Here is a 57,671-nt window from a genome sequence, read left to right as displayed (position 1 = left end):
ACATCATCAACAGCAGACCAACCAGAGCTGGAGCGCAAGCCTTGAACCGAACACTCGGCCATGGATTCCACCTTCGTCTTGTATCACCAGGTGCCATTGCAATATCCTTTCAGAGGTAAGATATCAAAGAATCGGCTGCTAAATGGTTCCGTTGTCGACTCTGGATGCTTAGTCCAGTGGTCGACGCGGAATCCGCGTGACCGAGTTGTGATCGTGCATTCCGTGCGCAATATGTAATTCATAAGATTCATTTCAGTTCAGGTGTTCCAACTCGAACGCGCTCTGCCTGTATTCAGGCAGAGCGCAGATCGATTATTACTTTGCGAGCACCATCTTCTTCGTCTCGCGGCTCTCACCTACCACGATGTTATAGAAGTAGACTCCGGATGCCTGTTTTTCCCCGCAAGAACTTGTGCCGTCCCACGTGACCTGGTAACTCCCGGGCGCCAGATTGTCATCAAGCAGTGTTGTGACCTTCTGACCCAGAATGTTATAGACATCCAATCGTACGCTCTGCACCTGTTGTCCATCAATCGAAAAGCTGATGTGAGTTTCCGGGTTGAATGGATTAGGATAGTTCTGTTCCAGGCTGAATGTTTGCGGAAGCTGTCCGGTCTTTCTCGACACAGGAATCTCCTGCGCTGATGGGTCGGACAAAACGCTTCCCTCGATAGTAACCGCGTCATCTGAGACTGCATAATCACCAATGCTGTATATCGGCACAGTAAGCAAATCGCCTACTCCCGATTCTACGACGTCCTTCAGGTCGTTCGGGTCGACGTACATAAGTACGCGGAGTCGGCCGTTACCCTGATCTTTCACTAACAGATCGAGACCTGTGGTCAATTCTGTCCGTTCGGGCTGACCCAGCTCGACAAGCTCGGGATCGAATTTCAGATCGAACTGCATTCCCGCAACTTCAGTTGGTAGATCCCCTCTCAGTGCAAGGGTGCGATCACCACGTGAATTCTCTGCCATCATGACGATGTCGAGTTCTGCCGACCCGCCTGCAAACATGGCTTTCGGCACTGGAGACGGGCTGACATTCGTGAAGATCATGTTTATGATTCCCACGAGATCGACCACGTTTACATAGCTATCGGCATTTATGTCGCCCGCCCGGTGATTCCTGGTTGACAGAGAGGAATTTCCAATGATGTATGCGACCACTGAAACGAGGTCAGCCACATCGACTTTCCTGTCGAGATTCACATCACCGAGAGCGTCGACGGCAATTGTGCCGAGCGTATCCACGAGGATGGCCACCGAGCCCTGTTCCGGGTCGGGACTTACTGCAGCAACACCATTGCTAAGTTTGAAACGGTAGTACCCTGGTGAAGCTGTAGATTTCATCGTGAACCAGCAATAGAAGATCGCGTTCGATGTAACTGAGGCTGCAATCCTGTCACCGTCGAGATGAAAGGTTAGAAGCCTCGTGACTCCCGGCCCAATCACCTCGGTATACGTCTCGAATCCGGAAAGCCGATCTGTCGGCGTGATCGAATCCATCGACATCACGGAATAATCATACGTGAGATCGAATTGAATTCCGTAAAGAACATTGAGGTCACTCAGGTTGACCGGAACACTGACATCGTTCACACCCGGAATGCCACCCCTAACAAGATGATGCGCTTCCTGAGATGTGGTATAGAGCAAATCTTCTTCGATTTCGGGAGCAGTAACGTTGATCACCACACTGAAATTGGCGACCGCAGCAGAATCATCCTCCACTCTGAAAGAGGCATTGAATGAGCCGGCCTGAGAGATATTTGGCGTCCAACTGAAGGAACTCGACACACTTCCGAAGCCAATGGCATCGGAGAATGTGGAACCGGATGGGCCACTGACCATGCTCAGTTCCAGCCTCTGCCCTGTATTGGGATCAGCGGCACCAACCACAAATTGCACTTGATTGCCTTGTTCCACCGTGAACACAGTAGACGATGGCTGCGTGAAGAAAGGTGGCTCGTTATGATCCGGTTCTGGCGGTGTGCCGCTGACATGGACCCATCCCCGTATCTTAAACGGGTATCTGCTGTCGACGCCATCCGGGTCGAAATACTCGTTCATTCGCCCGCCGCTGAACTGCTCGTCAAACGGAGTGATTGCGATGGAATCGCCTGCTATCGCAGTCGGTTTAATGTATACATAGAATCTAACGAACGTACCTGCACCAACCGCGATATCGTCCGCCAAGTCCGGATCGCCGATAAAGACGCCAGTGACAATGTGGCCGAAAGTCGAACTTGTGTCGATTGAATTGATGGAATTCGTGTATAGGAACTTCCCCGCCCCGCGATTGATAAGATCATAGTGCAAAGGCGCCGTCTCGTCTCCCCACGTGTTGATAGAAGCCCAGTCGTAGGCAGGTGCCATGTGAGTGCTGTCGAATCTGAGCAGGAAGTTCAATCCGCCCACTTCTATTGTGTTTGCCAGGTACAGCATCACAGGTATGGTATCGCCCGGATCGCCGTAAGCGTCGACAACGCGGATAGTATCCCCTACCGTCTCGATCTGGGCGAACGCTGCCGTCCATACCCCTGCAACGAGCAGAATGACGGCAGCCACTACCAAAAACTTGAATCTTAACATATGATTAACCTCTTCTGATATTGAGTAGTATTCTCCGGTATATTCATGTTACTTGATCAGCGTCATCTTTCTCGTGTCGCTGAATTCTCCAGTATTGAGTCGGTAGAAATAGATGCCGGACGCGGCAGCTCTGCCCGTGTTATCTCTGCCATCCCAGACCACGGTGTGTCGGCCTGCAGGCATCAGCCCATCTACCAGCGTAGTTACAAGCTTACCTTCAATATTATATATCTTTAGATTGACCTGTCCTTCGCGAGGCAATGAAAATCCGATATTTGTCGATGGATTGAATGGATTAGGATAGTTCTGATCGAGCGTAAACGACGCCGGCAATTGTGTTGCTTTGCCCAACTCCGCCGTAAGCGAGAACCCCTGCTGATCAGCAAACATCATTTCTTTGATTGAGACCCTCAAACCACCGTCATGCAAAAGCCTGAGAACCGGCTCACCGTCTGCAGCAATACCGCTGGCATCCTTGCTCAGCACCAGTACTCGCAGCAGCTCGCCGTCAAACGACTGGTGAATATCAACCTTCCTATGATCACCTCCCGCGACCGCCTCAATTGACGATTCGCCTTCCAAAGATATCACAAAGTATGCGCCACCAACCGGTGAGGCGCTTTCGACAGTTATATCAGTTCCGGTGGATACGACACGAGCATCTACATTCGCCGTGCTACCGGCGTGCTCGTCCGCAGAGATTTTGCCTGCACCACTTCCGCTGACTATGTTGATAAGATAGATCAGATCGCCGATTGTGCCCGGTCGGCCATCCTGATTAATGTCGGAGTTTCCCCAACGGTCACCGTCAAGCGGGTAAGATGCCGGATCGATAAAATAGTTTGTGAAGTAGACAATATCGCCAACTTCAAACGGCACTGAATTGAGATTAATATCGCCGATCAGAGCGTCATGCTGTTTAATGAAAATGGAACCGTTATCATAGCTGACATCGCCCTGACCGAGGACTTCTCCTTCAGGCGTGATTAGCGTATTGTCCAGGAGAGAGAGCGTGTCGACAAATTCAAACTCAACTCGCACAAGCTGACCTGCAAAATCAAGATCGGATGTTACCAGGAAATTGAGTTTCATCACAGGTCCATCCCCAATCTCCAGTGGATCGTTACCATCGTGACCCGGGAGGTTCGCGCCAGCATCGAGCCAAACGCGACCGTCGATCTCATTTATGGTCTCAATGAACTGCTCCCAATAATCAACACGAGTACCGACCGCCGATGTTGACAGCAGTGTCAAGGCAGTCGGATCATAGTGAATCAGAAGGTTTATATGATCGATTAACACTCTGTTGCGCAGGCTGACTTCTACGATTCCTGTATTGCCGCTGATTGCCTGTGTTTCAGATATATCCAACTCGCATGGCGCTGCGGGATGTACCAACAGCGTCAGAGTCTCAGTGGCTTCAGCTCCGATGGCATCGGTCGCTGTGACCAGTAGTTCGTAGCTGCCCGAGTCAGACAGAGAAGTTCTCCAGCTGACATACCCCGGATTCCCTCGCTGATAGTCAGCTCCGTATGGAAGACTGGTCACATCCACTTCCACAGCTTCCAGATCGGGATCGGCTGCTGAAATGACGAGGAAGATTGAATCACCGACATCACAGCCGACAGTATCCGGAGTGTTCACGACTGGAGCGCGGTTTCGATTAAGAACCGTGATATCAACAGCACAGTGGCTCGAGTTCTCTCCATCGGAAGCAATGAATTTGACTATACAAGGGCTTCCGACAGCGGAATTCGGTCCGGTGTAAGGCGGAATCCAGGTAAACTGACCGGTGGCAGCATCGAACGACGCGCCGTTCGGCAATTTCATTGAAGAGTATGAAATACTCCCGCCATCCGGGTCCAGTGCGCTGACCATAAACGTGACAGAATCGCCCTCGAAAACAACCTGGTCAGGAATCTCACGGAAAATGGGGGCTTTGTTCTGGTCGACGATAGTCAGGTGACCCGGTGCGAACGCGGGGCGAACCTTGTCATGATCGACTGTGACCAGCAGAACATAACCGGCCGGGGGCACGAACACAGTATCAAAAATATACGTCTGCCCGATTTCAGCGGCTTGGGCGACCGTGAAATCGAGTGTCGCAAGAAGCCCCGTTCCGGCTGGAATCGGTTCTTCTGTCAGCACGATTCCGCCTATCAGCCCGGTACCTGCCTCGTTATCGATTGCGTAGGGGTGACTGCTCAGATACTCCAGCTTGGAGCCGTCGAACCTGATCGAATCAAGGGTGAGGACCTCTTTAGCAAACTTCACGGGGACCGTCAAACTGAGGAGCTCGATATCACTAAAAATATAAACTTCGACTTGGATCTTGTCGCCTGGAACAGCAGTCACATCGGCAATACGGATCGTGTCTGTTATACCGTGCGGATCATCCTGGCCAAGAGCGGTTACCGCACATATGGATAATGCAAGCAGAGCTGATAATATTCTTGTCATAACTGACCTGTTCCTATAATCTTGTTTCACTTCCGAAATCCGTCCGTAAACATGTGATTTCCCAACCTCTGGTTCAGCAACAGGTATGCCGCGATCCGACATTGCAGGCCTGTTACATGTCCAGAGTTTGAACATGTCAGCAGTTATGTAAGTTCCCATCCTGTAACGAATTACTCTAAGCCTACCAACCTTCTCTTACTATTAACCTGGCAGCTCGATCGACTCGTCCATGAGCAGCTGAATTGATAAGTACAAAGTTGCAGTATTCAAGTTTCAGATATTCTGCAAACGTATGCAGACATACGAGATAATGCTCTAGACCATAAAAAAGAAAGATGATCGCAAACAATCCTACATTTCCTGTCGGTCTTGATTGCTCGATCATCATTTTTGCATGCCTGCTTTCGATTCCCATCTATTCTTTCAGTACAAGTACTTCCCATCAACTCCCTTCTCCTCAGGTTAATTTCAAGACGAGGGGGAGTAACCTCCCCCTCATCCAGTCTATGAAGCAAAACGGTTACTTCATCAAAACCATCTTCTTGGTGTCAGTATACTGACCCGCGGTGGCCTTGTAGAAGTAAATACCCGAAGCCGCGCCAGCAGCATCCCAAGTAACCGTGACTTCGCCAATCGCGTTACCGGAGAATGTTCTGACCAACTGACCAGCGACGTTATAAATATCAAGCTTCCAGCTCGACTGAGTCGGGAGATTGATAGTAATATCGGTGGATGGGTTGAATGGGTTCGGATAGTTCTGATTCAGCGCGAATGCGGTCGGGATAACTTTCTCGACCACGGTCGAGTTCATCAGATTACCATAGTAATCCGAAACCTCGGCCTCGACGATCGTCAGATCGCCGGTTACGCTGATCAGGTTCTGCTCGCCGGCCGGAACATGGTTCGTACCATCGGACCATACCAGCACGCGAAGCTGACCGTCTACTACGCTGCTTTCCATCTTCATGCCGTCGACGAGCAAGTTAGCTTCGCCTTCGCCACTGAAGACAAACAGAGCAGCACCGATGTCGGACTGCGAGTTCGTGGTGACTACCGAGCCCTGCTCAATCGTTACGCTGTTTGCGAACGGTGAGAGTTTCGGGTACGGAAGTGCATCGCCCGTGATAATACGTACGAGGTAAACAAGGTCACCAACTGTCAACACGCGACCGTCAGCGTTCACGTCGGAAGCTGCGATCGAGCCTTCAGTGTATGTGAATACGCTGAGGCCGTAAATGAAGTAGTTGGTGTAGAGTACCGCGTCCGCGATCTCGTTGGCAACTTCATTCATGTTGAGGTCGCCGCGAGCATCGATATCCTCGGAACAGATGATGTCAACACCACCCTGTATGAAGTCGATGAAGCGAAGTGGATCCGGCTTTTCAGGATCCGGGTTCATACAGGCAGTGTTCTCTATGAAGTCGACAAATGGATACGGCGGGCCAAACAACCACCAGTGACCACCGTAGTGGATCGTGCCGGTGATGTCCCTGTATCCGAGTGTCCAGTCGTAGTCATACACGAACCTGGAGATGTAGAGAATGTCACCCATGGGGCTCGAGATCGCGTTGTCGCCGCAGTCGTGCCAGAAGAAGCGGACCGGGACGTACATGCACTCAAACGTGCGATCATTGGTGACGTAGAAGGTCAATACAACCAGCTCATCCGGTACACCATCGGGGTTCTGCTTGACCAGCCAGGCAGGATCCGGATGATTCGGGCCGTTGTTGATGTCGGCAATACCGACTACACGGAGCATACCGCTCGGGCACGCACCGTCGCAGTTGCCATTCCAGCCGAAACGATAGGTGAAATACTCCCACTTAGCATTGAGCTGAGCACCGAGAGTTGCACCCATGAATGTCAAGGCTGATGCATCGTAAGCTACCAGGAAGTCAAAACCACCAAACGTCTCAGTCCCCTTGTTCAGGAAGATCGAAACGCTGGCATAATGACCCTGAAGCTGACCCTCTACCTTCTCGAGTTGGATTTCGAAAGGCACCAGAGTCAGGACTTCGACGTCGAAGCAATGCGTAGCGGTCGCCTTGTCGGGCTCACCATCATCAACTGTCACACAGACTTGGAAGGTGATGCCACCATCGTCCGGGTCAACAGTCTGCCAGTTGAGCACACCGGTTCCATCAATGGAATAGGCGCCAGCCGGGGCCGGAGTAATAACGACCGACCACAACTGAGGATCGCAGCTGTTAGGATCGGTTGCGTCGAAGTCGACCGAGTATAACCCGCCCTGACCGATCTGCGCAGGCGTAGTAGCCGGCAGAATCGACGGAGCCTGGTTCGTGAAGACCAGATTGAAGTTATACGTGGCAGTGCCAAGACAGCTGTTGGTCGCAGTGACTTCAACCGCATAGGTACCAGTGGTAGCTGCTGGAGCCGAGTAAACGGCGCCGGCAAACGAACCGGGACCATTTGTCACTGTCCAGACCACCGGAGTGGCAGGAACGCCATCCAGATTACCTGGATCACCTGTGAAAGTGTGGCTGAGGCCATTGCAGTGGTTGCCGGTCAGTACACCACCGACAATCGGGTCGATGGTCGGGTCAACGCATGTAACCTCCAGAACATCGACGCAGATCGGGTGAGCTACATCGCTGCCGGCTGCATCAACAAAATACGGACGCGGACCGCCAACGGGGTCGCAGGTCGTATTCGAGAACTTCCATGCGCCAGCTGGCGGGAAGAACGCGGAGTCGATACAGATTTGGCCTACACCAACACCGAACATCAAGCCAACGGTAAGGAGCGGCTCATCGGTCACACGGGGCATACCTGCACCCAGAGCAGCACCGCCCATCAAGAACGAGTTCGGCATCAGTGAGACATCGACGAGCAGACCACCCAGATCGAACCAGTCGGTGTTGTGGTGCTTGGTGTAAGTAACGTAAGTGAAATTCGCGGCACCGGTAGCCGTGAGGGCAAAGCCGAGGCTAACACCCTTCACATTGCCAACCGGAGCTGCGCACTGGAACGTCACCAGGAGGGCAACGTCACCAGCCTGTCCTTCATTGTACTTGACAGGAGTATTCCACTTGACGTAGTCAGTGATCTGGCCAAATGCAAAACTGCAAGCGAGAAGAAGCAATAAGATTGCCAAAAGACTGCGTTTCATCTTGTGCTCCTTTAACTTAAGAATTCAAGTTGTCTGTGTCAGGTAACGCTTGCCTGACACTCTAGTAAATCTGTTCCCCCTCAGAACGTCTTGTGAAGCATCGCCCCACCGTGCATTTAGGCTTACACAGAGGGAGCACTTTCCTTAGCCATGCCTCTCTATCGGGGCCGGTAAGAAAACGGACAGTTGGTTTGAACGTCTAACGCCTCTTCAACTTCCTTCGTTACCTCCCTTCTCTTTTTTCCTTCTTCGGCTTGCAGCCGTGTTCTCTCTTCTATCTTCATTTCCGACTTATCTCCAAACCAATTCACTTCTCTTAAATGCAGGTTCAGTCGTATGCGCCGCCAGGCATCAAAACGGAGCTGGCGGTAGGTCTTCACAATCACATGGTGCCGGGCCACCGACAAAAATGTATGCTATCAGGAATACCACATCGTCGATATCAATCTCGCCGTTGCAATCTGCGTTACCGGCGCCATACTCCGGTACCGGAGCCGGCCCTCCAACGAAGATATAGGCAATCAGGTACACAACATCGTCGATATCGACATCAATCGATGCATCGGCATTGCCGACATTGTAATCGCACGTGGCGCAATTGAGGTTAACCTGGCCATCGAAATACTTGATTTTGGTCGTGTCGACAACGTATGAAGAGTCCTCATAATCCCACGCAGTGCACTCCCAACCAATGCAAACCGTGTCCTCCCACAGGATGCACTCCGAATCGATACACGCGTATTGCCAGTGCCATCCGATGAGTTCATCCCGAGGATTTGAGAATCTGGTTGAATTGTCCCAGATGAGAATGGGAGTAATTCCCCACTGCTGGGCCACGCTATCCGGGCAGAGAGAATCCGGAACCAGCGCGATCTCGCAATTATAGCGATGCCAATAAAGACAGTCCGGCCCATCCCACTCAAGGCAGGTCGAATCGGCGCATTCAAGCGAATCGAGCTTGTCCTCGCGGACCTCAGCGACTATTCTCAACAGCAGGTTGTTAGACGCATTCGGTGGAATAGCTTTCGGTGGTCCGGGAGATTCGTTAGCGATACCGACGATTTTCAGCTGCCTCCTGTTCGCATCGAGCACATTCGTCGAAACATAGTCCCAGTTCTCAATCAGCGAACCATCAAGGATTGAGGCGCCGAGCATCACCCAATCGCACGTTTCAGTCGTATCCGCGCAACTGGACGGAATGTATTCCCATGCGATACAGGAATCCTCGATATATGCGGTACACGTAGAGTCTGTGCAACCAGTGTAGACTGTGTCACATGTCCAGACTGAATCCGATCTGAACCTGAGGACCTCATCCTGGCCGATGAAGAACCAGAGCTCGAACCCTCCGACACTGTCAGAGAAAGTCTCCATATATACCGAGACGACAACACTGTCTGCATCTCTCTTCATAACAGTATCCTCTACATTGACGTAGAGTTGAACCGCGTCAGGCGAAGCGTGAATATTGCTCGCCCCCACGATCGACAAAACGAGTAAAATCGCCAAAGTCGGCACAATGCGGCGCATGGATGTTCTCATTTGCAGTCCTCCTTGGAACCTATATCGAGAAGCCACAGTAATTTCAGATACATACCTGCTCTTAATTGTTATCGCCCTGTTGGGCAGTTAGTTTAGTAGCAAGCAACCGTTCCAATTACTCCTTGCATTTGCCGCAGAGTGATCTCAAGTTACAGTCTCAAACATCGCATGCAGTCTTGGACTGCACATAATTTCAGGTTTGGTCAGTACACCGGTCTTTGTTTGCACAAATCAGTAACGAAAGAAGAAATGTTGTCCTTAACGTTTAGCCGAAAACCGCATCAGCTTGAACTGTGAGGAATTGCTGTAACCAAGTTTCCCTTCAAGACGAACGCAATATATGCCCAGAGTGCCTTTTTGTCAATAGTTATTTTCATCATCCGCGAGCATTTTCCACGCTGTTGAGACTTCGTTTGACGTTGGCTGGCTTGAGGTTCACAGGGTTATACATGGAATAATCGCCCATATTGCCCAAATTTTGAACAGCATCGAAGATACACATATCCAGTTTCCTGTCGGAGTGCCCTCCGGTTTCACTCGCTATGCCGTGCATATTACCTTTCGCTCGCATAGCCGCATGGACAAAGGCTGCCCTCAGATCGTTGGAGCAATGACTTCTGTCTGTCTGTAAGCCGCTACGACTAAATGAATTCCGCCTGACGCCGATACAACCAACAGAAACCAGAAAGGACAGAATGGAACAAACAGCAGCAATATCAGCGAATTTCGCGGCTGAGAAAGTCATATCGACGATTGGTGAACTGCCTGCCTCGCCTGCTATCGTATCAGCCGTGATGGGAATGACATCGAGTGTCGAAACTGACATCGAGAAGCTTGTCAAGGTGCTTTCGGTCGATCAAGCTTTGACAGCGAAAGTCCTCAAATTGTCGAATTCATCTTTCTACGGGCGGTCGAAGGGAGTCAGTACGCTGAAAGAGGCGATTCTGATACTTGGCTTCTATACGCTCAGATCGCTCGTGATCGCCTCCTCGACACACAGCCTTTACAAGAGAAAGGAATCAAACTCGCTGGAGCAGGCACTGTGGGAGCACTCACTGGCGACAGCGATCGCGTGCAAAGTGATAGGACGGGAAATACACCACAACAACGTAGAAGAAGCCTTCATCTCAGGCCTGATGCATGATCTCGGCAAGTTGATTCTTTGCCAGAAAATGCCGGCTGAGTATAATCTAATCTTAGCGGAGGTACAGAATTCACAGCGCAGTTTCCTCGAAATTGAAACGGAGAGTATTGGCTTCAATCATGTAGATGTTGCCAAGGCATTGTTTGATAAATGGAACTTCCCCTCTTTCCTTTCGTCGGCGGTCTATTATCACCATGATCCTGCAGGCGAACCAGATTGCAGGGAAGCGTCCGAGTCAATCGCTAAGATTCCATTAGCCTATATCGTGAATTTCTGCGATCAGCTCGCGAGGTATATAGGCTGCGGTTTCAACGATGCTAAGATTGAAGACCTCTCCACGTTACCATTCGCCTGTAAGTTGGGGTTGACGCAGGTTGAGATTGATATGATCTTGGAGAACCTGGCCGAGATTTACCAATCCGAAAAGCACGTGTTTGACAGTTGACAAGCTGACTGAATATTTCCAGTGCAGTCGATCACCTGAAGAGGCTATTCCAGTCGAGGTTCCTCAGTTCATATCTGAGAAACTCAGTATCGGAGATGAAGACGATTTTGTCAAACTCAAACCCGCACTTCTCGAATAGTAAGATCGACCGCGTATTCCCATAGAGAATGTGGCAGTAGATTCGATTAAGATGCACTGTCGAGAAGAGGTAGGTTGATGTGAGTTTCACGGCCGCACTTCCAACACCCCGGCTCCAGAAGTCCTTCTCGCCAACAACCACACCGATTTCGCAACTGCCCTTATCACGATCCAGATCGAAGTAGTTCACCATCCCGATCGGACGATCGTCATTCGCCATACACACCGCCACGGTAACTGCCGAGCCAGTCTGCAGAAGGTGTCTGCGCAGGAAGATGGACCGATATTGATCCTTCGAACAATTGGAATCCCAGTGTGGGGCAGCCATGAACCTCTGTATGTCGGGGTCTTTATACCAGCGATAGAATGCATCCAAGTCTTCCTTGATAATGCGCCGCAGATGTACAACTTCATCAGCGGCGATGATGTCAATCTTGTGATCGCTTAATGTCATACCTTATTCCGTGTGAGATCTCGGATGCCGGGCATAGTGCACTGTTTTCGGAAATGTAATAATAGAATAGCAGCGAAACAGGCGGATGTCAACCGGAAACCGGTTGACTCGGGGTCATCGCCACTCTGCGAACACGGAAACTTCTTGCAGCACGGCACAGCTCTGCATATCTTTTCAGTACAGACCATTTGATTTCGATAATTCAGCTTACGGCCATCTGCGATGCCGCCAGACATAAAGCCTGGAAGGTCTGAATTCACTCAGTGCATCAGGTGATTCAAGAAGTGCGCCGACGAATCGACGCACTCCTGACGATACACTACCCTATCGTGTTGTGAGCCCCTCTGCTGCCCCGAGCAGGCATTGCCTGTTTCAACAAAATCTATGGATCGGTCACAAGGCCGAATACCGACTGTGACACCAGATTCCCCTGCGCGAGAAGGGAACTGCCGAGATCGGATCGCACAAGCCGTGATACAAAGCCCGACTGCTCCAATGCCATGCCGCTATCGCGAATATCAGATTCAGTTTCAACGAGATTTCTGTGTGCGACTGCGAGGCTCTCGCGCATCGACTCGATTTCACGAGAAATTGCCGCACCGAGTCCCGCATGCACTTTTTGAATGTCCTTAATTCTTTCATCTATTCTGGTCACCGCTTCCTTGACCTTCTCTACGTCGGACAGATCGAAATGTCCAAGTCGCTGGATTTCAGCGACGCTGTTCTCGGAACCGTCGAGCAGTGCGGAGTCACCGAGCATGGTATCGTCAGCCATCTTGTCCAGAGCCTCAGCAGAGCGATCCAGCTCATCCTCATAAGCCTCTACCTGCCCCTGTTCGATGCCGCCAGTTGAGGCGGCTGCGGTCGCAATCTCGCGCATTTCGATCAGATGATCCTCCATCTCGACCAGATGCGAATCGGCTGTCTTGTTTCTTTTGATGACATTGTCAAGATTAACGATCTGTTGAGTCAGCGATGCCACCTGTGCGCGCATTTGCTCTGACACCACCAGTCCGGCGGAATCATCAGCCGCTCTGGTGATTCTCTTGCCGGACGCCAGCCTCGACGCAGTCTTACGGATAGACCGGTGCATGGCGGAAAGATTCCGCACAGTATTCAGAGAGCCGATGGTCGATGCGATATTCAGACCGGACATAAATCGATCCTTCTGCCCCACTGCCTGACTGCGCAAACAGAATGCCCACGAATCTATGATTTGCATGTGATTGGAATACAGTAGGATAGGTGCATCCCGAAGAATCTGATCACATACTCACATGGGGAAAAGTATGGGAGGAATCCAATAGTAAGATGTTTGCGTCCGATGTGGCCGTATAAAACCGCGTGCGTTCTTCCATGCTACAGTTTCGAGCTCGGTCTCCGTCTCACAACGGCTACTCGTTCGATTGCGCTATAGTCCTGGACTGTCTCTATGAATTCGAGGCTGTCGATCTGGTCGACCAACTGTCTCACCGAATTCGCCTGCCCCTGCCCCATCTCGAAGATGAGATGGCCGCCCGGTACGAGCACCTCGCTGACCTCTGAGAGCATGCGTCTGATGAAATCGAGACCGTCGGTGCCAGATAGCAACGCCCGCCTCGGTTCGAATTCTCGTATCTGCTCGTGAAGCAGTTCCCACTCTCCATCTCTGATATATGGCGGGTTGCAGACTAAAGCGTCGTAGAGGACGCCCTTCCCTGCGACCGGCGTAAACATGTCGCCCGCCGAGAAGCTGAATCTTGTGATCAAACCGTGCATGAGTGCATTCTCTTTCGCGAGCGAAACAGCATCCTCGGATATATCCGTAGCGTGGATAGTCGCCTGTGGCAGGTTTATTGCGAGTGCGATTCCGATGCAGCCGGTTCCGCATGCGAGATCGAGAATATAGAGGCGGTCAAGGCTCTCGAGAGTGTCGATTGCCTTGGAGACAACAAACTCCGTTTCAGGGCGTGGTATCAGTGCTCGTTTGTCGCATTTGATTTCGATTCCGAAAAACTCTGTCTCGCCGAGGATGTATTGCAGCGGCTCGAATGCCATCCTCTTGGAGAACAGCCATTCGAATTTGGCCACCTGATCCGATGGCAACATCCTGACGGGGTCGAGATATAAGTCGACACGATTGCAGTTGAGGATCGAACACAGCATTCGTTCGACATTCACGCGGGGAGCATCAATTTCGATACGTTTGAGTCTTAGGGAAGCTGAATTGATGAGATCGATGATATTTTTCTCAGCCATGTCTCATCAAACCTTCGGCATAAAATACCCGTTGTCGATAATATCGGGATCATCCGGAAAATCGAACCCCGAGCAGCCGAGCTTCTTGTTGCCTTGAATGCGGTAACGGGAAGTCTGGATAGATGCAGACCGCGTCCGCGACACGGACTCTGCGAATGCCGGCAGATAAGGTACTGTGACTGCTGCCACCGATGCGGTACCGATCATTTTGATGAATGCACGCCGTCTCATCAGGATGTCTCCTCGGTCAACTGAAAATTAGCGACCAATGCATACGGCACCAGCATCACGACTGAATACTGCGGATACAGCACTCTCTCCTTCGACAACATCCGGCAATTCGAGAACGCTTCAAGAATCGACTGCTGCATGCGCATATTCACGATTGCATTTGTCACTTCACCATTTTCGATCAGAAATGTACCGTCACGCGTCGTGCCTGTCACCATTGTTTTCATGGGGTTGAGGTAGTTCACGTACCAGAAATGCGTGACATAGATGCCGCGGTCGACAGAACGGATCATCTCGTCAACAGTTACGTCACCGCCTTTCATCACCATGTGTTTTGGATATGGTGTGAAACTCCTGGTGGCGATATGCGCGTGACCGGTCGACTCGACACCTTCACCCAGGAGATTCGCATCGTAGGAATTCGAAACTACACCTTTCGCAACTCCGTTTGTGATCAGCTCGACTTCTTTGCGCGGCACGCCTTCGTAGTCAAACGGCATACCGAGCATTTGGGAATTGTAGGCCTCATCGCGCACGCTGAAGTTGCCACCGGCTATCGGCGTGCCGATCTTGCCGGCCATAAACGACCTGTGCTGGACAAACGTCTTGCTGCCGAATCCCATGAACGCGAGAAACAGAAGCAACTGACCGACAGCGGCTGGTTCAAGTAGTACAGTGTAGCTTCCGGATGGAAGCGAAATCGGATCGACGGTGCGCATAGCCTTGTCTACGGCAGTCTCTGCTACCGCCCCCAGATTGATTTTGGAGACATCGCGGTTGTACGCAATACCGTATCCGGAAGCGCCTGTTTCTCCGCTGACTGTCAATGACAATTCAGCACTCGTGCCTTCAAAATACTGTTCCGTGCCGAGCGAATTTATCACAGCCACTCTGTTAGTGACAGTTTTGAACGCACCTGCAGTCTTGAGATTGTGCATCGCAGCGATTTTGTTCATCTGCCAGACAGCGTTTGCACGATCCACCGGTGAGAAATTCGCAGTCGACTCAAAAAGAGCCGCGACCTCGGCCGCCTTCGGAGACTTGGGAAGGGATACAAAGTCTTCATCGTCATCCTGAAACGTGCTGATATCGACTGCATCGGAGATAGCTTTCCTGACATCTTCTATCGTCAGTCTGTTCGTAGATGCAATACCGATTTTCTTGCCGATGACCGTGCGGGCAACGATCGAGCAGTCATCGCTCATCATGTTCTGCTGGATTTGGCTCTCAGCAACATGAGTAAGACTGAACGCCTCGCCGTCAAAGACAAGCTCCGTCTGATCGGCAGGCGAGGATTTCATTGCCTCATGCAGTATCGAAAGGATCTGATCCCGCTGCGACATCTATGCACCCACCTTGATCTGCCTGAACCTGCATGGTGCAGCGCCCTGCGCTGTGCGGCCATTCTGCGACGGCTGCCCCTTGCCGCAATTCGGCGTTCCCCAAAGCGTCCAGAGAGAGCTATCGCCTATAGCGTCGCATGCATTCCAAAAATTGACCGTACTGCTGGAGTAGTTTGGAGCCTTCACCATCTCGCCAAGTTGACCGTTCTTGATTTCCCAACCAACTTCGCATCCGAGCTGGAAACTCTCGCGATTGTCATCGATTGACCAGCTATCGACTGTTTCCATGTATATACCATCATCGATCCCGCCGATCAAATCATCAAACGACGAATCCCCCGGCCGCAGAAGGACATTTGTAATTCTGACAATCGGCGGATTCTGCCAACCATCAGCCATACCGGCACCGGTTGACGCTCTGCCGATACGCGCTGCACTCTCACGATTCGAGAGGTATCCCACAAAAATGCCATTCTTTATCAAGTCAGCAGGCCGAGCCTTCACGCCCTCGTCGTCGTATCCCCAGGTGGCAAGACCGCCGGGGTGGGTCGAGTCTGCGACCACATTGATGATCGATGAGCCATACTGAAGCTCTCCGAGTTTGTCACTCGTAGCAAACGATGTCCCGCTGAAATTACGCTCCGATCCGAACACGCGATCGAGTTCGAGCGCGTGACCTATCGACTCATGTATTTGCAGCGAGACCTGATCGGCCGACAGGACGATATCATAAACGCCCGATGGCGCATCTTTGGCAGACATTAGCGCAACAGCCTGCTCAGCGATTCTCGGAAGACCTTCCTCGAAACCGATCTCGTCAATCAGCTCATAACCCCTGGCCATGTACTGTCCCGACGATGACGGAAATGATCTCTCAGAGCGTTCGTGGCGCGATTTGGCGATTCCACACGATGCCCCCGCTCCTGAATGAAGCAACACTTGTTCGATCTCGGAGCCATCTGACGATGCAAAAAACTTGTTGATGCGTCTGAAATTCATGAAGCAATTGGAAGAGTTGATTTCCGAGAGCTTATGCATGATCGCATCGTACTCTTTCAGCTTCTCGATCTTCTCTGCCAGTGATATCGTGAATGGGTCGATCTTGAATTGAGTCTTGTACGTATCCTTGACTGCATCGATAGGTGCGAGTTCAACCTTGCGGTCATTGATCTTCGCAGAAGTTTTCGCAATCTCAACAGCCTGCCTCGCCATTCTGCGCACTGAGTCCTCGGTGAGATCATAGCTCGCTGAAAAGCCCCACGCAGAATTTGCAAGCACACGAATGCCAAAGCCGGCTGACGTATTGCGATCGAGCAGCCCCGGTTTGCCATCAGATACTTCTATATTCTCGTTACGGATCTCCTCGAATCGGAAATCGGCGTACGATGCTCCGAGACGGGTTGCCTCGGCTACAGCCAATTGCGCTAACTTGTCGATCTGCATGCAGCTATACTAAATCAATTGAGTTCAAACATCAAGGGAAAGATGGCGGACAAGAGATGCGAGTTGGCTATGCGAGAAATTGCAGCACGACAAGAATGACAACGACCAGAATATACCCCACAATCCCCAACATCCGCGCGGTGCCGACAGACACGAGATTGCAGGATTCTCGGCCTGCAAAGACTGAGCCTTTAAGAAGAATCGTCAGAACAATCCAGTACAGCATTGCAATCTGCGCAACAGTGTCCACCAGGCTGAATTTGCCAATCGGCCACCCCCCCCATCCTAAGCCGTCATGAACGATTCGTGCAAGCCAGATGTGGAACAGCCCTGCTCCCAGAACCAGGAAAACTGTCGTCCAGAGAACCTGCTTGCTGAAAAGCTTGATCGTCGGAGTGTTTGCTGTCAACCCAAATGCAGAAAACAGCAGAAGCGATGCAGTGAAGAGAGCTGCCACCATGAAACCGTACTGCACGATCACGAGCCATGCAGGCGGAATGCCCTCAAACCTGAAAGGAAGAGTCTCGTCATTAGACTCGGCATTCTCCGGAAGAATTGCAAGCAAAGTGCTGTCAGGCAACTCTGCCCGGAAATAGTAATCCAATTTCTTTCCGGGTGAATAAGGTGCCAGCCAGACTTCATAATCATCCAGCGCATCCTCTCCCAGAGGTGCTTCCTGCCGTATGAAATTCACTCCAATGTTCTCCTTTACTTCCATCTCCGGTCGATACATCAGGAAAACCTTGAACGCGCCGGGAGCTTTCGGACCCGAGACTCTGACCGTGAACAACGGAGAAGTGTCTTTACCTGCATGCACAAATGATGCCGTATGCTTCATCGTGAATGCACTGGTCTTCGCAGTGATTTCGATCGGACGATCTTTGTGAGATTGGATGAACCTCGAAGCAAAAAGAACAGCGAGTGTCAGGATAATTGCGGAGATGACTTTCCAGGGCCTCAATGTCACTCTCCGCCGACTACAGTGGCCTCTTTTTCGGTCAGCTTGAGTTTCTCCTGCTGATCGGCAAGGCTGAGCGCTTCGATGATCTGGTTGAGATCACCCTGAAGGATATTATCGAGTTGATGAATGGTCAGTCCGATCCTGTGATCGGTGACTCTTCCCTGCGGGAAGTTGTAAGTGCGGATCTTGGCCGACCTGTCTCCGGTCGAGACCATCGACTTGCGCTGATCCGCAATTTCACCATGCTGCTTCTCCTCCGCCTGTTCAAGGAGCCTCGTGCGCAGCACCTTCATCGCCTTGTTCTTGTTCTTTAACTGCGACTTCTCATCCTGACAGGTCACGACCATGCCAGTCGGAATGTGCGTGATGCGGACAGCGGAATCGGTAGTGTTGACAGACTGTCCGCCAGGTCCTGAAGATCGGAAGACATCGATTTTGAGTTCATTGGGATTGATAGCGATATCAATTTCTTCAGCCTCAGGGAGAACTGCGACTGATGCGGCTGAAGTATGGATTCGCCCAGATGATTCAGTCACCGGAACACGCTGGACTCTGTGCACACCCGATTCGTATTTCAGCTTCCCATACGCGCCATCACCAACTACAAGTACAATAATCTCCTTGAAACCACCAACGCCGGTTGGATGAGATGACAAAATATCTGTTCTCCAGCCCATATTATCTGCAAAGCGAGTGTACATGCGATACATGTCTGCAGCGAACAAGGCCGCCTCGTCGCCTCCCGTCCCGGCCCGAATCTCCATCACAGTGTTCTTCGAATCGTTGGGATCGCGCGGGATAAGGAGCAGCTTCAGTTCTTTCTCGGCACTCTCCATCTCAGTGTAGAGATCATCGAGCTCTGATCTAGCCAGCTCTGCCAATTCCTTGTCGCTATCGTCACGGCAAATCTGCTCGTTATCCTCGAGCTGCCGCGATATCTTCCTGTACCTTCTCCCGACCTCCAGAATCTCGCTTACATCTCTGTGCTGCTTGGAGATCTTGCGAAGTTTCTTCAGATCGTTGATTACCTCGGGGGACGCAAGCTGATCCGACAGTTCTGCCAGCTTCGCCTCAAGCTTATCGATGACAGCAAGCATCGTACTCACTTCTCGATGATCACTTTCTCCGATTGGCCTTCCATTCTGAGCGAATTCTTCAGTGCGACGATTGCGACTTCAAGTTGATCAAGAGACGGCTCCCTGGTAGTCATTGCCTGAAGCCAAAGCCCCGGCGAAATGAAAATCTTAGTGATGATATTCTCCCTCGTGCGACCTGATAGCTTCAGGAGTTCATAAGAACCGCCTGCCACAAGAGGAAGCAGGGAGAAATGCACGAGGAATCTCATCGGGAGAGTCGGGGGAGCACCGGTCACAACCGCGTAAATCGTGTCGGATATGCTGTAGATGATTATTGCCAGAATTGCTACTATAAGTATAAAACTTGTTCCGCATCTCGGATGGCGTGTTGTGAATTTCTGCGCCTCTTCCGGCAAAAGATCTTTGCCCGATTCGAACGCCCAAATAGACTTATGTTCTGCGCCATGATATTGAAACACACGCCTGAGATCATTGAAGTGTGAGATAGCCCAGATATAAACCAAGAACATCGCCACGCGAAAGACACCGGCCACGAGGTTAAATGAGAGCGCATCTTTCTTCACATGCAGCAGTGATGAAAACCACAGAGGAAGGAAGAAAAATATGCCGACTCCGAGCGCAATAGCGGCAACCGCTGTCAGTATCAGCATTGTGCTTGTGGAACTGGCAGGCTTATCGGCTTCGACGTCCTTGCCCTGTTCCCGCTCGATATCGGCGGCAGCGACCTCGGCGGAGTAGTTCAGCGATCTAATCCCGATGATGAGCATCTCCACAAAAGAGATCGCTCCACGCACTATCGGAATCCCAAAGAATTTTTTCCGTTTGGAGATTGGGACGAAGTCCTCATTCCTGACTTCGATAGTCCCGTCGCTCCGTCTCACTGCCGTAGAGACGCGGTCGGTGGAACGCATCATTACGCCTTCAATTACCGCCTGCCCACCTACACTCAAATCCGGCATGCTTCTACCTGGATATGCGACTATTCCAGTCGCTATTAGGCAAACAAATAGCGACATTTCACCGTTGAAATGCCGCCATGAACTCAGCTACTTGGAAGCTTCTTTTTCTTCAGAAGCCTTCGACTTATCGGCCAGATTATACTTGCGTCTATAGCGCTCGACACGTCCTGCCGTGTCAATCAGCTTCTGCTTTCCAGTAAAGAATGGATGGCAGGAAGAGCAAATCTCTACCTTGAGTTCCTTAACCGTAGAACGAGTTTCGAATGCATTGCCGCAAGCGCAGGTAACCATGGCCTTATGATACTTCGGATGAATTTTCTCTTTCACGAGAATCTCCTTCAAGAATTTTGCCCTAATGTATTTCTTTTCCGGCAAAAATCAAGCTAATTGTGCCCACCATTACCTAACTTCCGGGGACGGTCTCAGGTTCCCTCAAAACCCTTATTTATGCCTTTTAAACTGTTCAGAGCGGTCTGCATCTGCTAAATTCCACGAAATCACTGTTTAAGAGAGACGAGTGCAGAATGCCGGAAATTGAGTTGAACGCAAAATTGATTGAAAAAACCGAGATAGCTCCGGGCCTGATGATACTACGGATAGCTCCGGTTGGATGGAGCCTGTCCGAATTCTTTCCCGGTCAGTACGCTATGCTCGGCCTTCCAGCATCCGCCCCCCGCTGCCCCGATTCCGACCCCGAACAAACCGATAACGGGCCTGATATGTTCTTTCAGCGATCCTATTCGATAACGTCGACCCCTGACAATCTTGAGTACGTGGAGTTTTATGTTACCCTTGTCAAATCGGGCGCATTCTCCCCACGGCTTTTCGCCCTGAATGTCGGGGACAAACTCCGGATGTCGAAAAACTTCTCCGGTCTCTTTACACTGCTGAGGGTTCCCGAAGAATCAAACCTGATCTTTCTTGCCACCGGCACAGGCCTATCGCCCTGCCTTAGCATGATCAGGTCGGAGACCGGCACCGCCTCAAAGCGCAGGATAGCTCTTATCCATAGTGCCAGACGCAGCTCCGAACTCGGTTTCAGTTCTGAGCTCGCAGAATTGGAGAAACGCCGATACAATTTCACGTACATCAAATCTATCAGCCGCCCGCACGAAGAGGCCGAGCCGTGGAAAGGCAACACCGGGTATGTCCAGGATCTATGGAGCAAAAGCCTGATCGAAAAAGCTTGGGGTTTCCCTCCAACCCCAGACAATACACATGTATTCGTTTCCGGAAACCCCGCCATGTGCGATTCGATGACCGATATCCTGCTTGCTGAAGGATACAAAGAACAGACCTTTAAAGAACCGGGCGAGCTTCACTTGGAGCGCTTCTGGTAGCCTCAGGCATCGGCGCCTCTATCCGGCCTTATTCAAGTTGACATAATTCGGCCTGATTTCTATATTTTCGGCCGAACTGGTTCAAGATTGGACTCTTGATGCGTGTTGACGAACTCCTCAGTGTTGGCGGAATAATTCTAATCGGTTTGATAGGCGGCAAACTCTCGCACCGCTTCAAAATCCCGAGGGTCACCGGCTACATGCTTGTCGGCCTGCTATTTGGACCCTCCGTACTCGGTCTGATATCATCAGAAACACTCAGAGACATCCGCATGGTGAATGATCTCGCGCTTGGAATGATACTCTTCGCCATAGGTGGCGAAATCGAATGGAGCCACATCCGCGCAATGGGCAGGAGGATTATCTTCATTGCTCTGGCCGAGAGTTTCGGCGCATTTGTGCTGGTATTCTCCGCCACAGTTCTGATAACAAACGATTTCGGCCTTGCGATACTCCTCGGATCGATCAGCATGGCAACCGCACCCGGCGTCACTCTCCTGGTCATCAGGGAGTACTCTTCGAGAGGACCACTCACCGAATCGCTCCTGGCTGTGGTAGCGATCAACAATGTTCTAAGCCTGGTTGTGTTCCGGTTCTTCTTCTCGTTCTATTCGCTTGCTCAAGGAGATCCCGTCAGCACAGTCGCCTTTGATCTGTTCAAAGAGCTCATAATATCGGTCACAATTGGTGCAGCTATCGCTGGAGTCATCACGCTGTGGGAGAAGAAAATCGATGACCTCTCTGAGCTGCTGCTGGTAATCGTCGGCGGACTGATTGTCGGGATCGGTCTCGCGAGAAGTATCGGGATTTCGCCGCTGCTGGTCTGCCTGATAATCGGCGCAGTTACCAACAATCTATCCGTTATGCACAAGCTTGTCTACCCCGAGCTCCGCCAGACAGAAATGCCATTTTACATAGCGTTTTTCGTGCTCTCGGGAGCAAGTCTCGAGTTACACATGATGTCCAGTCTCGGGTTGCTCGGAGTTGCATATCTTGTGGCGAGGCCTCTCGGGAAATTCATAGGATCATATTTTGCGGCATCGAGAACGCAGGAGCCACCACAGGTAACAAAGAACCTCGGCATGGCTCTCCTGCCGCAAGCGGGGGTTGCTATCGGGCTGGCCTACACAATTTCGCAGACCCACCCCGATATTGGACAGGTTATTACCGCGGTTATTTTGTCATCAGTGATAGTATACGAGGGGATCGGCCCCTTCCTGACAAGATTGGCTCTCGCAAGAGCCAACGAGATTCACTTGCAGGAATAGCACAACTCTTTGAACATCTATCCAACAATATTCCGGCCACCATCGACAACGACGAAGTGACCGCAAATCATACTGGCTTGATTCGATGCAAGGAACGCTGCCACATTGGCGACATCTTCCGGCTCGACTATCCTGCCGGTAGGAGTGTGGAAAGCCGCATGCTCTATAACTTTCTCGGACCCCGGTATAGAGCGGAATGACTTGGTGTCAGCGAGACCGGCCAGGATTCCGTTGACTACGATTCCTTTTCGACCCAGTTCGAACGCCAGCCCTCGAGTGACAGACTCAAGCGCCGCTTTCGCCGGACCGACAACGCCGTAACCGGGGAGCACTTTCTGCCCGCCATCACTGGTGATACTGATTATTCTCCCCCAGCCGTTCATCAGCGGGACTGCGAGCTTAGTCATGTCGAGAAGTGATCGAGCAGATGCCGAAAGAGTGACATCCCAGTGGCGGGATTTAGTGTCCATAAGGTTGCCCGGTACGCCCCAGGCGGCATTGGCTACAAGGATGTCGAGCTGACCGAATTGCGACTTGATCTCGTCGAACATCTTGGCCAAACTCTCTTCTTTGCCTACATCAGCGCGGTGTGAGAACGATTTAGTACCGATGGTCTTGATATCATCGACAACAGACTCGGCCTCAGACATGCTCCTGCGGTAGTTGACCACCACATTGACGCCCTCCTGCGCAAGCCTGAGAGCTATTGCTCGGCCAAACCCGCGCGATGCTCCAGTCACGAGCGCATGTCGTCCCTTCAGTTCAGGGTACATCTGGCTCCTCGCTTGTTGATCTCTCGTTCTTGCAGCAGTTTCTTTCACAAGTTCAGTCATATCATCACCTCTTACTGGAGTCAGAGATACGCAACCGATGTCAGCCTAACATGTTCCATTTGAGTCCAATTTAGATTTGAGACCAAAATCGTCAGTCGACATTCAAATGTCAACTAAATTTGTCGTGCATACTTTTCAGCTGACAAGAAGCAGCGGCAGATGTTCCTGCTGTCGGTGCGTGTTGAGGAAGATGCTCAGACTCTTAAACGCCACACATCAGCTTCGTCTGAAATAGACCAGATATGTGAAGAAACGAATTGCTGCAAATGCAGGCACCATCGCGATCAGGAAGTATGGCACTCTATGGTTGATGACTTCCCAGCCGATCATACCGATCCAAAATACACCGACAACCATCAGGGTCACCCGGTTAGCCAAAAGCCAGCATAGCCGCTGTCTCTCGTCCATTCCCATCACATCCATCTCACTCTTCATGACTCTACCTCCAGCTCGAACAGTTCTTCTACGCTCATTCCGAGAGCTCTCGCAATGCGAAACGCTAGGAGCGTTGACGGCACATATTGCCCTTTCTCCGTCGAAATGATCGTCTGACGGCTGACGCCGACTATGTCAGCAAGAGCCTGCTGCGTCAGATCGAGCCGCGCCCTGTGCTGCTTAATGTGGTTTCTTAGCTTCGCGTGCTCAACACCCATCTCAATCTCCGTCTGACACTAATGTAAAGTATACATTACTATCTGTCAAGTGGTTTTTACATCATGTAGCGGAGGAACAAAGGTAGGGAAGGATTGTCCTCAAGCCTGCCAACTCAACTCAAGAGGCAGGTTTCGGTGAAACCTGCCCTTGTATCACCAATGATACGTTAGCAGTCAGCAACACCGTTGTTGTCGGTGTCGCATGGTGGTGGTCCACCAGAGAATATGTATCCGATGATATAAACGACATCGTCGATATCGATGCCTCCGCTGCAGTCGGCGTCGCCTGATTCCAACTGCGCAGGTGCTGGGCCGCCGGAGAATATGTAGGCTATGAGATAGACAACGTCATCTATATCAACTGCCCCGCTGGTGTCAACATCTCCACAGATGTGATCACACGCGTCACCGATCTGATCACCGTCAGAATCTTCCTGACCCGGATTGAACACATCAATGCAATTATCACACAGATCGCCGACACCGTCGACGTCGGAGTCTGCCTGGTTTGGATTGTAGGTATCAGGGCAGTTATCAAGTTCGCAAGTGTTCTCCGGATGCCCCGGGTCACCATAATAGTCTCCGTCTGAATCGACGCATGTATACTCGCCTCCGAAGTGGAAAAGGTCGGAATACTCAGTTGAATCGCCATCTGGCCTGAACGCCTTAACTCTCCAGAAATAGACATTGCTGTCGAGAGCAATCGACGGAACGTAGTTGTTATCGGTCAAGCCATCAAACGAATAGTCGATTGAGGAGAAGAGAGGATCCTCGCTGAGCTCGAGACGATAGGAATCCTGATCCTCGTGCCAGCAGGTCGACCACCTGAATGCAGGGAATTCAGTGAAATCCGCATCACCATTTTCCGGCAGATATAGTCTCGGTTTAAGGAATGGCATCATGAATCTCGCACCGTACGCATCCTGATTGCCATTTCTGGTATCTGTCCAGACAGTGTTAACCGTATCGTGGTTTGAATGAACGCCGATATACTCAGCAAACAGACCAGCCATCGGCTGGCGCACCGGCTGATTCTTCACCAGCATAGTGCCGTCTGGTTCTACGACATCGTTCGGAACATGCGACTTCATCGAAAAAGCAAAATCGGGACTGCTCGATACTTCTGAGAGGCGCATATTCGTGATATAAGTCTCGCCACCATCAAATGATGCGCTGAAGAATGCATCAAACTCGCGCAAAACGGGGCCGACGCGCTGATCGTAGAAAATCAGCAGTACGACACCGTCTTCGTTAACGACCAACCAGGGATGGAATTGATCGATGTTCTGATCGGGAGGATCATCGTTGACCACCTGTCTATCGGTCCAGGTCAGTCCGTTGTCGGTCGATTTGCGAACGGTGACATCAGTCTCAGGAGCGCCGCCCGGTGCGTACTGGCATTGTGAGATGTAAATGGTATTGTTGTATGGGCCGCCAGATATGTCGCAATCGCCATTCGGCATTCCGTACGTGTCAATTCCGCCATCGACATTATTGTAGCCGAAGTTGCTGTAGAATGCCGGAGCTGCCAGATTGAACGTCAACCCACCATCGGTAGACCATGTGTGTTGAATCGCCCACTGGAAACTGCACTCCCATGGATCGATATCATAACCCTGCCAGAAGACATGCACGTCTCCGTCGGCGTCGACAATCGGAATTGAGAACTGCCCTGCATCGAAGAACCCACCGCAGTTCTCATAATATGGAGAGGGGCCAACTTTCACCGTGTCATCAAATGTCTGGCACCCGTCGGTTGATCTGACAAGTATCATTCGTGTCGGGCCACTATAGAATCTTGTCCATGAGCAGTAGTAGTTGCCGTCATGGGCACCACCGGTTCTATCGACAGCAGTGAACTGCTTGTCCTCGAATGTACCGGGAATCCACGGGTTTGTTGCGACGGGGCCCGTCCATGAGACGCCTCCATCGGTCGAGCGATAGACGACGATGAAGCTCTCGCCGATGCCCCCTGAGTTATAGTTCAGCATGTTTGCATAGAAAGTCCCGAATTGATCGCCAACAAGACAGGGATCGGACTGCCTGTCATACGGTACATCGGTGAACAGAGAGTCTGACCAGGTAGCGCCGCCATCGGTCGAGACTCCAATCCCGACTCTGCGATAGCCGAGACGCCAATCGCGCCAGTCGGCAATGACAATATTGGAATTCACGGGGCTGACCCAGATCTGTTCTTCATTCTGAAGATACGGTGTCGTATCTGAATTCAATTTCACATTTGGTGGTGTTGCAAGGGCTGAGACAGCCAAGAGAGCGACGAGGGTCGCACTGATAAGCATCAGCAGTGGTGAGTGTCGATAATGCATGAGCAGTCCTCCAGATATTAGCCCGGATTTGATCTGATCCTACAATCCGGGCGATTTGTTGACTTCTGACTTGAAATACGACTTAGCGCAGACTGGTCAGTCAGGCGCTAAATAAGAGACGTAAAGATTCTGCCGATGTCAAAACTCGGTCTACTAGCTACCTACGTGAGTACAGATCGGTATGTTTCTGAGAAGATACAACAAAGCTGGGAAAAAGCCAGGGCTAAAGGCCGTCGCAGTATCCGTGGCGGTAATGGAAATATTCGCAGAATCCCGCATTGGCGACGTCCCACCAGTCGGGAAATGGGACGCCGTCTTCGGCCTCGAAATCACCGACTAACTCGGCATGCCCCTCCGACACTCTGAAATACCAGAAGTGGCTGTTGATGCAGCCGGCCGGACAGTCGCCATCTGCTCGCCGGAGGAGAAATGTCATAAAAGTCCCTACTTCCCAGGGATAGAGATTGGATTGATCGCCAACGTTGACATAAATCCCGGTTCCGGTGATTCCGCCTCGTAATTGCCCCAAATCCCAGTAGCTGTCCGCGAGCAGATCAGGGTTGAGCCTTCCCAGAAATGAGAGTTGCACCTGCTGCGAGATTCCCAGATCGGTAGTATCTATATCCGTTACGCGAAAGAGTGAATTCAGCGAGTCCCAGTCGGTGTAAGCTCCGATTCGCAATTTCGCTCTGGCAGCGGAATCAACGAGGACAATGATTTCACTCGGCTGGAATGGATATGCGAACTGAATGCTGTCGAGCTGCGGCACGCTGTCGGAATATGTCTGCCGCACGATGTTCAACGCATCGACAATTCTGTTGTAATCCCTCGTGTAGGCAACGACCTTACCGACCATCCAGAGAGCCATCAACTCTGCCTCTTCATTATCACGCGGCGATTCGGCGAGCTGATTCTGTAGATCGACAAGATCGTCAGGCGGCTCAGGTTCCGGATCTACGCTGCGGCCGCAGGATACTAGAACAAGACTGCCAGCCAGCGCCAGTATCAAAAGAGTGTATGCTGTCTTCACTGCGCTCACAGCTCACTTTCCCTTCACCAATGAAACGCACTCAACAGCATAATGTTCAGTGCTAAGCTCTATCCCACTCCGGTCGCAGCCGCGACTGAATCTCCCATGCATCGAGAATGACAAGTGCCGCCATATTCTCGATCACCGGTATAATCCGGGGCATGATGCATGGATCGTGACGCCCATGCACCTCAATTTCGCGGTTTTGCCCGCTGAGATCAATAGTCTTCTGAGGTTGCGCTATCGAAGAAGTCGGTTTGACAGCTACTCGCAGAGTTATTGGCTGGCCGGTAGAAATGCCGCCCGTGATTCCTCCGGCATTATTGCTCACGAATCCGCCATCTGTCATCGGATCATTTGATTCGCTTCCGCGCAAACGAGCCAGCTCAAATCCTCTGCCCACCTCGACACCTTTTGTTGCGCCGATAGTCATGATCGCATACGTCAGTCGGGCGTCGAGCTTGAAGAATACCGGATCGCCGAGCCCTGCAGGTACGCCATGGATTTCAAGCTGTGCTATGCCACCGACCGAGTCGTTGGACTCTTTCACCTTGAGGATCGCTTCTTCCATCTTCTTGGCGGCGACAGGATCGGCGCAGCGAACTATGTTCTTTTCAATTGCATCCAAATCATATGCCTGAGCCTTCACACCGGCAATTTCAACCGAGTGTGCAACGACGCGTATGCCCTTCTCTGCAAGCTGCTTCTTTGCGATCGCTCCGCACGCGACCCTTCCGGCGGTCTCGCGCCCCGATGATCTCCCTCCGCCGCGATAATCTCGCAGTCCGTATTTCTTGTAGAATGTAAAATCAGCGTGCCCCGGCCTGAAGATGTCGCGCAGGCTTTCATACTTGGACGGGTCCTGATCGCGATTGTAAATCACCATTGCAATCGGCGCTCCGGTGGTCAGACCTTTGAACACACCAGACAAGATGTGCACCTGATCCGATTCTCTTCGCGGAGTAGTAACAGTGCTCTGCCCCGGACGGCGACGATCAAGCTCGGACTGAATGTCAGCGGCAGTGATTTCGATGCCGGGCCTGACACCATCGAGCACAGCTCCAATTGCCGGACCGTGGCTCTCTCCGAAAGTAGTTACACGAATGATCTCTCCGAACGTATTCGCCGACTTGAATCTGATCACAAGCTCGCTGCCGACCAGATCTGCGATTTCCATCGCAATTTCATCGACTGATCTGTCTCCATTTTCGATTCGAATATCAGCAAACGGGCTGATCGCATCCAGAGCAGATTGCCCCAATGAATCGACGATCAGAACAATGATAGAATCGTCGCGCAGCACTCGACGCCTGTCGGGATCGAGCATGTCTGACGCCTCGACCGCAATTGCATGCCAATCAAGTGAAGCAATATCTGACCAGGTACCTACACTCGCGCACTTAAGCCCGAGGTGGCTGGCTACTACCTGACCTATGACTCCGACCTGCGAGTCCCTGTGTCCTGTGATAACTATCTTCATATCGGTATAACTATAACATCTGATCGGCATAGCGCAAGCAAAACTGCATGACCCGGCATTCCAGCCAACCGCGAGTTCACAGACAACCAGTGGTTTATGAATTGCGCAGGTTTAACAACAACCGTATATTCATGCCTATAATCGAGTACGATTTATCAGGGTTCGCGTGTGGCAATTTTCAGAAACAGAATCACAGTTCGTCTTCAGGATACCGATGCTGCCGGTATTCTCTTCTTTGCAAACCAATTCGTCTATGCACACGAGACATATGAGAAGCTGATGGAAGATATCGGAGTCAGCTTTGCCCACATATTCGAGCACGAATCCTTCCTAATCCCGCTCGTTCATGCCGAGGCTGATTACAATGAGAAACTTCGCGTCGGGCAGCCTCTGGAGGTTGAACTCACGGTCGAGAATATCGGCACCACATCATTTGCTCTGGCGTACGTCCTGAAATCAGAAGATGACAGCGTGGTCGGAACATGCAGGACGGTACATGTGACCGCCGGCAAATCTGACCTCAAGAAGATCCCGCTTCCGGACAGGTTGCGGGAAGGTCTGGAAAGATACCGCAATGCATAATCCTAAGTGTTCTCGTTATGGCGCCAGAGAGTGTGGAGTTGTTTCCTGTCTATTTTTCCGATTGAAGTTCGTGGAAGTTGATCGAGTTCGATTATCGCTTTTGGGATGAACATATCCGGCAAATTCGCATTTAGATGTTCATGTAGTCCATTCATTTCAGAGCCTGAATCGTCATGACATACAAATAGCACAGGTCTCGCTCCCCACTTTCTATCTTCGACGCCGATAACCGCACATTCTGTGACTCCGGGAAAAGCGAGTGCTGCCTTCTCTATCTGCGCAGGGTGAATATTCTCACCGCCCGATATGAACATGTCATCCCTGCGTCCAACAACATGCAGATAAGAATCATCATCGAGCCAGCCGATGTCACCGGTGCGGAACCAGCCGTCCTTGTCGAACACCTCAGATCGATCCCTGCCGAGATAACTTTTGAAAACCTTCTTCCCTCTTATACAAATCTCTCCGTTCATCCCCGATTCTACCGTCTCGTCTTCATCATCGACGATCTTGAGTTCGGTATTTTCCAGAGGCGATCCGGATGAAGATAGCTTCTCTGGGGGGCTCTCCGGGGAGAGAGTGCAAAGCTGCGATGCCGCTTCGGTCAATCCATACGTTGGCAGCACCGGCAAATTGAGTTCTCTTATCGTTTCGATCAACCGTTCCGATACCGCTGCACCACCAAGGAGGATCGCTCTGAGGCTGTCGGGGAATTTTCTCATTTTCCTTGAAGCAAGAAGTGAATCGAGCATCGTCGGAACAAGTGATAGATGTGTCAGTTGACCGCGATCTATGAGCCGATTGACCACATCCGGAGCAAAGCTATCTGCAACATATGCAGAGCATCCGTCAAGCGCGGTCCTGAAAAGGATAGACATGCCTCCGACATGACAGAACGGCAAGGCTGCAAGCCAGCAGTCTTGATGTGTGAGCTTGATGTTTTCATTCGATGCGAGCGCATTGCAGAAGTGATTGCCAAGTGTGAGAATCACTCCCTTCGGATCACCGGAGCTTCCGGAGGTGAAGACAATAGATGCTTCATGTTCTGTCGACACTTCATGCAACACCGAAAACGAATCTGCCGAATATGGCTCGCTGCCTATCCCCCCTCCTACATCCTCCATAAGCAAGTATCTCATGCCTATGTCATCCGCAAAGGCAATCCGCTCGCGGTCAATCACAAGAGCGCTTGGCGTGAGTTTCATGATGCAATCTTCCCAACTGCGAGGATCGAGCCGTGTATTGATTGGAGCAAGAGTAGCTCCAATACGGTACGCTGCGAAAATCAGGATTGCGTATTCGACCGAGTTCTGAGCGATGACCGCGATCCTATCTCCCGTCTCGATGCCGAGATCGTGCAGTCCGATTGCGCATCTATGAATGCGCTCTTCAAGTTCGCCGTAGCTGAGACTAGCATTCTCATTCACCAATGCGAGAGAGTCAGGGCTGCTCTCGGCGAGTTTATGAACGGGACAAACGATCCCCTCTTTGGTCATTGGGCTGGTCCCGGTCGAAGTGTGACACCGAGTCCCGGCGCCTCTGGTATTGCCATTCTGCCATCAGAAATAATCAGAGACTCCTCAATGAGGCTATCTGTCAGGTACCTCAGCGTGTCGAACCCGCACGGGAGTACTCTTTCGCCGAGTGACGCAGCCAGATGTAGACATGCTGCTATGCCGATTCCGGTCTCCAGTGTCGATGTAACGACAGCTTTCTTACCGAATTTGTGGGCATGATCGATCAGCTCGCGCGATCGCGCGATACCGCCAAGCACTGTCGGCTTGATAACGACGGTCGTGACAGCATCCAACTTGATCAGGCGCTGGAACATGTCTCTGTCTCGAACAGTCTCATCGAGCGCAATCGGCACTGCACATCCGGAGAAAAGCTCATCGAATCGCGACAGTTCAGACTCCTGCAGAGGCTCCTCAACATACTCGATTCGCAAGTCTCGCATCTGGGATAATGCAAATGCTGCGCTCTCGAAGTCCCACGCCCGGTTCGCATCGATGCGGATTGATACGTCACCACCGAGGGCATCGCGCGCAGCTTGGATCCTCAGTATATCTTCATCTACCGATGCTGCACCAACTTTGATCTTAACAGCCGTGAAGCCCGCCAAATTGTGACGGTCAATGGAATCTGTATATCCTGACATCACCGCATTCACCGGCACCTGTCGAGTGAAGCCCGGATCGACAAGTTGTGCAAGCGGCATGCCTTTCGATCTTGAGATCGCATCCGAGACTGCAGTCTCGAAGCCAAATATCACTGATGGAGGAAGACTGCCATCAACGCATTCTTCGAGAAATGATGTCAGTCGCGATATATCGCGCGGCACGTCTGTATTGTCTAGTCGGCGGCTCAACGCCTCCGCAGCAGCCTTCGCTGTTTCAAGACTTTCGTCGCTGAAATGCTCGAGCGGAGCGATCTCCCCCGCACCTCGAATGCCATCTTCGGATTCGGCAATCACAAATAGTCCCCGACGAAGAACAGTGGCTGTTCTGGAGGTCAGGAACTCCTGTTTGAACGGGACTTCGTACGGCCTCAGATGGAAATGAAACTTCATCACAACATCCATCCAACCGAGAACAGCAGTCCATACAGGGCAAGCAGTCCCCCTGTTTTCGCGAGTGTGCCGTTGAGAACTTCGCCGGATGATTCAGTGAGAACCGCCTTCACCACAGATGCACCGGGGATCAGAATCAGGGCGGTCAGAATTGAGTATGGATGTGTTCCATCGCAGAGGCTTATAATCAATGGAAAGAGTGCAGCTACGACCAGAAACAGAATGTACTCGACCCTGGCGAACGACCTGCCGAATCTGACGGCCAGAGTTTTCTTGCCTGTCCTGCTGTCGGTGTCGTAATCACGCAGGTTGTTAACGGTCAGAATCGCCGCTGATAGCATGCCGGGAGGCAAGCCCGCAAGCAGAACAGTCGCGTTGTAATCAAGCGTGACGACATAATACGTACCACAGACTGCGACCGGTCCGTAGAAAATCAACACGAAAACATCTCCGAGGCCGTGATAGCCGAGAGGATATGGGCCGGCTGTGTATAGTATCCCGAAAAGTATCGACGACAGTCCGATTATCACAATCGGTATTCCGCCTCGCCAGACGAGATAGATGCCGATTAGAAATGCGAGAGTGAACATGGCCATTGTCGCGAACTTCATCTTCTTCGGAGATACCAGACCCGCCTGTGTGACACGCAACGGACCTATCCTCTCGCTGTCATCGACTTTTTTCAAGTAGTCGAACAGGTCGTTGGCGAAGTTCGTACCTACTTGAATGAGAACGGACCCTATGAAAGCGAAGACAAATGAGAGAGTATGGAAGACGCCGGTATCGTAGGCAATCGCACCCCCGATCACGACCGGCACGATTCCAGCCCACAATGTCTTCGGACGGGCTGCGAGAAGCCAGATTCGTGGCTTGCTAAGATCTGTTTCGGCTGTCATCTTTTTGCTTATGGATGTCTCCTGAACTTGGAGAAATCTGGCTTTCTCTTTTCGACGAAAGCGTTGCGCCCCTCCTGACCTTCCTCAGACATGTAAAACAGCATCGTCGTATTGCCCGCCAATTCCTGCAGACCCGCCTGACCATCACAGTCGGCATTTAGAGCTGCCTTCAGGCATCGTATTGCCATCGGACTATTGGCAAGAATCTCACGGCACCAGGCGATGGTCTCTTCCTCCAGGCGTTCGTATGGCACGACATGATTGACAAGTCCCATGTCGAGCGCCTGTTTTGCGTCGTACTGACGACACAGGAACCAAATTTCCCGCGCTTTCTTCTGGCCGACAATTCGAGCCATGTAACTTGAGCCATAGCCGCCGTCAAACGATCCGACCTTCGGTCCGGTCTGACCAAACCGTGCATTGTCGGCTGCGATAGTCAGGTCACACATGAGATGCAACACATGTCCGCCGCCGATGGCATATCCTGCCACCATTGCGATCACAGGCTTGGGAAGTGTGCGTATCAGACGTTGCAGATCGAGCACGTTGAGGCGTTGCACTCCCTCACCGTCTTTGTAACCGGCCTCTCCCCGTATTTTCTGATCACCGCCGGAGCAGAAAGCCTCCTTACCTTCGCCAGTCAGAATAACAACGCCGATGTCAGCGTCCTCCCTGGCATCCATGAATGCGGCTATCATTTCATTGACAGTCTTCGGTCTGAATGCATTTCTGACTTCAGGCCGATTGATCGTGACCTTGGCTATGCCCTCCCCTTTCTCATACCTGATATCCTCAAACTGAATAGCCGTTTCCCATTTGACATTTGACATTGCCATCTATCTCCTCGGTACAGACACTGATTTTGCTATGAATTCGCGAATAAGATCACCGAAAAGCACCTGTCGCTCGAAATGAACATTGTGGCCCGCGTTCGGCACTTCTTCCAACCGACAATTCCTGAGCGATACCGTCATTTCTCGATTTATGTCTCTAAATTTACTGTCCTCTGCCCCAACTACAAGCAAAACAGGAATCGACAGTTCACGGAGTCTACTCCAGAGTGGGACCTGTGTACCGGTTCCTGCTCCACGAAGTGACAAAGCAATTCCATCTGTGTCTAACTGCTGCCTTCGTGCCATGAATTTGCTGTACTGTTTGTCGTTCTTTCTCATTCTGTCAAAGAGCGGCATACGGTACCATTCCTCAACAAATGCAGCGACCCCGATCTCTTTCAGTCTTAATGCTCTCTTATCATCCTCCTTGATGCGCTGCTGCCTCTCCTCATCAGATTTCAGTCCCGGGCTGGAGCTTTCGAGAATGAGCCCTGAGAACAACCCCGGGTTTTGAAGAGCGGTGTAGAGCGCTATTCTCCCACCCATCGAGTAACCGAGAAGAGCCGGCTTCTGCAGGCCCTGCATATCAGCAACCGCGACAATCGATCGTGCTGTCGATTCGAATGTGTATTGTTCGGCATCTGGAGACATGCTCCTTCCATGGCCGGGAAGATCCGGCATCACGCAGAAGAAGTGGTCCGACAACCGTGCCGCTATTGCCATCCAATCGGCACCACTGCCGAGAAAGCCGTGCAGGAGTATTACCGCTGGGAGCGATGAAGCTCCTACTGTTATGTGTTTCAGATTCATGCTTCAATCCTGCCGGAAGTGCTTTCCGATCGCATCTGATACTCGATCCCAGATATCGCGGTGCTCTTTTGCATTCTGCTGGCGGTCTGTCCTGACCTCAATAATCGAACTCTTGCCGCCTGCAAACGAGTCCTGACACAAACTTATGAACTCAGCCGTGCTCCGAGCGCGGGAATAATGAATATCGAACAACGACGAGGCGTGTTGAACATCGACACCGTGCGGCGTTCCAAAAAACGTCTCGAAACGCTCTGTTTGATCCGCAATCGGCAGCAGGGAGAAAATCCCGCCGCCATTATTGTTGATCAGTACTATCGTCATTGGATACTGAGATTGCCTTACAAGAAACAGCGAATTCAAATCGTGCAGGAACGCAAGATCACCGATCAGAAGGACTGTCCGACGCTCGAGACCCTGCGCGAATCCAACTGCCGATGCAATGTTCCCATCGATCCCGCTCGCGCCACGATTCACTCCCACGCTGATCGATCGAGAGGTTTTGAAACCGCAGCCATCAGCATCGCGCACCGGCATACTGTTTGCCAGAAATAGACCACAATCACTTGGAATTAGCTTGAGCAACTCGCGCGCAACTGCAAACTCATTGGTGATGCTGCTCGCTGCATGCAGGGAATTAAGCTCATCGGTGCAGATTGAATCGAGCTGCTTGAACAGTGGCAGCAGTTCCGATTCTCCACTCGCATCATATCCGCGCAAACCGCGACAGAAGCTGCCCGGATCCATCTCGATTCTCACAGAGACACAGTGTCCGGCGTCTTGTCTGAAAGGTGTCTCATTTACAACGATATATCTCGCGCCGGAGTTTTCGACATACTTCGCGAGAGTCCTGGAGACAATTGGTCCTCCCAGATGGAGGATCAGATCGGGGCGCAGCCGGCTGGAGATTCGTGAGTCTCTGAGAATCAGATCATACGTGCTGATCAAGTTATCTGAGACTTCTCGCGAAAATCTCAGTCCCGATGACACGCACGCCAGAAGCGGCATTTTCAAGTCTTTCGAAAGCACGCTGGTGATCGCACTATCTTGCTCAGCACCGAGACAGCCAGCCACGATTATGCCGCGCCGGGACTCAGCTATCATATTGCTGATATTGTCCCACATGTCCACGGTCGGTTCTATGCGGGGTTGAGCATATTCTGTGTACGGAGCAACGTCATTCTCCCATCCGGTGATTTTGGACCGATACATGGTGGGAATAGAATCATCCTGTTCGGGAGTCAGCGGCTCTGCAAATTGGCAATTGAGATGAACCGGTCCAGCCGGAGCTCTCCTCGCTCTATAGGCGGCTTGATCGACGGTCGTCAAGATAAAATCTGCGGACACGGCTGCAGACGGTTTCGGAAGATCGACGCTCCACCGGGAGTATCTCCCATATATGTCGACCTGATCTATCGTCTGATTCGCGCCGGTGTCGCGAAGTTCGATGGGCCTGTCGGCTGTGAGCACTATGAGCGGAGTTGTTGACTGCGATGCCTCGATGATTGCCGGAAAGTAATTCGCAACTGCAGTGCCGGACGTGCATATCAATGCCACAGGTTTTCCGCAGGCCTTTGCATAGCCAATGGCATAAAATGCAGCGCCTCGCTCATCTACGTGAATAGTCGAATCCACTCCCGGATTCTCTGCGGCGGCGAGCACGAGAGGTGTGTTCCGGTAGCCGGGTGATATGCAAAATCTTGTCACGCCGCAACGCACCAATTCCTCAATAATGAGGCTGGACCAGAGATACGTGATGTTAGGTGCAATCAAACCAGGACTCCACCGAGCAGTTTCAACGCCGGTGCTGTTTTATGTTCGAGTTCCATCCATTCGGAGCGTGCTTCCGATCCATCAACTATGCCGGCTCCGGCAAACAACGATAGATTCTTTTTAGCAATCAGAGCGGAGCGTATTGCTACCGTCATCTCGGCAAAGTCCTTGCCGATGATGCCGACAGGGGCGGCATACCACCCGCGATCAAATGGCTCGTACTCTCTTATGATCTCCAAAGCCGCGTCGCAAGGAACACCACCGACTGCCGGGGTCGGATGCATTCGAGATACGATATCACCGATAGAAATATCCGAACGAATCGTTCCTGATAGCTTCGCATAGATGTGCATCACATTGCTCAACTTCATAAGCGACAGGTCATCCCTGTCGACCTTGCTTGAGCAGAGAGCATCCATCTTGGTGGTGATGTCATCCAGGACAAATCGGTGTTCGCGAAGATTCTTATCGTCTGCAAGAAGGTCGCGTCCGGTCGATCCATTCTCCTCATCGGTCTCGCCTCTGACCGCCGTACCGGATAGCGCCTCTGTTTCGATCCTGCCTTTATGCAGTCTGAAGAGCCTTTCCGGTGAGGCACCGACAAATGCGTGGCCTCGCTGCGGCTCCAACATAAATCCGAAACAGCTTCGATTCGATGACAGTAACTCATCGAGGAATGTACACGGATCGACCGCTTCGGTGAACCTAAAGTCCGTGCGCCTTGCCGCGACGATTTTGTCGACCCGGCCTCTCTTGATCAGATCGAGATATGCATCAACGGTCGGTGTCCAGCCTGATTGATCTGGAGTATCGATGCGCGCGATAACTGCGTGATCCACGGCTCCAAACGCCTCGGTTCGCAAGCTCAGTCGAGTTACCGAAGATTCGAGGCGTGACAAAACCTTATCAATGGCTGAGTCAACTCTGACAGTGGCCGCGAAACAAGCGAAGTAGTCGCTGTCATTGCGATGAATCGAAACCTCAGGCAGTGTGAACCGGGCATCATGGAAACCATTCCATTCACTGCCTCGCCGGGAATTTGCATCGAATCTGCATCCACCGAGAAAGATGACAGAGTCGTCATCACACAGACTGGTGATTCTCTCTGCGAGGTCGAAGCACTCTTTCATAGAGCTTTCAATATCGGCCGATTCAATCTTCAGAGCACTTCCGTAACCAGCAATCTCAGTCTTTCCATCTCTGGATGACCAGTAGAATCTTGGAGATTGGCCACAAGAATGCAGCCAATGGAGTAGTTTGACCTCGTCGATTCTCACACAGAGCGTCAGTGGCAATTCGCTGATATCGCCGGTGAGCTCATTCTGAAGATTGTGGAATCGATGTTCCAACTCTTCTCTGGACACAATGTCGTTGATTGAAGAATTTGACCTACCAGAGACAGGCACAGTTCACCCCGCAACTCATTTGTGAGAAATGTGGAGATCATCCAGACGTTGGAGCAACTTCTCAAACCGGTCAAAAGAAAGTGCCTGATCGCGATCTGAAAGAGCAGAGTCCGGTTCAGGATGAATCTCGACCATAATGCCGTCTGCTCCGGATGCTACAGCGGCCACGGCGAGAGGAATTACAATATCTCGATGGCCGGCGGCGTGTGACGGATCGGCGATCACAGGATAGTCGGAAAGCTGCTTCGCAAGATGTATCGCTGCAATGTCGAGTGTATTTCTCGTTCTCGGTTCGAAAGTACGGATACCTCGTTCGCAGAGTATGATCGAATTGTTTCCACCCCTGCTTATATATTCTGCGGCTTTCAGCCATTCGTCAACTGTCGCAGCCATTCCCCGCTTGAGAAGCACCGGCTTATCTATAGACCCGAGCGCCGTGAGAAGCGTGTAGTTGAACATATTCCGTGACCCGATTTGAATGATGTCCGCGTGCTCCACGAGCGTGTCGATTTGTGAGCGGTCCATCACTTCGGATACTACTTTCAATCCGGCTGCTTTCGCAGCGGTTGAGATAATCCGCAGTCCCGGCATTCCCATGCCCTGAAACGAATCGGGTGATGTTCTGGGCTTGTATGCCCCGCCACGGATATATCGCAAACCTTTGCTTCTTATGAACGACGCAATCGACGCAAGCTGCTCTTCCGATTCGACCGAGCATGGCCCCGCTATCAGACTGATGCGACTTCTGTCTTTGAAATCAGAGTAGATATTGTCCAGCGGCTCTTTTGTGACAGTCAGACGCCTGCGTCCCCCATAGACCTCCGCGAGCTTCTCGCCGATGCCGTTCTGCACAGACCCGAGAATCCTCACGACCGATCGGTCATGGTCTATCAGTTCGAAGTCGACGTCATGCTGCCGCAAGACTCCCAGGAAGTCTGTCTTCACAGGATCTGTTTTCTCGAAACTGTATATCATCCCTTCACCCCTACATAGAGAATGACGGTTCCAAACGTCATCGGTCTCATTTGCACATCACCGAAGCCTGCTTCGAGCATCATTCTGCAGAACTTCTCCCCGTAGGAAAAAGTTTCGACAGTCTTGTCGAGATAGTTGTACGCTTGGTAGTCGCCTGAGATCAATCCACCGAGACGCGGTAGAATCTTCCTGAAATAGACCAGATATATCGCCCTGAGAAACCTGTTCTGCGGCAGCGAAAACTCGAGTACCGCTAACCTGCCGCGCGGCTTAAGAACTCTGCAAAGCTCGGAGAGCGCCCTGGGAGGATCGACCATGTTCCTGATGCCGAATGAAATCATCGAGAAATCGACGGAGTTATCCCTGACCGGCAGGCTCATGCCGTCGCCCCGAGTGAGAGATATCTTATTCGAAAGGCCACTCCTGTCCACCTTGTGAGACCCAAGCGCTAGCATTCTGTCAGCCATGTCGATGCCGAGGCCAAGCCTGATATCGCGATTATATTTGAATGCAGTCAAAATCAGATCACAGGTGCCGCATGCAAGATCGAGGACTGTCTCATGAGCATACCGCTTCATCAGCAGAGCGACCTTCCTGCGCCAGAGAAAATCCTGCCCAAATGAGAGGAGATGATTCAGAAAGTCGTAGCGGGCGGAAATCCGGTCGAACATGATATGTGAATCGACCCGGGATGGAGTATCTTCCCTCCGGTTCACCGAATAATCCGTCGACTCTGGAATAGCGTGCTCCAATGGTTTCATACTGCGACCTGACCTACGCTGCTATCCGCTCACACCAGCGTGATCGAACCGAGCCCCAAGCTAGTTATTATATACAAGAACCAGATAACCCGCAAGAAGTTTGAGCGGGAGGCACGGCTACTTATCAGGGCGCGGAGAGGCAGCGAAGCGACTATTCAAGTACAAGCTCCTCAAGCTCCCAGCTGCCATACAGATACTGAGATCCGCCATCAGTAAACCTGTAGTATTCGGTCTTCACCCAACCGGTCTTGGGGGCGATGAAGTAGTGGTCGATCCGGGTGCCAGAATTACGCACCCAGCGAAAGAGATGACACTTGTACGTACCGCTTGGAACTGTTACGCTCGTATCTACCGAAACTGCGGTCACCGTGGCGGACAGACCAATGCCCGACTGCCATGATTGACCGGCGGTAGCTGGATACATGGCATACATTGAAGGATCCTGCAGGTCAAGAGTGTCCTGGAAACCGTATCTGATCCAGAGTCCGTCATCGCGGTTAGCTAGCAGGCTCCTTGCACCGGCTATGGCAAACCACCTTGCGTCGGCAATCGTCGTGTCTTGATTGATAAAAAAGGTCTGATAGAAGTTCACCACTTCTGCACCGGTAGAGTCGTACTCTATCTGCGTTCCTCCCCAGGTGTTGCCGAGCGCTAACGGCGCAATCACATTCGGAATCGGGTCGCCGCCATTTGGACCTTTGTCGCTGCTGCATCCAGCGGCGACAATTACAGCAAATACTACTGTTGAGAATGCTAGATTTCTCATGAGATTGCCTCTCTGATAGTCCGCGCCTGCATCCATAAACTGCCGGATTATCCCATAAACGGATATCTGTAATCGGTCGGTGGTACAAAAGTCTCTTTTATTGTCATCGGCGACGCCCACCGAATCATATTGAGGAAACTTCCCGCTTTATCGTTCGTTCCCGATGCCCGCGCGCCTCCGAACGGCTGCTGCCCTACGACTGCTCCGGTCGGCTTGTCATTGATATAGAAATTCCCGGCAGCATTGCGCAGGATCTTGATTGCCTCCTCGATAGGAGCTCTCTCTCTCGAGAAAATCGCGCCAGTCAGAGCGTAGGGCGAAGTCTCATCACAGATATGCAGTGTTTCGGTGAACTTGGCATCATCATAGACGTACAGGGTCAGCACCGGCCCGAAAATCTCCTCTTCCATCAGCTTGAAATGAGGATCTTTCGCGAGAACAACTGTCGGTTCGATGAAATGCCCCTTGGAATCATCGTATTTCCCCCCACAGAGAACCTCACAGTCGCTCGATCCGTTGGCGTAGTCGACGTATTCGACGATGCTGTCGTATGCCGACTTATCGATTATTGCGTTGAAGAAATTCTTGAAATCTGTCGGATCACCCATCTTTAGACTGCCGACCTGGGATAGGAGACTGTCCTTCAGAGCCGGCCAGATCGATTTCGGAATATAAGCGCGTGAAGCTGCCGAGCATTTCTGCCCCTGATATTCAAATGCGCCACGCACCAGCGCTGTGACGGTTTGACTGATATCCGCGGAATTGTGAACAAACACGAAATCCTTGCCGCCGGTTTCGCCGACGATTCTCGGATAAGACTTGTAGTTTGCGATATTCGCGCCGACTGTCTTCCACATTGACTGAAACACGCCCGTGCTGCCGGTGAAATGAATGCCACCGAGATCGGGATTCTCAAGAACGAGTTTGCCAATGTCAGCGCCCCGCGCGGTGACCATGTTAATCACACCATTCGGAAGACCCGCTTCTTTGAATATCTGCATGATAATGTATGCAGTATACACCACCGAAGATGCCGGTTTCCAGACTGTAGTATTTCCCATGATTGCCGGCGCGGAGGGAAGATTTCCGGCAATCGACACGAAATTGAATGGCGTCACCGCGAATACGAATCCTTCGAGCGGCCTGTAGTCGAGACGATTCCACATGGTCGGAGAGCTGTCCGGTTGCTGGTCATAAATCATCTGCATGTAGTAAGCGTTGAACCTGAAGAAATCGACAAGCTCGCAGACGCAGTCGATTTCGGCCTGAAATGCATTCTTCGAGTGAGTCAGCATGGTCGCTGCATTCATGATATACCGATACGGTCCCGCCAGCAGGTCTGCGGCTTTCAGGAATACCGAAGCACGCTCCCACGCAGGCATCGCAGACCACATCTGTTTGGCGTCCATAGCAGCTTTGACTGCTGCGGCAACCTGCTCCGCTCCCCCCTGATAATTCTGACCGAGCACTAAGCTATGATCGTGTGGGGCAGTGATCTTAATAGGAATGCCGACTCTTATCTCTTCGCCGTTTATCACCATCGGAATGTCGGCTTTTTGAGATTTCAACTTCTCTATCGCATCCTCGAGTTTCTTTCTCTCGGGAGAGCCGGGCGCATAACTATGAATCGGCTCATTTTTCGGGTATGGAATTCTGAAATTACCCACTCTGACCTCCGTTATTTATCAAGCAAACCGAATATACGATACAAAACACTGAGCCTATTTATATCAAATGCCGCGGACTGTCAAGTGATACGTGAAAATCGACGTGGTGAAGAGATAAGTGACAATCAGACATAGAGTAAAGCAAATCTCTCCAAGACGCCTGCTGGCGATTACAAATGGCAGGAGCGGGGGTACTCCTGCTCTATGGCTTATTACGGAAAGCAGGTATCAAGATTCAGCCCTAATGAACCAATCCGATGCAACATCCTCGACTATGCTGGTGATTTCTCTATCCACTTCAGCGAGAGCTTTTCGTTCTATGAGCGCGTCGATCGTGCGGTGTAGAAGCACCATCTTGTCACGAACCGGAATCAGCGCGGGGTAGTACTCATTGTTGAAGAAGATCCTGAACCGTTTCCGCATATTTTCGTCAGCAAGCATTTCAGTGATAGTACTCATCAGTTCTGATCCTCTGAGATCCTCGATCATCTCTTTGGGAGAAACCATCTTCTCAATCGAACAATCGATGCCCTTGAGACATTTGAATGTCATCGACCACAGCTCCATTACGCCAAGTGAATTTACGATGAAAACATTCACGTGAGCGAGGTCTTTATCCCGATCGCACGTCACGCCTTTCATGTCGGGATAGAAGTAGTTGTCGGATATGGCTCCGAATGCCGCAATTCCACCCGCGAACGGATCTTCCATTATATCCTTTACCGTAAAGTACGGCTTGTGCTCGAATCGCCCGTCCTGAATCTGTATAAACTCATCCTCGGTGTAGTGGAATCGCTCGGCCCAGAGTTTCTCCGGAGTCATATTCGGTTTAGTAAGCGACGACTGACTGGTCAGCATGCCTATGGCCTGGCCGCCGCGCCAAATCAATGGCAACACCCCAACGGCCCATTCGGCTGAACCGCCGATTTCCCCTATCATAGAATGGAGGCCTCTGCCGTTCGGAAACTTGAGGCCGTCCAGCCCGAGAAGAATCGATGGAAATAGATCGCCATCTTGATCAAACGGTGTCGCGACACCATTTGCGTTCAGATCATCCATTGCCGGATGATGGCGCTTACGGTTGAGGAAAAACGCCGATAGTTTGTCGATGCCGGACATGCCATAGGCTTTTGCAATCACTTCAGCAGCATCGATCACACTCGCTTCGCGAGGATCAAACTCTTCGAAGTAAGCACCGGACATCCAGCGTTGCACATAAATATCGGGCAGATGCCGCTTGACACCTGATTCACTGATGAAAAGCGTGGTCATGCTCGAATGCTGGCCCGCAACCGACTTGCCTGTTCCCTCAACGACATCATTCCCCATTGTCAACAGAGTGACTGATTCCGGCATCTTCAGCCCGTACGTGGATCTGTGCTCTTTCTTGCCAAAAAGAGCGCCGACAGCTATCGTAGGATTGCCACCTGCCTCTTTACCCGGCTTAACCCGCACACCCTCGGTGATGGTCGACTCGATCACGACCTCTTCGCCGACGGGAAGAGACTCGGTCGTTGTCTGAAGCACTTCAGCCATTATCTGTGCCGCAGTCCTGTCATTCGCACGTTTGAGTTCGTTTTTCTTATCGTTGGTCTGCTCCGCTTCTGGGACATTCTTCCAGCTTCCAAACCCATGAAGCCCGACAGCCATTGCCGACAAAGCCGCAGACAGCTTCACAGCTTCCCGAAGCTGACGGTTGCGTAGCGCTCCCAGGTTCGATCTGTTGTTGATTCTACCATCTATCGTCGTGACAGCATTCCCGACCAACTCGAGGGAATATTTCGAGAGAACAGAATGATGCCTCTGATTAAACTCCATAATGTTCTCATGAGTATACTGGCGGACTTCCTTGCCTCCCTGATACGAAAGCCTTTGGTCGCCTATATTGAATCTGAGATCATCGCTCATCTCTCACCTCAATTGCTGTGCGGATTCAGGGCAGTTCCCTTTCCCTGTTATGGGCAATTGAATGCAGTAACTGCCTGATCGAGAATAAACAATCCTGCCAGACATTTCAAGAGCTTTTCTTGCCTGACCAAGGAATAAATGCCGCCAATCCACTCCCGGGGGTGGGTACGCCCCGCACGTTGTCATGCTTCTGGCGCTGCTGCCAATGGATTCCCGCCTTCGGGCTTGTTGATAAAGTCCCGATGCTGTGAAGCAGCGTCATCGCGAGGAGCGAAGCGACGTGGCGATCTCCAACCCTGCGCTGTCAGGAATCCCTTCCTGACAGTTGAAGAGATCGGGCAGGATAGGATTCCTGACAGCGCGGAAGTTCGTTGTGAGAAGCCGAGACTGAAAGGATTCTCTCAGAGATGACGATTGCAGGGCTTGTTGAAAAACCCCAAACGCCGTCAATTGCGAGCGAAGCGGAGCGGTCATGCCTACTCTCCGGCATTCCGTGGGGGACAGATGTCGACATCAGCCATCGGGAAACGCTTCAGACGGTCATAGATCACGCCGAATCGGATGATCGCGTCGATTCGCTGGTGGTGCCGATTGGCAAGGGGTTGCTGGTTTGCAGGAAGATATGAAGATGGAGAGGCCGAGCCACCTGCTCCGCTATGAGATGTTGCTCTACCTTCCTCTAAGCTTCCCCCTCGCCAGCGAAGCGAAAATACCTGCGAAACAGAGTGCTGAGAAGATCACGAATGCTGCCCGGACACTGCTTAGGAATACATCGTGGTTTGATGGTGTGATCGGGACCCGTCCGATATACACCGCAAACAGTAACGTCGCAATGCCCATCGAGAACATCTGTCCCAGAAGGCGCATCGTGCCGGCAGTCCCCGATGCCACGCCGTAGTACTTGCGTTCGACTGAACCCATAATTGCGTTCATATTCGGTGACGAAAAAAGCCCGAACCCGAGACCGAGTATCATTAGGGCGGTGATGATAAACCCAAGCGAAGTTGAACTGCCGATTGGGATTAGCAACACAAGGCCGACCGTGACGAGCGCCATGCCAATCGACGCCACCACTCTCGGCTCGATCCTGTCAGAAAGCCGCCCGGCAAACACAGATGTCACAGCCATCACAATCGGTCGCGAAACCAGTATGATTCCAGCGCTCTCAGCTCCGAAGCCCTTGATATATTGAAGATATAGACTGAGCAGGAACGTGACCGCGTATGTTGCGGCGTAGTTCACGAGTGCCGCAAGATTTGAAAGAGCGAATACGCTGTTCTTTCTGAACAGATTCATATTGAATACAGGACTTTCGACACGCAGCTCCCACCACACAAACAGGAGCACAGCCGCGATTCCAGCGGCAATGAACCAGAAACCGGGAAGATTTGGCAGCAATGAGAAGCCGTACATGATGAGAACAAGAGAGATGCAGTAGATGAACGATCCGAAAAGGTCGAACCTCTCTCCTTTCGCCTCCGCCCACTCACCTCTCAACCGCCAGAGAACTATCAGGACAATCAGAATCCCGACGGGTACGTTCACATAGAATACACTCCGCCAACCGAGGTGTTCGGTCAGCAGTCCCCCGAAAAACGGCCCTGCGGATAAGCCGAAATAGACTGCTGCTACGTTTATGCCGAGCACCTGCCCTCTCTCGTCCGCCGGAAAGACAGATGTCAGGATTGCTATACCGGTTCCGAAGATCATCGCGCTGCCAATTCCCTGCAGGACTCGGAACACAATCAGCATTGTGACAGAGGTCGATAACCCGCACGCCAGCGAAAAAAGCGTGTACGCCAAGATACCAATAGTGAATATTTTCTTGCGACCGTAAATGTCCGCCATTCTCCCAAACGGAACCAGGAACATCGCTGCGGTAAGCAGGAATGACGTTGCCACCCAGCTCAGCAGGACAGCATCTATAGCGAAATACTCACCAATCTGCGGAAGGGCGATGTTAATCGATGCCGCCATAAATGGCGTCAGAAGCGATGTCAGAGTGAAAACCAGAAGCGCGGATTTCTTTGCGGGGCTATCGAAGATGCTCATACTGTCGCTCTCAAGTGTTGAGTCGAAATATCAAAGCTGCGTTGCGATAGATCAAGCAAAAACTGACGCATCCAAATCACTCGGTATATTTCTGAAGAATCGCCGTCCGGGCAAATGGATCAAACGAGAGCACGAACTGACCTTCAAGAGCGAGCGGTCCGATCATGATATGATCATAAACACCGGTAATCTTGTTGTGGAATCTCATTGGCCAGATCCACGCCGAGGGTCGATAAAACGAAAACTCCCCGACCTGAGCCTGAACTTCTGCCGTTCCGACAATGTGTTCTTTGCCGTCAGTGTCGGTAATAATCCTCTCCGAATATTGCAGCCCCATGAAGTCGGCAAATTCACGCCTCAGGCTGATGTCCTGGGCACCGGTCTCGATGAGCGCCATGCCTACAGCACTGCTGTTAATCATAACCGGCACATACGGGCGGTCGTAGCCATAACATGGGAGTCGTGTGATCGACGATCTCGGCACAGTCGCCATATCCGATTCGAACCTCTCCTTGGATCTCAAAATGAGCTCATTCCTGGCTAAGTCTATCGTTACGACATGGTCACGAATCCAGAAAGGATTGAGATTCGCGTCATAGTAGTGCTCTGAAGGCTTCCTGAAAAAGAGTCCGACAAGATTTCGAAACTTGACATTGCCGATCACGATGCTGTCGGTTACGATATTCTGACTCGCCGTGCCGCGATTGTCAAGGCCTGTCCTCGATGATGTGAAGCCACCCGACAGAGAGATCAGCTTCCTCCGTAGATCATTGCTGTGAATAGTCCAGGCAGCCGCGTTGCCGGTATCGAGCAACACGAGGTAATCCTTGCCATCGATTGTCAGCACCAGGCATTTGTGTGATGACCCCTCTTCGAAATCGACAAGGGGCAGGACGACTTTGTCAGAATCGGTTTCTATGCTAAACATATCGCGCCCTATCAACTGGCTGTGCATCTCCGATGTCTTGCGACAGTTTCCGGCTTCTGCCCTATCACCAAGACTGTCGAATCGCTCCGCCCGGTCTTTGTAGATAATACTCGATGACTCAGCAAAAAGACAGGCTCTGTATATCTCAGATGCGGTCCATGTGCAGAAGGTCGTCGATTCAAGATCCGGGCGCCTGGCGATTGCCTCCGAGAGACAGCTGTCCGCATCCTCGCAATCGCCGGTATGGAGTGACAGCATCGCATGCTCGTGGAGAGCTTTGAAGTTGTCCGGATTCATCCTGAGCGCCCATTTGATGAATTCTTGCGCCTTTGTAAAGCGCCCGACGGAATGATATACTATCGCTGCAGCAGTGTAGATTGTGTCATTACGTGGGAAAAGATCTACGATGCCATCTATTTGAGCAAGAGCTTGGTGGCCATGTCCGGAACGAGCCCGGCTCTCCAGAAGAACAAGTCTATCGTTAAGAACCAGGCTATCGGTCGGTTTCTCTTCAAGGAGTGCGATTACACTGTCATAGTCCATCTCATAATAGAGCCGGTCAATTTCATCGGCAGCTATCCCCGATGTACCCGCCAGAACAGATAGCATGAACGCAAACAGAATGAAAATCGATGTTCTCAACATAGTACTCCGATCAATATCGCCAGACAATGTAGCACAAGTAGCCCTGATTTCAAAGCCCCGGCTGACACGATTTTCGAATTCCCCGATAAATAGTCTACACACCGAAAGATGCATGCAACGAAATTGACACTCGGGCAGTTCTCATATATATTGCAGCCAGCAAAGGAGAAAGCAATGGGTCAGACTATAGCAGAGAAGATATTTTCTAATAAGTCGGGACGCAAGGTTGTACCGGGAGAAATCGTGGAGATTGCACCCGACATTGCCATGTCTCACGACAATACCGCGGACATCTCGAACACGTTCTACAAAATAGGCGTCGACGAAGTCGCCCGGCCAGACATCCATGTGATCGTGCTCGATCACTGCTCCCCCCCCGCGACCGAAAAATATGCAGAGAATCACAGGACCGTTCGCGAGTTTGTGGAGAAGCAGGGAATCAAGAACTTCTTCGATGTCAATCGTGGCATTTGCCATCAGGTGTTAATTGAGGAGGGATTCATAACGCCCGGAAGCGTGGTGGTGGGATCGGACTCGCACACTACACACTACGGATGCCTCGGTGCATTCGGTGCCGGAATCGGCAGATCGGAGATGGCGGTTGTGATGGCCACCGGTCAGTTGTGGCTGCGCTGCCCGGAGACAATCAAAATGACTTTCGACGGTAGCCTTCAGGAGGGTATCACAACAAAAGACCTGACCCTTCACATCATCGGCACGATCGGTGCTGACGGCGCGCTGTACAAATGCGTCGAGTTCCACGGAGAGACTATCAAAGATATGTCGTTCGACTCACGCATGGTATTCTCGAATATGTCGGTCGAGATGGGAGCCAAGGCCGGTATCATCCCGCCAGATCAGAAGACAGCGGACTATCTCAAAGGTCGCGCAAGACGTGAATACGAGAATGTCTTACCCGACGCCGACGCCGAATACGAGCAGGAATTGCATTTCGATCTTAATAAACTCGAACCGCAGGTGGCATGCCCGCACACGGTTGACAATGTCAAACCTGTAAGTGAAGTCGCGGGCACGAAGATCAACATGGCATTCCTTGGAACGTGCTGTAACGCGCGGCTCGAAGATCTTCACGTAGCGGCGGCGATGGTCAAGGGTAAGAAAATCGCGAAAGGCGTTCGTTTCCAGGTGACGCCAGCGTCGCAACAGGTGTATCTGGATGCAGTGAAAGACGGCACGGTCGAGACACTCATGGAATCCGGTGCGTATATCACTAATTCGAATTGCGGCCCCTGCCTCGGCGCGCATATGGGCGTACCTGCTCCCGATGAAGTTGTCATTTCGACTGCGAACCGCAATTTCAAGGGGCGTATGGGATCGAAGAAGGCGTACGTCTACCTCGCGTCTCCGGCGACAGTCGCGGCAGCGGCGCTTGCGGGTGAGATAATCGATTTCAGGAAGGTGTGAGCAACGGTCATCACTGTCAACAGCGGAACAGTCACCGCGCACACTTGATAGGTGAGAACATGAAACGCCGGAGCAATCCTCCGGCGTCTTCTTATCGATCAATTCGAATCGTCATGCGCGAATAATCGCTAATGGCAAGGATATGGACCGTGCAAAAAGATATACGCAATCAGATATACGACATCGTCAATGTCGACGGAGTCTGAGCAATCGCAATCGGCTATCATCATCGGACCGGGAATAATCCCGCCAGTAAATATCAACTCGATCACCTTCACTGCGTCGTCTATATCCAGATATCCGGAAGCATCGGCATCACCGTGCAGAACGACTTCATCGTCCGGGAGAATCCACTGCCTCGTGTCCCCGGAGTACTTGCCGATCAGATTGACACTGCCAGCGCCTTCAAAGGCAAAAGCGTCTCCGTACACACCGTCCGCAGAGAATAGATGCCGCGATGTATCGACAGGAGCTCCATACGGCTCCAGGAATGGAGTCAGCGCCACGGAGACCTCTAGTACTTCTCCATCAAATCCCGGGTAGTCGGACAGTACTCCAACGATTTCGGCAAGTTCGCCATTCACTGTCAACAATGCCACATCGTTAGCAGTATACGGAGGGCTGAAGTTGCCGACGTACGCAGAAGCATACATGGGATCATAAGCAAACATGTAATACATATAGTACACAGCATTGGCGAATTCCGCCTTGGCGGGTCCATTGATGATAGTGATCTGAACCGGCACGATTTCTATCGAGCTCATACCACTGTGTGATATTACAATGTCTGCCTCGTGTGTACCGTTGTACAGGCCGGAAGTATGCCATGCCACTGCAAGTGGGGTGGTTTCGCCCGGCATCACCGTTCCGGATGGTGGAGTCAGGGTGAGCCAGCTCTCACTCGGATCAGCCTGGCTGATTACAAAAGACCCAGCAACATCATGCGGATCACCGCCATAGTCGTCGCCAGATATCGTGAAGTCGAAAGAGACATCGCCATCAAGCGAATCGGCGAAGGTGAGATTCATCGTAGCTACCGCGACTTCGGTAGCATAGATGTTGCCGTATCCGCCATTGTAGTCAAACCATGTAACGGTGACCTCTTCTCCAGTCGAGCCGTCATACTGCAGATAGTGACCCGGAGCTTCCTGCACGACGAAGTCGGTCGAAGAGTTCACTATCACTCCCGCCGGAAATGTAATGGTGACCTCATCGAGCCATTCCGCATCCTGGCTGTCGTTGGCGAGTACGAATTCAACATCCATCGTTGTCCCGGGTAAGTACTTGTCGTTAGTCATCACATATGCGCCGTCGATTTCGGGCGGAACCGTCGGACCATACTCCACAGATACAGAGTACTCAATTGAAGAACCGCCTTCATTGCCCAAAGTCAGCACATCAGAACCATTCTCACCTTCATCAACGGTGCCAAAATCAAACTCTGATGGATCTACTGTCAGGTTACCCGGCGGAATAGGAACATCCAGATACAGGTCGAAGTCAGGGATACAGTTGGGGCTTGGCCAAGTGTCAACCATGATATAGTATGTTCCTGTGCTGAGAAATACCGGTGGAATCTCATACGGACTACCACTGCTTCCGGCAGTTGCAAACGCTATGCAGTCGGCCGGATCTGGAGGACAGTTATCATCCAGCACAAAACCAGTATAGTTAGTACCTTTGGGATCCAGCGAGACCAGAACGGTGGATGGTATCGAAACCTGCAACTCATACAGAACATCCTCGCCACCATCGTAATACCCGAGACACGTACTGCTATAAGCATTGGTCATCCCACAAGTCGTCTGATTCGGATCGACATACGGCAGATCATCCGGTAGCAGAACCTCTATAGGTGCATCGCAGTCGAATCCCCAGCCAGGCGGAGCTATCTCAGTGATGCAAAAGTCAAAGCTCGGTATGCAATCGGGCGCAGGCCATGTATCGATCATAACATAGTATACGCCAGCGTCGAGAAACTGAGCATCCATGAACATTGGAGAACCGGAACTGTTGGTCGTCATCGCCAGGCAGTTCACCGGATCGGGCGGACATGCGTCATCCAGCAGCATGCCACTCCAAGGAGTGCCGTTGGGATCGAGGTTGAAGTCTACCATAATCGGATAGTCAACGGTGATTTCATAGATGATGTCTTCACCGCCATCGTATGATCCGAGACAAGTTTCATCATAGTAGTTCAACCTGCCGCATGTAGTGTTCAAGTAATGATCGTAGAGATCGGCAGGCAGAGAAACCAGGATAGGCTCCGAGCAATCATCCCCCGGTTCTCCCGGTTGTGGTTCCACAATCAGTAAGACAGGTGCAGTCTGTGGACTGTTCGATGCTCCCGGGTCAGTGACAGTTACGGTGGCATTGTAAACTCCGTCTGGAAGACCGCTGGTTGCAACCGATAGCGTGGAAATGCCATCACCGATTCCGGAAACAGGATCAAGCGTGAGCCAGTCTGCATCATCCGATACCGACCAATTCAGTTCGCCCATCCAACCGTTAAGGATCGACATTTCCTGCGGAGGCGGATCCAGGCTGCCTGAAGATATATAAAACTGGAATGATGACGGAGTGAGCATGATAAGAGGCAAATTGTCCTGAACATGCAAGGCTACACCGGCTGTCTGCGGGCTGTTCGGTGCCTCCGGATCAGAGATTGTCACAGTCGCGCTGTAGTCTCCATCTGCAAGCCCAAAGATGTCGACAAACAGCGTGCAGGTACCGTTGCCGACTCCCGACTCAGGACTTAGCGCAAGCCAATCAGCATCATCGGATGCCAACCAGTTCAATTCTCCCTTCGCGCCGTTGTAAATCGATAGAATCTGCCCGATAGGGTTCTCACCCCCCTCTATTGCTTCAAACAGGAAGCTCGTGGGATCGAGTGCAATGATTGCCGGCACATCCACCATGTTCAGAGTCACCGTTGCATATTGCGGGCTATTGGCTGCTTCGGGATCTGAGACCATCACCGTCGCAGTGTATTGACCCACTGGGAGGCCGGTTATGTCAACAGCTAGCGTGCAGGGGCTGTCACCGACACCGTCTGATGGGAATAACGTCAGCCAATCAGCATCGTCAGACGCCGTCCATTGGAGCGTTCCGTTGCCGGAGTTACTGATCTGCATCATCTGAGGAAACGGATCAACGCCATCAGGTTCGGCAGTAAATTCGAATACATCAGGTGTCAGATTAATCTCCGGAATCACTGGTATTCCGAGATTATTCTCAACGATGATCGTCTCTGATGCGAATTGCGGAGCATAGCCGACCAAGAATGTCCGCCTGCCGGGCGAGAATTTGAAGGAACCTGCCGGCGGATAGAACGCCGAGTCGACAACAATCTCAAACGACTCCAGAAGATCATATGCATTTATTACTTTCACATACAGATCACCGAGCTTGGTTGGCATGGAGGGCTGCAGCATGTAACCATAAAATCCCAGCCCGCCCATCAGAAAACCATTGAAGCCCAGGTGCTGCGATCCGTATTCCGGCTGCAGACACGATCTAGCATAGCCGAAGATATCCCACTCTAATGCTGCATCGAAAATGAATGTATCAACCACAATTAGCGAGTCATAAAGACTGATTCCACTCCCGCCATCGATAAGCAACTCGAAACCAAGTGACAAAGCACCTATGTTCTGGTCACTGAATCCCCAGAGCTCGATTGAGAATACCGAATCGGCATCGGAGTTTATCGTCCACGTGGCTGGATTCGGCTCAAACCGTGCAGAGTCGGGGATGCCGGTATCCTGTCCGGTAGCCGGAGATACACCTCCAAGAAAGACGAGAATCATTACGGCAAGTATTGCGGAGGATTTCATGATATCCTTCCTTTCGATATGCGATCATAAATGGTCAGAAATGGATGTATACATTAAGTTATAACGAACATAGGCGAGTATGTCAAGTTGTTATCGCGCCCGCTTTTGTCGATGCTGCGATGCGACCCATATACCAAACAAAATGAGCCTGCGGTTACGCAGGCTCATGATATCGGAATCAGACTATTGTCCGACTACGACACACACGGCAACTCCCCGCCGAGAAATACATACTCGGCAAGGTGTATAATATCGTCGATATCAACAGAGTGCGAGCAGTCGTAGTCTGCCTTTACTATCGATCCCGGCAGCGGTCTTCCGAGGAAAACATATCCGACAGTCATGATTATATCATCAATGTCGATGCCGCCTGACTGATCTATATCGCCCGGCAAGGCAGTGAAATTATCTGGGACAATGTACTGCTTCGGATTTCTCGAATAATGGCCAATTATGTCAAGCGTGCCAATAGTACTGAACGGAATACTATCATCATAGATACCTTCGACAGTGAATTCACTTGCCGCGGTATCGAGCACCGGTCCGTAAGTATCGAGGAAAGTTCCGATTGCAATTGTCACGGCAAGCACCGGATCGACGAAGTCTGGATGAGTGGTTATAATCGTTGACCGCGCTTCAACCGTGCCATTCACCAAAATGCTGGTCCCGACAACATCCTCCGGAACATGTTCCGAGAAGTTGCCGATGAAAACAGTCGCCATGATTGAGTCGATAGCAAATTTGTAATAGATGTATGCCGGATCGGGATCGAAGACTGCCGCCAGATCTGACGAAACTTCAGCAACATTCAATGTCACTGCAGCTGTCTGCGGATTGTTCGTGGCCTCAGGATCGGATACCGTTACTGTCGCAAGGTATGTTCCGGCCGAATCGAGTGACGATATATCGACCACGAATTCAACAATGCCGTCACCCGAACCAGAAGTCGGGGCTAGCGTGAGCCAGTCGACATCATCCGATGTTGTCCAGTTCAGCGTCCTTCCACCACCATTCGTGATGAAGAGGCTGTCAACGTCAACGACGGTTTCTCCAAGCACTCCCTCGAAGGAGAATGATGTTGGATCGAGTACAATCACCGGAGGAGGCTCGAGTACTGTCAGCATAACCGGCACTTTTACCGGATTATTTGTTGCCGAAGGATCGCTGACCGTGACGGTATCTTCATAAGTCGCGGCCGATAAACCTGTAATGTCTACAGACAGCATAGTCGAATCAGTATCCACTCCGGATGTCGGATTCAGAGACAGCCAGCTTTCGGCGTTCGGCACCGACCAGTTGAGAGTCCCGTCTCCGATATTACTGACATTGAGAACCTGCATGAGTGGATTCGACCCGCCTTCGACCGCTTCGAAATCAAACGATGCGGGGTCGACGCCTATCGTCGGATTAGTCGGCACCTGGCACAGATTGTTCACGACGTGAATAGTCGTGCCCACGAACTGTGGAGGATATCCGCTGCCCACGTCAGGTGAATACTTGAATGTCCCGGCGGGCGGGAAGAACATCGAGTCGATAACAATGTCAAACTCACACGACGCGTTTTCAGGATCAAGCATCGTCACAGTCAAATCCCCAAGCTTGGTAAGCGTATTAGGTGGAAAGAGCGGGGTGAAGAGATTCACCATTCCAATCAGTGCGCCATTGTAATTATTGTGGAGTGCGGCAGGAAAACTCGTGCCGTCAATATGGCTGAATGAAAAAACCGGGATATTCGGGGCAATCGACAGAACCCAGTCCTTGAGCACAATTAGAGAGTCATCATGCCCGGTTCCCCCTCCGGTGCTGGTGGCCATCACGAATGGCAGAGACGTGGCTTTGATATTCTGATCGGACCATCCCCAAAGAGCCAGCGTGAAGAGAGTATCGGCATCGGTGTCAATTGTCCACGTGCCGGATGATGGGACGAAGCGCAGTGTATCCTTGATTCCGGTATCCTGTGCTGACAGCGGCATCGCAATTATCAGAAGAGCTGCGAGTAAAACGACAATTGTCGATAAGAACTTCACAAATCCCTACCTTTCTATTAACAGCGTATTGTAATCAAGCCCATGAAGTATATATCAACATATAGTATACTGCTTTTCTCAATGTTGTCAAGCATGTATTCGAGCGGAGAAGATGCAATTGTTCAAGGACTTAAGGGTCTTTCTTGCGCCGTCAGGATTCCCTTCTGACGGCCCTTCGGGATTGTAACCGGGCGACTCCGGCAGGATACGGGTGTCCTGCCCGAGTACCGAACGCTAGATGTCGCAGCAGCGTATTACTCTCAGAATAGTGACGGCAACCCCTTGACTGCCACGACCAAAGCAACTCCCGACATGATCAGACTCAGCGACAAGCTGTGCATCCTGACACCCTTCTCGGTATAGATGTCCGGCAGCCTCCAGGGATTGCACCAGAACTTGAAGTTGTACCAGGGAATTGATCGAACCAGTTCTGACTTGTGTTTCCGCGACATCATACCCAGCACCATACCTGATATCATCATGACGAGTGCAATGGATAGCAGAACTATCTTCATAACACCTCCTGATTAGTACAGTCCAAAGTGTGTTACATGAATTAGCCAACAGTGGATGTGTTTGTCAAGTAAAAAGTAGACTTGCTGTCCTAATATCGGCGGAAGATATCATAATTCGCCATGGACAAATGTCGCCTGGATGATAGACATATTCCTGGATTAGTAGCGCAGAAGCTCGACGAAGATAATCACGGATCACTGTCAAATTCTTACAAAAAAAAGGAGCCTGCGCATTAACGCAGGCTCCACTGATCTATCTAATAAAAGATATTATCAGTATTCACACGGTGCAGGTCCACCAATGAAGATGTACGCAATCATGTAGACCACGTCATCAATATCGGTGTCGTGCGAGCAGTCGCAATCCCCGATGGTCATCGGTCCAGGCATGATACCACCCTGGAAAATAACCGAAATCAGGAATGTGACATCGTCGATGTCAAGATAACCTGACACATCAACGTCGCCGTGCAGGACAACTTCATCCTGAGGAACGATCCAGTTCTTGCCACCACTGATAGAGCTCTTACCGTACACGTCGACATGGCCACCGCCACTGAAGGCCGCGGCATCGTCGAATGTACCGGTGATCGAGAACGGTACTGTCACCAGGTCAAGCGGAGCACCGAGGCCTTCCAGGAAGTCGGCAACCGGGAATGAGAACTCGGCCACGTCGCCTGAGAAGCCAGCCATACTCGGATGAGTCTGGACGAAAGTACCGGCTACGCCGTTAATGTCGACAGACGCGACATTGGCGGCAGAGTAGCCAGGATTAAAGTTACCCACGAATATCGAACCGACGTACGGAGTGTAAGCAAACTGATAGTAGATGTACATCGGGTCCGGACCCATAGCAGCCTTCAGGTCGCCGCCGGTTACGGTCATAGTGACCGGAACGACAGCAGAACCCTTGTTGACGCCATCATGTGAAATGACGATGTCGGCTTCATAAGTCTCGTTGTACAGGCCAGTTGCATCCCAGCCCACGGTAACATCCTGAGGCGCTAAGCCAGTGCCAGGAATAGTACCGGAAGTCGGGGACACAGACAGCCAACCCGCTGCCGGATCGACCTGATTCATAACCAGCACACCAGAAACATCGTGCGGGTCTCCGCCCCAATCGTCGCCGGAAATAGTGTACGGCATGGTGATCGGGCCTGCAAGACCTGCATCAAAAGTGATGTTGATTGTGGCTTCGGCCGTTTCGGTCGAATAGATGTTACCATAGCCACCGTTGTGATCGAACCAGACTGTGGTCTGATTGTCACCAACAGTGCCATCCCACTGCAAGTAGTGCGTCGCGTTAGTCACAACGACAAAGTTTGTCGCTGAGTTAACGAACACTCCCGGTGGGAATGTAATGGTAGCTTCATCGAGCCACTCAGCATCAGAACTGGCATTCTGAAGTGTGAAGACGACGTCCATTGTCGCGCCTGGCGAGTAATCGCCACCGGCGGAAATGTACGCACCTTCGATTTCCGGAGCACTCGGAGCATGATATACTACGGAGGCGTCCCAGTTAAGGTCCATCTCGCCAATGTTGTCAAGCGTCAGTGTGCCTGAACCATTGTCGCCTGCGTTGACCGTACCGAAATCGAACGATGCCGGTGTGTAGGTCAACTCACCCGGATCCATACCACCTTCGATGAAGAGGTCGAAGTCCGCAATACACTGCGGGCTCGGCCAGGTGTCGATCATGATGTAGTAGGTACCCGGATCAAGCAACAGGTCTTCAATCACTTTCAGAGTAGTTCCGCTGGAACCAGTCACGAGAGCAATACAGTCCAGATCCGGCGGGCAGGCATCATCGATAGCAATGCCTGTGTAGGTCGTGCCCTTCGGATCCATCGTGATTGTCACCACTGTCGCGACGGTAACTTGCACTTCGTAGAAGATGTCGTCGCCACCATCGTAGTAACCGAGACAGGTTGCATCAGCAAACTCGCCTCTGCCACAAGTGTAGTTGGCGATGTCGGCATACGGCAGGTCAGTCGGGATCTTGACTTCAACCGGACCGGTGCAGTCGTCGCCAGGTGTCGGCCCCGCGGCTGCGGTGATCGTGAGGTCGAATGTCGGGATACAATCCGGTGACGGCCATGTGTCGATCATTATGTAGTACGTTCCGGGCTCCAGGTGGACGCCGTTCAGAATCAGCGGGCTGCTGCCTGACGTGGTGGTCTCATAGAGAC

The 57,671-nt window shown here is 51.6% G+C and carries 45 protein-coding genes (1 of these 45 running past the window's edge); 6 read left to right on the top strand and 39 right to left on the bottom strand.

Annotated elements, in window-relative coordinates; all coding sequences use genetic code 11:
- The 5 genes from KKH67_14860 to KKH67_14840 form a co-directional block, all read right to left on the bottom strand.
- On the bottom strand, positions 1 to 97 hold part of the coding region annotated (locus KKH67_14860) for a hypothetical protein (protein MBU1320462.1) (this coding region is incomplete at its 3' end). The annotated region extends 606 nt beyond the left edge of the window; 97 of 703 annotated nt are visible.
- A 218-nt stretch (positions 98 to 315) separates the two neighbouring features.
- Positions 316 to 2,595, bottom strand: coding sequence for a T9SS type A sorting domain-containing protein (locus KKH67_14855; GenBank protein MBU1320461.1), 2,280 nt, complete (start codon positions 2,593 to 2,595; stop codon positions 316 to 318).
- A 48-nt stretch (positions 2,596 to 2,643) separates the two neighbouring features.
- Positions 2,644 to 5,055: a T9SS type A sorting domain-containing protein gene (locus tag KKH67_14850; GenBank protein MBU1320460.1), complete on the bottom strand. Its 2,412-nt coding sequence runs from the start codon at positions 5,053 to 5,055 to the stop codon at positions 2,644 to 2,646.
- 520 nt (positions 5,056 to 5,575) lie between these two features.
- Positions 5,576 to 8,185, bottom strand: coding sequence for a T9SS type A sorting domain-containing protein (locus KKH67_14845; protein MBU1320459.1), 2,610 nt, complete (start codon positions 8,183 to 8,185; stop codon positions 5,576 to 5,578).
- Between the two features lie 351 nt (positions 8,186 to 8,536).
- Positions 8,537 to 9,727 (bottom strand): hypothetical protein, encoded by a 1,191-nt coding sequence (locus KKH67_14840; protein MBU1320458.1) that lies wholly within the window; start codon positions 9,725 to 9,727, stop codon positions 8,537 to 8,539.
- A 695-nt stretch (positions 9,728 to 10,422) separates the two neighbouring features.
- On the opposite strand from KKH67_14840, the gene KKH67_14835 reads away from it, so the two are divergent.
- On the top strand, positions 10,423 to 11,316 hold the full coding sequence (locus KKH67_14835) for an HDOD domain-containing protein (GenBank protein MBU1320457.1): 894 nt from the start codon (positions 10,423 to 10,425) through the stop codon (positions 11,314 to 11,316).
- 31 nt (positions 11,317 to 11,347) lie between these two features.
- On the opposite strand, the gene KKH67_14830 is transcribed toward KKH67_14835, so the two are convergent.
- The 10 genes from KKH67_14830 to rpmE all read right to left on the bottom strand — a co-directional run bounded on the left by KKH67_14830 (position 11,348) and on the right by rpmE (position 20,507).
- On the bottom strand, positions 11,348 to 11,908 hold the full coding sequence (locus KKH67_14830; protein MBU1320456.1) for a GNAT family N-acetyltransferase: 561 nt from the start codon (positions 11,906 to 11,908) through the stop codon (positions 11,348 to 11,350).
- 382 nt (positions 11,909 to 12,290) lie between these two features.
- On the bottom strand, positions 12,291 to 13,064 hold the full coding sequence (locus KKH67_14825; GenBank protein ID MBU1320455.1) for a hypothetical protein: 774 nt from the start codon (positions 13,062 to 13,064) through the stop codon (positions 12,291 to 12,293).
- Positions 13,065 to 13,267: 203 nt separating this feature from the next.
- The gene (gene prmC, locus KKH67_14820) at positions 13,268 to 14,146 is read right to left on the bottom strand and encodes a peptide chain release factor N(5)-glutamine methyltransferase (GenBank protein MBU1320454.1); all 879 of its coding nucleotides are present in this window, start codon (positions 14,144 to 14,146) and stop codon (positions 13,268 to 13,270) included.
- Between the two features lie 6 nt (positions 14,147 to 14,152).
- Positions 14,153 to 14,377 carry a hypothetical protein gene (locus tag KKH67_14815; GenBank protein MBU1320453.1) on the bottom strand — a complete coding sequence of 75 codons (225 nt, stop codon included), beginning with the start codon at positions 14,375 to 14,377 and terminating at the stop codon, positions 14,153 to 14,155.
- Positions 14,377 to 15,720 carry a TldD/PmbA family protein gene (locus tag KKH67_14810; protein MBU1320452.1) on the bottom strand — a complete coding sequence of 448 codons (1,344 nt, stop codon included), beginning with the start codon at positions 15,718 to 15,720 and terminating at the stop codon, positions 14,377 to 14,379. Before KKH67_14810 ends, KKH67_14815 begins: the two co-directional genes overlap by 1 nt.
- Entirely contained in the window at positions 15,721 to 17,163 is a 1,443-nt protein-coding gene (locus tag KKH67_14805; protein ID MBU1320451.1) for a TldD/PmbA family protein, read from the bottom strand. It abuts the gene before it with no gap.
- Positions 17,164 to 17,230: 67 nt separating this feature from the next.
- A complete protein-coding gene (locus tag KKH67_14800; GenBank protein MBU1320450.1) occupies positions 17,231 to 18,124 on the bottom strand; it encodes a hypothetical protein in 894 nt (297 codons plus the stop codon).
- Positions 18,125 to 18,126: 2 nt separating this feature from the next.
- Positions 18,127 to 19,221, bottom strand: coding sequence for a peptide chain release factor 1 (prfA, locus tag KKH67_14795; protein ID MBU1320449.1), 1,095 nt, complete (start codon positions 19,219 to 19,221; stop codon positions 18,127 to 18,129).
- A gap of 5 nt (positions 19,222 to 19,226) precedes the next feature.
- Positions 19,227 to 20,180, bottom strand: coding sequence for a DUF1385 domain-containing protein (locus KKH67_14790; GenBank protein MBU1320448.1), 954 nt, complete (start codon positions 20,178 to 20,180; stop codon positions 19,227 to 19,229).
- Between the two features lie 87 nt (positions 20,181 to 20,267).
- Positions 20,268 to 20,507 (bottom strand): 50S ribosomal protein L31, encoded by a 240-nt coding sequence (gene rpmE / locus KKH67_14785; protein ID MBU1320447.1) that lies wholly within the window; start codon positions 20,505 to 20,507, stop codon positions 20,268 to 20,270.
- A gap of 197 nt (positions 20,508 to 20,704) precedes the next feature.
- Here rpmE and KKH67_14780 point away from each other — a divergent pair, with 197 nt between their 5' ends.
- Together KKH67_14780 and KKH67_14775 are read left to right on the top strand one after the other, a co-directional pair.
- Positions 20,705 to 21,520 (top strand): ferredoxin--NADP reductase, encoded by an 816-nt coding sequence (locus KKH67_14780; GenBank protein MBU1320446.1) that lies wholly within the window; start codon positions 20,705 to 20,707, stop codon positions 21,518 to 21,520.
- Between the two features lie 98 nt (positions 21,521 to 21,618).
- Entirely contained in the window at positions 21,619 to 22,788 is a 1,170-nt protein-coding gene (locus KKH67_14775; protein MBU1320445.1) for a cation:proton antiporter, read from the top strand.
- 17 nt (positions 22,789 to 22,805) lie between these two features.
- Here KKH67_14775 and KKH67_14770 read toward each other — a convergent pair whose 3' ends face one another.
- The 6 genes from KKH67_14770 to aroC all read right to left on the bottom strand — a co-directional run bounded on the left by KKH67_14770 (position 22,806) and on the right by aroC (position 28,808).
- A complete protein-coding gene (locus KKH67_14770; GenBank protein MBU1320444.1) occupies positions 22,806 to 23,621 on the bottom strand; it encodes an SDR family oxidoreductase in 816 nt (271 codons plus the stop codon).
- Between the two features lie 216 nt (positions 23,622 to 23,837).
- Positions 23,838 to 24,056, bottom strand: a complete 219-nt coding sequence (locus KKH67_14765; protein MBU1320443.1) for a hypothetical protein — start codon at positions 24,054 to 24,056, stop codon at positions 23,838 to 23,840.
- Positions 24,053 to 24,274 (bottom strand): helix-turn-helix transcriptional regulator, encoded by a 222-nt coding sequence (locus KKH67_14760; GenBank protein MBU1320442.1) that lies wholly within the window; start codon positions 24,272 to 24,274, stop codon positions 24,053 to 24,055. Before KKH67_14760 ends, KKH67_14765 begins: the two co-directional genes overlap by 4 nt.
- Positions 24,275 to 24,441: 167 nt before the next feature.
- Positions 24,442 to 26,601: a hypothetical protein gene (locus KKH67_14755; GenBank protein ID MBU1320441.1), complete on the bottom strand. Its 2,160-nt coding sequence runs from the start codon at positions 26,599 to 26,601 to the stop codon at positions 24,442 to 24,444.
- Positions 26,602 to 26,824: 223 nt separating this feature from the next.
- Entirely contained in the window at positions 26,825 to 27,640 is an 816-nt protein-coding gene (locus KKH67_14750) for a hypothetical protein (protein ID MBU1320440.1), read from the bottom strand.
- Between the two features lie 52 nt (positions 27,641 to 27,692).
- A complete protein-coding gene (gene aroC, locus KKH67_14745) occupies positions 27,693 to 28,808 on the bottom strand; it encodes a chorismate synthase (GenBank protein MBU1320439.1) in 1,116 nt (371 codons plus the stop codon).
- Positions 28,809 to 29,279: 471 nt separating this feature from the next.
- Here aroC and KKH67_14740 point away from each other — a divergent pair, with 471 nt between their 5' ends.
- Positions 29,280 to 29,693, top strand: a complete 414-nt coding sequence (locus KKH67_14740; protein MBU1320438.1) for an acyl-CoA thioesterase — start codon at positions 29,280 to 29,282, stop codon at positions 29,691 to 29,693.
- A gap of 2 nt (positions 29,694 to 29,695) precedes the next feature.
- Here the strand turns inward: KKH67_14740 and menE are convergent, their stop codons facing one another.
- From menE to KKH67_14680, 12 genes are all read right to left on the bottom strand, one after another.
- Positions 29,696 to 31,189 (bottom strand): o-succinylbenzoate--CoA ligase, encoded by a 1,494-nt coding sequence (gene menE / locus KKH67_14735; GenBank protein MBU1320437.1) that lies wholly within the window; start codon positions 31,187 to 31,189, stop codon positions 29,696 to 29,698.
- Positions 31,186 to 32,262: an o-succinylbenzoate synthase gene (menC, locus tag KKH67_14730; protein ID MBU1320436.1), complete on the bottom strand. Its 1,077-nt coding sequence runs from the start codon at positions 32,260 to 32,262 to the stop codon at positions 31,186 to 31,188. Before menC ends, menE begins: the two co-directional genes overlap by 4 nt.
- Positions 32,262 to 33,158, bottom strand: coding sequence for a 1,4-dihydroxy-2-naphthoate polyprenyltransferase (locus tag KKH67_14725; GenBank protein MBU1320435.1), 897 nt, complete (start codon positions 33,156 to 33,158; stop codon positions 32,262 to 32,264). The genes menC and KKH67_14725 overlap by 1 nt, the downstream gene beginning before the upstream one ends.
- Positions 33,159 to 33,166: 8 nt before the next feature.
- The gene (menB, locus tag KKH67_14720; GenBank protein MBU1320434.1) at positions 33,167 to 33,988 is read right to left on the bottom strand and encodes a 1,4-dihydroxy-2-naphthoyl-CoA synthase; all 822 of its coding nucleotides are present in this window, start codon (positions 33,986 to 33,988) and stop codon (positions 33,167 to 33,169) included.
- 6 nt (positions 33,989 to 33,994) lie between these two features.
- Positions 33,995 to 34,801, bottom strand: a complete 807-nt coding sequence (gene menH / locus KKH67_14715; protein ID MBU1320433.1) for a 2-succinyl-6-hydroxy-2,4-cyclohexadiene-1-carboxylate synthase — start codon at positions 34,799 to 34,801, stop codon at positions 33,995 to 33,997.
- Positions 34,802 to 34,804: 3 nt separating this feature from the next.
- Complete coding sequence (gene menD, locus KKH67_14710; protein ID MBU1320432.1) at positions 34,805 to 36,571, bottom strand: 2-succinyl-5-enolpyruvyl-6-hydroxy-3-cyclohexene-1-carboxylic-acid synthase; 1,767 nt, start codon at positions 36,569 to 36,571, stop codon at positions 34,805 to 34,807.
- Positions 36,568 to 37,920: an isochorismate synthase gene (locus tag KKH67_14705; protein MBU1320431.1), complete on the bottom strand. Its 1,353-nt coding sequence runs from the start codon at positions 37,918 to 37,920 to the stop codon at positions 36,568 to 36,570. Before KKH67_14705 ends, menD begins: the two co-directional genes overlap by 4 nt.
- Before the next feature lie 72 nt (positions 37,921 to 37,992).
- Positions 37,993 to 38,952 carry a 3-deoxy-7-phosphoheptulonate synthase gene (aroF, locus tag KKH67_14700; GenBank protein MBU1320430.1) on the bottom strand — a complete coding sequence of 320 codons (960 nt, stop codon included), beginning with the start codon at positions 38,950 to 38,952 and terminating at the stop codon, positions 37,993 to 37,995.
- Positions 38,949 to 39,668: a bifunctional demethylmenaquinone methyltransferase/2-methoxy-6-polyprenyl-1,4-benzoquinol methylase UbiE gene (ubiE, locus tag KKH67_14695; GenBank protein MBU1320429.1), complete on the bottom strand. Its 720-nt coding sequence runs from the start codon at positions 39,666 to 39,668 to the stop codon at positions 38,949 to 38,951. Before ubiE ends, aroF begins: the two co-directional genes overlap by 4 nt.
- Before the next feature lie 196 nt (positions 39,669 to 39,864).
- On the bottom strand, positions 39,865 to 40,479 hold the full coding sequence (locus KKH67_14690) for a hypothetical protein (protein MBU1320428.1): 615 nt from the start codon (positions 40,477 to 40,479) through the stop codon (positions 39,865 to 39,867).
- Between the two features lie 47 nt (positions 40,480 to 40,526).
- Complete coding sequence (gene pruA, locus KKH67_14685; GenBank protein MBU1320427.1) at positions 40,527 to 42,161, bottom strand: L-glutamate gamma-semialdehyde dehydrogenase; 1,635 nt, start codon at positions 42,159 to 42,161, stop codon at positions 40,527 to 40,529.
- A gap of 213 nt (positions 42,162 to 42,374) precedes the next feature.
- A complete protein-coding gene (locus KKH67_14680) occupies positions 42,375 to 44,054 on the bottom strand; it encodes a fructose-bisphosphatase class II (GenBank protein ID MBU1320426.1) in 1,680 nt (559 codons plus the stop codon).
- A gap of 407 nt (positions 44,055 to 44,461) precedes the next feature.
- On the opposite strand from KKH67_14680, the gene KKH67_14675 reads away from it, so the two are divergent.
- The gene (locus KKH67_14675; GenBank protein MBU1320425.1) at positions 44,462 to 44,680 is read left to right on the top strand and encodes a hypothetical protein; all 219 of its coding nucleotides are present in this window, start codon (positions 44,462 to 44,464) and stop codon (positions 44,678 to 44,680) included.
- A 43-nt stretch (positions 44,681 to 44,723) separates the two neighbouring features.
- Here the strand turns inward: KKH67_14675 and KKH67_14670 are convergent, their stop codons facing one another.
- The gene (locus tag KKH67_14670) at positions 44,724 to 46,106 is read right to left on the bottom strand and encodes an MFS transporter (GenBank protein ID MBU1320424.1); all 1,383 of its coding nucleotides are present in this window, start codon (positions 46,104 to 46,106) and stop codon (positions 44,724 to 44,726) included.
- A 76-nt stretch (positions 46,107 to 46,182) separates the two neighbouring features.
- Entirely contained in the window at positions 46,183 to 47,679 is a 1,497-nt protein-coding gene (locus tag KKH67_14665) for a hypothetical protein (protein MBU1320423.1), read from the bottom strand.
- A 174-nt stretch (positions 47,680 to 47,853) separates the two neighbouring features.
- On the opposite strand from KKH67_14665, the gene KKH67_14660 reads away from it, so the two are divergent.
- Positions 47,854 to 49,104: a 3-isopropylmalate dehydratase large subunit gene (locus KKH67_14660; protein MBU1320422.1), complete on the top strand. Its 1,251-nt coding sequence runs from the start codon at positions 47,854 to 47,856 to the stop codon at positions 49,102 to 49,104.
- Positions 49,105 to 49,232: 128 nt separating this feature from the next.
- On the opposite strand, the gene KKH67_14655 is transcribed toward KKH67_14660, so the two are convergent.
- From KKH67_14655 to KKH67_14640, 4 genes are all read right to left on the bottom strand, one after another.
- Positions 49,233 to 52,940: a hypothetical protein gene (locus KKH67_14655; protein ID MBU1320421.1), complete on the bottom strand. Its 3,708-nt coding sequence runs from the start codon at positions 52,938 to 52,940 to the stop codon at positions 49,233 to 49,235.
- 194 nt (positions 52,941 to 53,134) lie between these two features.
- Complete coding sequence (locus tag KKH67_14650; protein ID MBU1320420.1) at positions 53,135 to 54,967, bottom strand: hypothetical protein; 1,833 nt, start codon at positions 54,965 to 54,967, stop codon at positions 53,135 to 53,137.
- Positions 54,968 to 55,227: 260 nt separating this feature from the next.
- Positions 55,228 to 55,482 (bottom strand): hypothetical protein, encoded by a 255-nt coding sequence (locus tag KKH67_14645; protein ID MBU1320419.1) that lies wholly within the window; start codon positions 55,480 to 55,482, stop codon positions 55,228 to 55,230.
- Between the two features lie 273 nt (positions 55,483 to 55,755).
- A partial coding sequence (locus tag KKH67_14640; protein MBU1320418.1) for a hypothetical protein occupies positions 55,756 to 57,671 on the bottom strand: 1,916 nt, incomplete at its 5' end.

The sequence above is a fragment of the Candidatus Zixiibacteriota bacterium genome (genome assembly GCA_018820315.1).
Lineage (GTDB): Bacteria > Zixibacteria > MSB-5A5 > JAABVY01 > JAHJOQ01 > JAHJOQ01.
The sequence above is the reverse complement of the archived record's forward strand: the minus strand, read 5'-3'. Positions and strand labels throughout refer to the sequence as shown.

Excerpts from the sequence above, each read along its gene's own strand:
- KKH67_14855 (MBU1320461.1), bottom strand. The coding sequence starts at position 2,595 with ATGTTAAGATTCAAGTTTTTGGTAGTGGCTGCCGTCATTCTGCTCGTT.
- KKH67_14850 (MBU1320460.1), bottom strand. The coding sequence starts at position 5,055 with ATGACAAGAATATTATCAGCTCTGCTTGCATTATCCATATGTGCGGTA.
- KKH67_14845 (MBU1320459.1), bottom strand. The coding sequence starts at position 8,185 with ATGAAACGCAGTCTTTTGGCAATCTTATTGCTTCTTCTCGCTTGCAGT.
- KKH67_14840 (MBU1320458.1), bottom strand. The coding sequence starts at position 9,727 with ATGAGAACATCCATGCGCCGCATTGTGCCGACTTTGGCGATTTTACTC.
- KKH67_14835 (MBU1320457.1), top strand. The coding sequence starts at position 10,423 with ATGGAACAAACAGCAGCAATATCAGCGAATTTCGCGGCTGAGAAAGTC.
- KKH67_14830 (MBU1320456.1), bottom strand. The coding sequence starts at position 11,908 with ATGACATTAAGCGATCACAAGATTGACATCATCGCCGCTGATGAAGTT.
- KKH67_14825 (MBU1320455.1), bottom strand. The coding sequence starts at position 13,064 with ATGTCCGGTCTGAATATCGCATCGACCATCGGCTCTCTGAATACTGTG.
- prmC (MBU1320454.1), bottom strand. The coding sequence starts at position 14,146 with ATGGCTGAGAAAAATATCATCGATCTCATCAATTCAGCTTCCCTAAGA.
- KKH67_14815 (MBU1320453.1), bottom strand. The coding sequence starts at position 14,377 with ATGAGACGGCGTGCATTCATCAAAATGATCGGTACCGCATCGGTGGCA.
- KKH67_14810 (MBU1320452.1), bottom strand. The coding sequence starts at position 15,720 with ATGTCGCAGCGGGATCAGATCCTTTCGATACTGCATGAGGCAATGAAA.
- KKH67_14805 (MBU1320451.1), bottom strand. The coding sequence starts at position 17,163 with ATGCAGATCGACAAGTTAGCGCAATTGGCTGTAGCCGAGGCAACCCGT.
- prfA (MBU1320449.1), bottom strand. The coding sequence starts at position 19,221 with ATGCTTGCTGTCATCGATAAGCTTGAGGCGAAGCTGGCAGAACTGTCG.
- KKH67_14790 (MBU1320448.1), bottom strand. The coding sequence starts at position 20,180 with ATGCCGGATTTGAGTGTAGGTGGGCAGGCGGTAATTGAAGGCGTAATG.
- KKH67_14780 (MBU1320446.1), top strand. The coding sequence starts at position 20,705 with ATGCCGGAAATTGAGTTGAACGCAAAATTGATTGAAAAAACCGAGATA.
- KKH67_14775 (MBU1320445.1), top strand. The coding sequence starts at position 21,619 with ATGCGTGTTGACGAACTCCTCAGTGTTGGCGGAATAATTCTAATCGGT.
- KKH67_14770 (MBU1320444.1), bottom strand. The coding sequence starts at position 23,621 with ATGACTGAACTTGTGAAAGAAACTGCTGCAAGAACGAGAGATCAACAA.
- KKH67_14765 (MBU1320443.1), bottom strand. The coding sequence starts at position 24,056 with ATGAAGAGTGAGATGGATGTGATGGGAATGGACGAGAGACAGCGGCTA.
- KKH67_14760 (MBU1320442.1), bottom strand. The coding sequence starts at position 24,274 with ATGGGTGTTGAGCACGCGAAGCTAAGAAACCACATTAAGCAGCACAGG.
- KKH67_14755 (MBU1320441.1), bottom strand. The coding sequence starts at position 26,601 with ATGCATTATCGACACTCACCACTGCTGATGCTTATCAGTGCGACCCTC.
- aroC (MBU1320439.1), bottom strand. The coding sequence starts at position 28,808 with ATGGAAATCGCAGATCTGGTCGGCAGCGAGCTTGTGATCAGATTCAAG.
- menE (MBU1320437.1), bottom strand. The coding sequence starts at position 31,189 with ATGACCAAAGAGGGGATCGTTTGTCCCGTTCATAAACTCGCCGAGAGC.
- menC (MBU1320436.1), bottom strand. The coding sequence starts at position 32,262 with ATGAAGTTTCATTTCCATCTGAGGCCGTACGAAGTCCCGTTCAAACAG.
- KKH67_14725 (MBU1320435.1), bottom strand. The coding sequence starts at position 33,158 with ATGACAGCCGAAACAGATCTTAGCAAGCCACGAATCTGGCTTCTCGCA.
- menB (MBU1320434.1), bottom strand. The coding sequence starts at position 33,988 with ATGTCAAATGTCAAATGGGAAACGGCTATTCAGTTTGAGGATATCAGG.
- menH (MBU1320433.1), bottom strand. The coding sequence starts at position 34,801 with ATGAATCTGAAACACATAACAGTAGGAGCTTCATCGCTCCCAGCGGTA.
- aroF (MBU1320430.1), bottom strand. The coding sequence starts at position 38,952 with ATGATATACAGTTTCGAGAAAACAGATCCTGTGAAGACAGACTTCCTG.
- KKH67_14690 (MBU1320428.1), bottom strand. The coding sequence starts at position 40,479 with ATGAGAAATCTAGCATTCTCAACAGTAGTATTTGCTGTAATTGTCGCC.
- KKH67_14680 (MBU1320426.1), bottom strand. The coding sequence starts at position 44,054 with ATGAGCGATGATCTCAGATTCAATATAGGCGACCAAAGGCTTTCGTAT.
- KKH67_14675 (MBU1320425.1), top strand. The coding sequence starts at position 44,462 with ATGACGATTGCAGGGCTTGTTGAAAAACCCCAAACGCCGTCAATTGCG.
- KKH67_14670 (MBU1320424.1), bottom strand. The coding sequence starts at position 46,106 with ATGAGCATCTTCGATAGCCCCGCAAAGAAATCCGCGCTTCTGGTTTTC.
- KKH67_14665 (MBU1320423.1), bottom strand. The coding sequence starts at position 47,679 with ATGTTGAGAACATCGATTTTCATTCTGTTTGCGTTCATGCTATCTGTT.
- KKH67_14660 (MBU1320422.1), top strand. The coding sequence starts at position 47,854 with ATGGGTCAGACTATAGCAGAGAAGATATTTTCTAATAAGTCGGGACGC.
- KKH67_14655 (MBU1320421.1), bottom strand. The coding sequence starts at position 52,940 with ATGAAATCCTCCGCAATACTTGCCGTAATGATTCTCGTCTTTCTTGGA.
- KKH67_14645 (MBU1320419.1), bottom strand. The coding sequence starts at position 55,482 with ATGAAGATAGTTCTGCTATCCATTGCACTCGTCATGATGATATCAGGT.